This is a genomic window from Xanthomonas sp. LMG 12459 (assembly GCF_009192905.1).
Classification (GTDB): Bacteria; Pseudomonadota; Gammaproteobacteria; order Xanthomonadales; family Xanthomonadaceae; genus Xanthomonas_A; species Xanthomonas_A sontii.
Genome location: NZ_NSGT01000034.1, coordinates 1 through 57,025, shown reverse-complemented (window position 1 = coordinate 57,025; position 57,025 = coordinate 1). Strand labels below are relative to the sequence as shown.

At 69.8% G+C, this 57,025-nt stretch carries 47 protein-coding genes, 2 tRNA genes and 1 other RNA gene (1 of these 50 cut by a window edge); 16 read left to right on the top strand and 34 right to left on the bottom strand.

The features are described 5' to 3' along the window. The 5 genes from CEK65_RS09365 to CEK65_RS09345 all read right to left on the bottom strand — a co-directional run. Positions 1-1,792: the 5' portion of a TonB-dependent receptor gene (locus CEK65_RS09365; protein WP_226980535.1), read on the bottom strand. It extends 899 nt beyond the left edge of the window; the window shows 1,792 of its 2,691 coding nt (coding positions 1-1,792); the start codon lies at positions 1,790-1,792; its stop codon lies beyond the left edge, outside the window. A gap of 469 nt (positions 1,793-2,261) precedes the next feature. After that, positions 2,262-2,918 (bottom strand): HAD family phosphatase, encoded by a 657-nt coding sequence (locus CEK65_RS09360; protein ID WP_193314738.1) that lies wholly within the window; start codon positions 2,916-2,918, stop codon positions 2,262-2,264. Between the two features lie 287 nt (positions 2,919-3,205). Then, positions 3,206-8,095 (bottom strand): alpha-2-macroglobulin, encoded by a 4,890-nt coding sequence (locus tag CEK65_RS09355; RefSeq protein WP_193314741.1) that lies wholly within the window; start codon positions 8,093-8,095, stop codon positions 3,206-3,208. Between the two features lie 918 nt (positions 8,096-9,013). Further along, on the bottom strand, positions 9,014-10,003 hold the full coding sequence (locus CEK65_RS09350; RefSeq protein ID WP_193314740.1) for a nucleoside hydrolase: 990 nt from the start codon (positions 10,001-10,003) through the stop codon (positions 9,014-9,016). A gap of 76 nt (positions 10,004-10,079) precedes the next feature. Further along, the gene (locus tag CEK65_RS09345; RefSeq protein ID WP_152181532.1) at positions 10,080-12,299 is read right to left on the bottom strand and encodes a TonB-dependent receptor; all 2,220 of its coding nucleotides are present in this window, start codon (positions 12,297-12,299) and stop codon (positions 10,080-10,082) included. A 636-nt stretch (positions 12,300-12,935) separates the two neighbouring features. Between CEK65_RS09345 and CEK65_RS09340 the strand changes: the two genes are divergently transcribed. After that, on the top strand, positions 12,936-13,466 hold the full coding sequence (locus tag CEK65_RS09340; protein ID WP_152181531.1) for a hypothetical protein: 531 nt from the start codon (positions 12,936-12,938) through the stop codon (positions 13,464-13,466). A gap of 59 nt (positions 13,467-13,525) precedes the next feature. Here the strand turns inward: CEK65_RS09340 and prpF are convergent, their stop codons facing one another. From prpF to prpB, 6 genes are all read right to left on the bottom strand, one after another. Further along, a complete protein-coding gene (gene prpF, locus CEK65_RS09335; protein WP_152181530.1) occupies positions 13,526-14,719 on the bottom strand; it encodes a 2-methylaconitate cis-trans isomerase PrpF in 1,194 nt (397 codons plus the stop codon). A 38-nt stretch (positions 14,720-14,757) separates the two neighbouring features. After that, entirely contained in the window at positions 14,758-15,261 is a 504-nt protein-coding gene (locus CEK65_RS09330; protein ID WP_017910829.1) for an SRPBCC family protein, read from the bottom strand. A gap of 30 nt (positions 15,262-15,291) precedes the next feature. Next, positions 15,292-17,907: a Fe/S-dependent 2-methylisocitrate dehydratase AcnD gene (gene acnD, locus CEK65_RS09325; protein ID WP_152181529.1), complete on the bottom strand. Its 2,616-nt coding sequence runs from the start codon at positions 17,905-17,907 to the stop codon at positions 15,292-15,294. Positions 17,908-18,153: 246 nt separating this feature from the next. Then, a complete protein-coding gene (prpC, locus tag CEK65_RS09315) occupies positions 18,154-19,317 on the bottom strand; it encodes a 2-methylcitrate synthase (RefSeq protein ID WP_152181527.1) in 1,164 nt (387 codons plus the stop codon). A 40-nt stretch (positions 19,318-19,357) separates the two neighbouring features. Then, positions 19,358-19,963 carry a DUF1003 domain-containing protein gene (locus CEK65_RS09310; protein WP_152181526.1) on the bottom strand — a complete coding sequence of 202 codons (606 nt, stop codon included), beginning with the start codon at positions 19,961-19,963 and terminating at the stop codon, positions 19,358-19,360. Between the two features lie 31 nt (positions 19,964-19,994). Next, on the bottom strand, positions 19,995-20,882 hold the full coding sequence (prpB, locus tag CEK65_RS09305; protein WP_152181525.1) for a methylisocitrate lyase: 888 nt from the start codon (positions 20,880-20,882) through the stop codon (positions 19,995-19,997). Between the two features lie 119 nt (positions 20,883-21,001). On the opposite strand from prpB, the gene CEK65_RS09300 reads away from it, so the two are divergent. The 5 genes from CEK65_RS09300 to CEK65_RS09280 all read left to right on the top strand — a co-directional run bounded on the left by CEK65_RS09300 (position 21,002) and on the right by CEK65_RS09280 (position 28,192). Beyond that, complete coding sequence (locus CEK65_RS09300; RefSeq protein WP_152181524.1) at positions 21,002-22,243, top strand: citrate synthase family protein; 1,242 nt, start codon at positions 21,002-21,004, stop codon at positions 22,241-22,243. A 76-nt stretch (positions 22,244-22,319) separates the two neighbouring features. Beyond that, positions 22,320-22,928 (top strand): transcriptional repressor LexA, encoded by a 609-nt coding sequence (gene lexA, locus CEK65_RS09295; protein ID WP_017911146.1) that lies wholly within the window; start codon positions 22,320-22,322, stop codon positions 22,926-22,928. Further along, on the top strand, positions 22,928-23,548 hold the full coding sequence (gene imuA, locus CEK65_RS09290; protein ID WP_152181523.1) for a translesion DNA synthesis-associated protein ImuA: 621 nt from the start codon (positions 22,928-22,930) through the stop codon (positions 23,546-23,548). The genes lexA and imuA overlap by 1 nt, the downstream gene beginning before the upstream one ends. Before the next feature lie 10 nt (positions 23,549-23,558). Then, positions 23,559-24,983, top strand: coding sequence for a DNA polymerase Y family protein (locus CEK65_RS09285; RefSeq protein WP_152181522.1), 1,425 nt, complete (start codon positions 23,559-23,561; stop codon positions 24,981-24,983). Continuing rightward, positions 24,980-28,192: an error-prone DNA polymerase gene (locus CEK65_RS09280; RefSeq protein ID WP_152181521.1), complete on the top strand. Its 3,213-nt coding sequence runs from the start codon at positions 24,980-24,982 to the stop codon at positions 28,190-28,192. Before CEK65_RS09285 ends, CEK65_RS09280 begins: the two co-directional genes overlap by 4 nt. Positions 28,193-28,263: 71 nt before the next feature. Here CEK65_RS09280 and CEK65_RS09275 read toward each other — a convergent pair whose 3' ends face one another. Further along, a complete protein-coding gene (locus CEK65_RS09275) occupies positions 28,264-28,821 on the bottom strand; it encodes a nuclear transport factor 2 family protein (protein WP_226980534.1) in 558 nt (185 codons plus the stop codon). Between CEK65_RS09275 and CEK65_RS09270 the strand changes: the two genes are divergently transcribed. Beyond that, positions 28,805-29,560: a helix-turn-helix transcriptional regulator gene (locus tag CEK65_RS09270; RefSeq protein ID WP_226980533.1), complete on the top strand. Its 756-nt coding sequence runs from the start codon at positions 28,805-28,807 to the stop codon at positions 29,558-29,560. The two genes, CEK65_RS09275 and CEK65_RS09270, sit on opposite strands and share 17 nt — an antisense overlap. A 180-nt stretch (positions 29,561-29,740) precedes the next feature. On the opposite strand, the gene CEK65_RS09265 is transcribed toward CEK65_RS09270, so the two are convergent. After that, positions 29,741-30,511 carry a DNA-formamidopyrimidine glycosylase family protein gene (locus tag CEK65_RS09265; protein ID WP_152181544.1) on the bottom strand — a complete coding sequence of 257 codons (771 nt, stop codon included), beginning with the start codon at positions 30,509-30,511 and terminating at the stop codon, positions 29,741-29,743. A gap of 162 nt (positions 30,512-30,673) precedes the next feature. Here CEK65_RS09265 and CEK65_RS09260 point away from each other — a divergent pair, with 162 nt between their 5' ends. Both CEK65_RS09260 and CEK65_RS09255 read left to right on the top strand, forming a co-directional pair. Beyond that, positions 30,674-30,925: a type II toxin-antitoxin system prevent-host-death family antitoxin gene (locus CEK65_RS09260; RefSeq protein ID WP_017907919.1), complete on the top strand. Its 252-nt coding sequence runs from the start codon at positions 30,674-30,676 to the stop codon at positions 30,923-30,925. After that, positions 30,922-31,179, top strand: a complete 258-nt coding sequence (locus CEK65_RS09255) for a Txe/YoeB family addiction module toxin (RefSeq protein ID WP_152181520.1) — start codon at positions 30,922-30,924, stop codon at positions 31,177-31,179. Before CEK65_RS09260 ends, CEK65_RS09255 begins: the two co-directional genes overlap by 4 nt. 140 nt (positions 31,180-31,319) lie before the next feature. On the opposite strand, the gene CEK65_RS09250 is transcribed toward CEK65_RS09255, so the two are convergent. The 14 genes from CEK65_RS09250 to CEK65_RS09185 all read right to left on the bottom strand — a co-directional run bounded on the left by CEK65_RS09250 (position 31,320) and on the right by CEK65_RS09185 (position 42,799). Next, positions 31,320-31,880, bottom strand: coding sequence for a hypothetical protein (locus tag CEK65_RS09250; protein ID WP_152181519.1), 561 nt, complete (start codon positions 31,878-31,880; stop codon positions 31,320-31,322). Between the two features lie 86 nt (positions 31,881-31,966). Then, positions 31,967-32,041, bottom strand: a tRNA-Val gene (locus CEK65_RS09245). A gap of 79 nt (positions 32,042-32,120) precedes the next feature. After that, positions 32,121-32,474, bottom strand: coding sequence for a PilZ domain-containing protein (locus tag CEK65_RS09240; RefSeq protein WP_152181518.1), 354 nt, complete (start codon positions 32,472-32,474; stop codon positions 32,121-32,123). Further along, positions 32,471-33,433, bottom strand: coding sequence for a DNA polymerase III subunit delta' (locus tag CEK65_RS09235; RefSeq protein WP_017907917.1), 963 nt, complete (start codon positions 33,431-33,433; stop codon positions 32,471-32,473). Before CEK65_RS09235 ends, CEK65_RS09240 begins: the two co-directional genes overlap by 4 nt. Next, positions 33,430-34,101, bottom strand: a complete 672-nt coding sequence (tmk, locus tag CEK65_RS09230; RefSeq protein WP_152181517.1) for a dTMP kinase — start codon at positions 34,099-34,101, stop codon at positions 33,430-33,432. The genes CEK65_RS09235 and tmk overlap by 4 nt, the downstream gene beginning before the upstream one ends. Then, on the bottom strand, positions 34,098-35,159 hold the full coding sequence (gene mltG, locus CEK65_RS09225; RefSeq protein WP_152181516.1) for an endolytic transglycosylase MltG: 1,062 nt from the start codon (positions 35,157-35,159) through the stop codon (positions 34,098-34,100). Before mltG ends, tmk begins: the two co-directional genes overlap by 4 nt. A gap of 74 nt (positions 35,160-35,233) precedes the next feature. Further along, on the bottom strand, positions 35,234-36,583 hold the full coding sequence (locus CEK65_RS09220) for an aminodeoxychorismate synthase component I (RefSeq protein WP_152181515.1): 1,350 nt from the start codon (positions 36,581-36,583) through the stop codon (positions 35,234-35,236). Between the two features lie 183 nt (positions 36,584-36,766). Further along, entirely contained in the window at positions 36,767-38,002 is a 1,236-nt protein-coding gene (gene fabF / locus CEK65_RS09215) for a beta-ketoacyl-ACP synthase II (protein ID WP_010342474.1), read from the bottom strand. Between the two features lie 129 nt (positions 38,003-38,131). After that, the gene (gene acpP, locus CEK65_RS09210; protein ID WP_010342475.1) at positions 38,132-38,371 is read right to left on the bottom strand and encodes an acyl carrier protein; all 240 of its coding nucleotides are present in this window, start codon (positions 38,369-38,371) and stop codon (positions 38,132-38,134) included. A 205-nt stretch (positions 38,372-38,576) separates the two neighbouring features. Continuing rightward, the gene (gene fabG, locus CEK65_RS09205; RefSeq protein ID WP_010342476.1) at positions 38,577-39,320 is read right to left on the bottom strand and encodes a 3-oxoacyl-ACP reductase FabG; all 744 of its coding nucleotides are present in this window, start codon (positions 39,318-39,320) and stop codon (positions 38,577-38,579) included. Positions 39,321-39,411: 91 nt separating this feature from the next. After that, positions 39,412-40,356, bottom strand: a complete 945-nt coding sequence (fabD, locus tag CEK65_RS09200; RefSeq protein ID WP_043092930.1) for an ACP S-malonyltransferase — start codon at positions 40,354-40,356, stop codon at positions 39,412-39,414. Between the two features lie 556 nt (positions 40,357-40,912). After that, positions 40,913-41,896 (bottom strand): beta-ketoacyl-ACP synthase III, encoded by a 984-nt coding sequence (locus tag CEK65_RS09195; RefSeq protein ID WP_010342478.1) that lies wholly within the window; start codon positions 41,894-41,896, stop codon positions 40,913-40,915. A gap of 97 nt (positions 41,897-41,993) precedes the next feature. Then, positions 41,994-42,188, bottom strand: a complete 195-nt coding sequence (rpmF, locus tag CEK65_RS09190) for a 50S ribosomal protein L32 (protein ID WP_010342479.1) — start codon at positions 42,186-42,188, stop codon at positions 41,994-41,996. Positions 42,189-42,289: 101 nt separating this feature from the next. Then, positions 42,290-42,799: a YceD family protein gene (locus CEK65_RS09185; RefSeq protein ID WP_010342480.1), complete on the bottom strand. Its 510-nt coding sequence runs from the start codon at positions 42,797-42,799 to the stop codon at positions 42,290-42,292. 144 nt (positions 42,800-42,943) lie between these two features. Here CEK65_RS09185 and CEK65_RS09180 point away from each other — a divergent pair, with 144 nt between their 5' ends. Continuing rightward, complete coding sequence (locus tag CEK65_RS09180; protein ID WP_152181514.1) at positions 42,944-43,516, top strand: Maf family nucleotide pyrophosphatase; 573 nt, start codon at positions 42,944-42,946, stop codon at positions 43,514-43,516. A 22-nt stretch (positions 43,517-43,538) separates the two neighbouring features. On the opposite strand, the gene CEK65_RS09175 is transcribed toward CEK65_RS09180, so the two are convergent. From CEK65_RS09175 to CEK65_RS09165, 3 genes are read right to left on the bottom strand one after another with little or no spacing between them, the layout of a single operon-like run. Beyond that, positions 43,539-45,383 carry a glycosyltransferase 87 family protein gene (locus CEK65_RS09175; RefSeq protein ID WP_152181513.1) on the bottom strand — a complete coding sequence of 615 codons (1,845 nt, stop codon included), beginning with the start codon at positions 45,381-45,383 and terminating at the stop codon, positions 43,539-43,541. Next, positions 45,380-46,369, bottom strand: a complete 990-nt coding sequence (locus CEK65_RS09170; RefSeq protein ID WP_152181512.1) for a glycosyltransferase family 2 protein — start codon at positions 46,367-46,369, stop codon at positions 45,380-45,382. The genes CEK65_RS09175 and CEK65_RS09170 overlap by 4 nt, the downstream gene beginning before the upstream one ends. A 50-nt stretch (positions 46,370-46,419) precedes the next feature. Beyond that, entirely contained in the window at positions 46,420-48,264 is a 1,845-nt protein-coding gene (locus CEK65_RS09165) for a glycosyltransferase family 39 protein (protein ID WP_152181511.1), read from the bottom strand. 36 nt (positions 48,265-48,300) lie between these two features. Between CEK65_RS09165 and CEK65_RS09160 the strand changes: the two genes are divergently transcribed. The 4 genes from CEK65_RS09160 to CEK65_RS09145 are packed head-to-tail and all read left to right on the top strand — an operon-like array spanning position 48,301 to position 52,673. Then, positions 48,301-49,254 carry a MoxR family ATPase gene (locus tag CEK65_RS09160; RefSeq protein WP_150410543.1) on the top strand — a complete coding sequence of 318 codons (954 nt, stop codon included), beginning with the start codon at positions 48,301-48,303 and terminating at the stop codon, positions 49,252-49,254. 5 nt (positions 49,255-49,259) lie between these two features. Then, the gene (locus CEK65_RS09155; RefSeq protein ID WP_152181510.1) at positions 49,260-50,216 is read left to right on the top strand and encodes a DUF58 domain-containing protein; all 957 of its coding nucleotides are present in this window, start codon (positions 49,260-49,262) and stop codon (positions 50,214-50,216) included. Then, complete coding sequence (locus tag CEK65_RS09150) at positions 50,209-52,158, top strand: DUF3488 and transglutaminase-like domain-containing protein (RefSeq protein WP_152181509.1); 1,950 nt, start codon at positions 50,209-50,211, stop codon at positions 52,156-52,158. The genes CEK65_RS09155 and CEK65_RS09150 overlap by 8 nt, the downstream gene beginning before the upstream one ends. After that, positions 52,155-52,673, top strand: coding sequence for a Slp family lipoprotein (locus tag CEK65_RS09145; RefSeq protein WP_017914772.1), 519 nt, complete (start codon positions 52,155-52,157; stop codon positions 52,671-52,673). Before CEK65_RS09150 ends, CEK65_RS09145 begins: the two co-directional genes overlap by 4 nt. An 81-nt stretch (positions 52,674-52,754) precedes the next feature. Here CEK65_RS09145 and CEK65_RS09140 read toward each other — a convergent pair whose 3' ends face one another. The 4 genes from CEK65_RS09140 to dnaX form a co-directional block, all read right to left on the bottom strand. After that, entirely contained in the window at positions 52,755-53,102 is a 348-nt protein-coding gene (locus tag CEK65_RS09140; protein ID WP_010342491.1) for a histidine triad nucleotide-binding protein, read from the bottom strand. A gap of 75 nt (positions 53,103-53,177) precedes the next feature. Next, positions 53,178-53,792, bottom strand: a complete 615-nt coding sequence (recR, locus tag CEK65_RS09135; protein ID WP_017909283.1) for a recombination mediator RecR — start codon at positions 53,790-53,792, stop codon at positions 53,178-53,180. A 213-nt stretch (positions 53,793-54,005) separates the two neighbouring features. Further along, positions 54,006-54,326, bottom strand: a complete 321-nt coding sequence (locus tag CEK65_RS09130; protein ID WP_017909282.1) for a YbaB/EbfC family nucleoid-associated protein — start codon at positions 54,324-54,326, stop codon at positions 54,006-54,008. Positions 54,327-54,332: 6 nt separating this feature from the next. After that, positions 54,333-56,207: a DNA polymerase III subunit gamma/tau gene (gene dnaX / locus CEK65_RS09125; protein WP_152181508.1), complete on the bottom strand. Its 1,875-nt coding sequence runs from the start codon at positions 56,205-56,207 to the stop codon at positions 54,333-54,335. A 236-nt stretch (positions 56,208-56,443) separates the two neighbouring features. Between dnaX and CEK65_RS09120 the strand changes: the two genes are divergently transcribed. Next, positions 56,444-56,536: transfer RNA gene (locus tag CEK65_RS09120), tRNA-Ser, on the top strand. Positions 56,537-56,636: 100 nt separating this feature from the next. Continuing rightward, positions 56,637-56,733: signal recognition particle sRNA small type (gene ffs / locus CEK65_RS09115), an RNA gene on the top strand. The last annotated feature ends 292 nt before the right edge of the window (positions 56,734-57,025 follow it).

Sequence of the window (57,025 nt, the reverse complement as noted above, 5' to 3'; positions counted from 1 at the left end):
CCTTGGCGTAGCGCGACTCGGTCGGCGCATCGACGTAGACGTAGCTGCCGGTGGCCGCATCCAGTTGCCGCTGGCGGCCGACGGTGGACTGGTCGGTATGGTCGTAGTGCAGGCCGGCTTCCACATCGAAATCGTCGGCGCGATAGCCGACCAGGCCGTAGGCACCGAAGATCTCCTCGCGATGGCTGAAGTTGTCCTGGTTGCTGAAGGCGCTCTGGTCGGTGCGGTTGAACGCGCTCAGCGGCGTGGCGCTCAGCACCTGGTTGGCCTTGTCCGGATCGATCGCGATCAGGTTCAGGCCCAGGTAGCGCATCGGCGCATTGGACGGCGCCAGCACGTCGGCGATCTTCAGCGGCGGCGCGCTGCGGTTGGGCTGGTATTCCACGCGGTAGATGTCGAAGCCGGGTTCGTCGCGGGTGTAGCTGAGGCCGCCGCCGAAGCCGAAGCCGCGGTCCATCTCGCCACGGTTGAAGGCGTAGTCCAGGCGCCCGGTGAGCACCTTGTCGCGCGCATTGCGCTGGTAGTCCGGACGCCAGTACAGCAGGCTGTAGTTGTCGTAGTTGTAGTACGCCTGCGCCGCCATCGGGAAGCGCTGGTTGAGTGCAGAGGTGTCGTAGTTGAAGCCATAGGCCGCCGTCGGCACCACGGTGACGCCGGGGCCGGTCTGCCCGGTGGGCACCGCCGCCGGGCGCTGCGCGCCGGTGACGTACTTGATCATCTTGATCGGTTCGGCATAGGTGGCATCGGACCAGGACGCGCGCGCCGACAGCACCTGGCGGTCGTCCGGGCGCCATTCGAAGCCGGTCTGGCCGAGCTTGGTGCGGGTGGTGGTGATCTGGTTGGAGTAGCCCACTTCCACGTCGCCGACCGGGTAGGTGCCGCTGGTGGCGGTCTGGTTGTAGACGCGGTTGCGGTTGCGCGGATCGAGGATGACCTCGTTGCGCTCCATGTTGTCGCGGAAATAGTAGTAGCCGGCCATGGCGTAGGCCTGGAGGGATTCGCTCAACCGCGCCTCGAACTTGCCGGTGAGGCCGTAGCGGTCGCGCTTGTCCATCACGTACCAGTACTTGTCCTGCTGCGGCACGGCCCAGCCGTTGCCCAGGTTGTTGCCGCTCTGCAGTACGCCGCTGTTGTCGTAGAACCCGTAGTGCACCGTGTCGGTGGTCATGTGGGTTTCGGTGTAGCTGCTCAGCGTCTGGTAGTTGCCGGACAGGGTCAGGCCGTACTGCCCTTCGCTGCCGAAGGTACGGCTGCCGGTGGCGAGCAGGCGGTAGCCCGGGTCGTCCTGGTCGCGCGGCTTGCCGACGTCGTTGGCATGGCCCAGAGAGGCCTCGGCGGTGAAGAACGGCTTGCCGCCGTTCTCGAACGCGCTGCGGGTCTTGAGATTGATCGCACCGCCGGTGGCGTTCGGGTCCAGGTCCGGGGTGAAGGTCTTGATGACCTGCAGTTCGCTGACCATCGAGGCCGGCAGGATGTCCAGGCGCACGCCGCGGGTGATCGAGCCCAGCGTGCCGTTGGGCGTGCCCGGCGAGGCCACGGTCAGGCCGTCGATGGTGACATTGTTGTAGGACGGGCCGAGGCCGCGCAGCACCGGGGTGGCGGCTTCGTCGCGCGGATGTTCGTTGTCGGTGGCCGGCAGCACCGACAGGCCGGGGATGCGGCGCAGCGCCTCGACGATGGTGGTGTCCGGCAGCGCACGCACGTCGGTGGAGCTGACCACGTCGGTGATGTTGGTGGCCGCGCGCTTGCTCTCGATCGCGGCGGCGTTGGCCTTGCGCACGCCGGTGACCATCACGCTGGACAGCGTGGTGGTGCCGTCGCCGCTGGCGGCGGCGTTGGGCGTGGTGTCAGGCGTGGCGTCGCCGACGGCCGGTGCGGTGGCGGCCGCGACGGCGCTGGCGTCGGCAGCGAGCGTCGCCGTGGTGGACGCGGCGTCCTGTGCGAGCGCGGCCTGGCAGCTGGCGGCGAGCGCGCAGACGATCAGCGCGCGGCGCCGATGGGTGAGTGGTTGCATGGCGATGTCCCCTGGTTGACCGAATTAAGTAACTTAAAGTTCGTTATTTAATCCCAGGGATATGACGCTGCGATGGCGGCCAGCGGAAAACCTGGCGACAGCGCCCGCGCGGCAGTGGCCACGGCGTTTCGTACGGCATCGGCCAACGGCCGGCCGCTCGCAGGGCTTGGAGCGGCCAATGGCATCGCTGCCGGCGCAACGGCGCCGGCACCGTGATCGCCAGGGCGCGGCGACGGCGCGGCGCGGATCAGGGCGCTGGCGCGCGCGGCGGCAGCAGGCCCAGCGCGACCAGGTCCTCGCGCAAGGTGACGGCGTCGCGGAACTGCAGCGCATGCATGCCGGTGGTCGCGGCGGCGTGCACGTTGCGCGGCGCGTCGTCGATGAACACCGCCCGCGCCGGGTCGATCGCATAGCGTTCGCACAGCAGCGCGAAGATCGCCGGATCCGGTTTGACCAGGCGCTCCTCGCCCGACACCAGCACGCCCTCGAACCACTGCAGGAACGGGTAGCGCTCGCGCGCGATCGGGAAGGTCTCGTGCGACCAGTTGGTCAACGCATACAGCCGCACGCCCTGCCCGCGCAGTTCCTCCAGCACTGCCACCGTGGCGTCCAGCGCCCCGCCGAGCATCTCCGGCCAACGCGCGTGGTAGGCGGCGATCATCGGCGCATGCGTCGGATGCAGCGCGCTCAGTTCGGCCACCGCCTCCTGCCATGGCCGCCCGGCATCCTGACGCTCGTTCCACTGCGGGCTGCACACCTCGCGCAGGAAGGTTTCCATCGCTGCCTCGTCGTCGAACAGACGGCGGTACAGATAACGCGGGTTCCAATCGATGAGGACGCCGCCAAGATCGAACACCACGGTGTCCAGGTGGGGTGCGGCAGGCGGGGAGGATGCGGGGGGCATGACAGGCTCCAGGAACGAGAGGGGGACGCAGCGGCGGACCAGGCGCGCGCCGGCGGCGGCGCGCTGGGTGCGGCGGTCATGGTAGCCGTCCCTTCTGGCTGACAGTGCTGGCCGGCGTCCCTTCATCCCCGGCCCCTGGGGGGTTGGTGCGGGATTGCTGGTGGGGTTCTCTGGCGGTCGGACCCTCACCCCCGGCCCCTCTCCCGGGGGGAGAGGGGAGTCAGGCGGCTTCCCTGGCGGTCGGACCCTCACCCCCGGCCCCTCTCCCGAAGGGAGAGGGGAGCAGGTCAGGGCTGCACGACGTTGATCGTGCCGGGGTTGCTGCGCCCCACGCCGCGCAGGTCGGGGCGGTACATGTCCTCGACCAGCGACGGCGGCACCGTGTAGGTGCCCGGGGTCACCGCGCGCACCAGGTAGAACACCTGCGCCTTGCTGCCCGCCGACAAGCTCAGCGCGGCCACGTAGCGGTCGTCGCGGAACTCCTCGTGCTTGACGTCGGCGGCGTTGGAGCGGTCGCTGATCTCGATGCCATCCACCACCACGTCGGCCCACTGCTTGGCGTCGCCCAGGTTGAAGTTCTCGATCTCCAGGCCGGCCGGCAGCAGGTCGGTCAGCAGCGCGTCGGGCATGCTGGTGTCGGAGGTGATGGTGACGCGCACGATCAGCGCCTCGCCCTCCTTCAGCGGCTGCGGCGTCCACGGCTTGCCGTCGGTGCCGTAGAAGCTGCGCTCCACCTTCAGCGTGCTGTCGTCGGCCGCCGGCGGAGTGCGCGGCACGCCGGCGATTTCCAGGCTGGCGTACAGCGGCGGCTGGCCCTGCGGCAGGAAGTGCACGCCGCGCGCCAGCTCGGCCTCGCCGAACTGGCGGCCGAAGGCCTTGGCCGGGGCGATCGCCTCGCTGCTGTCGCCGATGCTCAACTGCCCGGACACCTGCGCGGTCTGGCTGTTGAGCAAGGCCTTGCCCATGCGCGCCAGCGCCACCTGCTCCTGCGTGCTCAGCCACAGCCAGCCGCCGCGGCGGCGCGCGTCCAGCTCGCGGCCCAGCGCCATCACCCGCGCGTCGTACTCGGGCTTGGCCAGGCCGCGCTCGTGCAGCAGCGCGATCATCAGCGCGTCGTCGCGGACCACGCTGCCGTAGTCGCCGAAGTAGCGCGGCCGGTCGGCGCTGTCCTTGGCGAAACCGGCGGCGATCGCCGCCTCGCCACGCTTCTTGTCGCCCTGCAGCGACAGCGCCACGCCCAGGTGCACCAGCGACAGGCCGGTCAGCGCCTTGCCGCGGTCGTTGTCGTACAGCGCGCGCAGCGTGCCCAGCGGCGCGCGGTTGACCCGCGCCAGCACGTAGCCGGACCAGGCCTGGTTGGCGAACTTCAGGTTCTCGCGGCGGTCCTGGCCGTAGAAGTTGTTGCCGCCGGACAGCAGGTCCTCGCTGAGCCGGTTCAACGCCTTCTGCAGCACGTTGTCGGGCACCGCGAAGCCGGCGTCCTTGGCGTCGAGCAGGAACTCGGCGATGTACGGGGTCAGCCCCGGATTGACGTAGCCGTCGTCGCCCCACATCGAGAAGTGGCCGCTAGACACCTGCATCGAAGCCAGCCGCCCGAACGCGCCTTCCATGCGCGCGCGGCGCGTGGCCGCATCCAGGCCCTTGACCCCGAGCAGGCGCGCGGTGGCGTCGTCGAGCAGCAGTGCGGCGTAGCCCTTGCTGGTGGTCTGCTCGGCGCACCCGTAGGGGTATTCCAGCGCGCCCTGCAGCGCGCTGGCGAACGGGATCGGCGGCAATGCGCTGACCAGCATGCGTGCGTTGACCGAGCCGGCCATCAGGCCTTCGGCATCGCTGGCGCCCAGCGTCACCGGCGCCAGCGTGTCCAGCACACGGGTCTGCGCGCGCAGCACCGACGGCCACGCCGCACGCACCGGCAGGTCGTAGCGGCGGTCGGCGGCATAGCCATTGCCCTCCACGCGCACACGTACCTTGGCCACCGTATAGCCTTCCTGCGCCACCAGCGGGAAGCTCAGCGTGGCCTTGCCGTCCTTGCCCAGCTTGGCGCTGCGCGCGTTGTCGGCGATCGCCAGCGGGCCTTCGCCATCCACCCGCACCTTGAACTCGCCCGGCTGGCCGGTGAAGTTCTGCACGTCCAGGGTCACCGTGCTGCGGTCGCCCGGCGCCATCACCCGCGGCATGCTGGCCTCGGCCACGATCGGCGCGCGCACCAGGGTCTCCACGTCGCGGTTGCCGTAGCGCTCGTCCGAATAGACCAGCGCCGACACGCGCAGGGTGCCGTTGAAGTCCGGCACCGGCAGCTGCACGCGGGCGTTGCCCTTGGCGTCCAGTTGCACCGGACCGGAGAACAGGTCCACGGTCTGCACCCGCGCGGTCGGCCGCTTGGCCTGCGGCAACGCCGCCAGCGCCATGTCGCCGCCGAAGCGCAGCTTGCCGGTGCCGCCCTCGAAGCTCTCGATGACCCGGCCATAGATGTCGTAGGCGTCCACGCCCAGGCGCCGCTGCGCGAAGAACTGCGCGTTGGCGTCGGGCACCGGGAAGCGGGTGATGTTGAGGATGCCCACGTCCACCGCGGAGATGGTCACGTGCGCCTGCTTGCCGGCCAGTTCCGGCACGCTCACCGTCACCGGCAGCGGCTGCTCCGGGCGCATCTGCTTGGGCGCGACCAGGCCCACCGCCACGCGCCGGGCCTTGCGGTCCATCGGCACGTAGGCCACGCCGACCGCGCGCGCGGGGGTGATCTTGCTCGGCGCCGAACCGCCGCGGAACACCAGCGCGGTGACATAGACGTCGTGGCGCTCCCAGTCCTTGGTCACCGGGATCTCGAAGCGGCTGCCCGGCTTCACGTCGATGTCCTGCACGTACAGCATGCGGTCGCTCTCGACCATCAGCAGGCCGGGGCCGGCATGCGGCGGGGTCAGGGTGACCTTGAGCGTGTCGCCGGCCTTGTAGCCGGTCTTGTCCAGCGCCAGCTTGACCTTGTCCGGACGCGCATCGAGACCGCGGTTCTCGTCGTTCCAGCTCCAGCCGGCATGGAACGGATAACGCGTGGTCAGGCCGGTGGCCGGGTCGAACACGTCCACCCGGTACTCGCCCCACTCCACCGGGAAATCGAACTTGGCGGCGCTGGCGCCGGCATCGACGGTGAGCGTCTGCTTGTTCTCGAAGCGGCGGGTGAAGTCGTAGTCCCAGCGGTTGTCGGTGAACGCCCAATGGTAGTCGCGCAGCTCGCGCACCAGGGTCACCTTCAGGCCCTTGGCCGGCTGCGGCTTGCCCTGCGCATCCACCCGCATCAGTTCGAAGCGCGCGTTGGCGTTGGCGTCGGCGCCGTCCTTGTCGTCGAACAGCGGGCGCACGCCGACCAGCGCCGGCGCCGGCCACAGCACGCGCTTGAGCGTGCGGGTGACGGTGCGGCCGCCCGTCTCGTACACGCTGGCCGAAACCAGCGCGGCGATGGTGCTGGTCGGCTTGGCCTCGTCGGGCAGCGCCAGGTCCTCGCTGAGCTTGCCGTCGGCGCCGAACTCGGTATCGACCACGTCCTTGGCTTCGCGCGGCAACTGCAGGGTCGGGTCGCCGAAGAAGTAGCCCGGCAACGCCTCCACCGGATGCTGCTCGACCGCCACCGCCAGCTTGGCGGTGAAGCGGTTGCCCGCCGCCGGCGCGCCGTACAGGTAGGCGGCGGTGGCCTGCAGCTTGAACGGCTCGCCCGGCTTGAGCGTCTTCTGCGCGCTGTCCAGGTCCAGCTTCATGCGCTCGGGCAGGAACTCCTCGATGCGCAGCGTCATGCCCTGCACCGCTTCCTTGCTGGTCGGGTCGGTGCGGAACTCCACCTGCCAGCGCCCGGTCGGCGCATCGGCGGGGATCAGTTGCTCGAAACTGAAGTAGCCCTGCTCGCCCGGCTGCAGCCGGGTCTCGCGGAAGATCTTGCCGTCGGGCTGCTTGAGCCGCAGGAACACCGGCTGCGCGCCCTTGCCGGTGGTCGGCACCGGCTTGCCGTCGTTGTCGCGCAGCAGCGCCGACACCCGCACGGTCTCGCCGGGGCGGTACAGGTCGCGGCCGGACCAGGCGAACACGTCGAACCAGGCGTTCTCGCGCCCGGCCACCGCGAACTCGCTCAGGTCCAGCGCCGGCTGGTTGAACGGCAGCATCGACAGGTCGGTGCCGCTGCGCGCCACCAGCACCTGGCCGGCGTCGAGCGTGTAGTTCAGCAGCGCGTTGCCGTTGTCGTCGGTCTGGCCCTTGAGGAACAGCTCGCCGTCGGCGCCGAGCACGCGCAGCTCCACCTTCTTCAGCGGCTCGCCGCTCTGCAGCGAGGCGGTGTGCACGAACAGCTTGTCCTTGTAGGCGCGCGCGTGCAGGCCGATGTCGCTGACGGTGAAAAAGGCGGTGTCGTATTCGTTGTCGAACTTGCCGGGGCGGCGCAGCACCGCGAAGTACAGGCCCGGCGCCTGCAGCTCCTTGATTTCCTGGATCGGCAGGTAGGTCAGCGCGCGCTCGTTCTTGTCGCCGCCGAGCACGAAGCGGTTGACGTAGACCGAGTCGGCCATCTGCGAGATCGGGGTGTGCTCGCCGTAGTCGCTGTCCAGTTCCCAGGTGCCGCGGCGGCCGCCGCGCTGGTACTGGGCGAAGAACGTCGGCAGCGCGCCCTCCTTGACCCGCATGAACTCCACGTCCACTTCCGGCACGTTGAGCGAGACCACCGGCAGCCCGCGGCTCTCGCGCGCCGGCAGCACGCTGCCCTGCGAGGCGAAGCCGACCGCCGGGGTCAGCTCGCCGGTGTAGACCTTCTGCTTGAGCGGCTTGCCCAGGCGGCTGCCGTCGGCGGCCAGCAGGTCGGCCGAGATCACCACGGTGTAGTCCTTGGCCGCCTCCACGTAGGGATAGCGCAGGGTCTTGCCGTCGTCGGACAGCGACCAGGCGCTCTCGTCGGTGCCGACCTTCTCCTCGAAGCGCAGCAGCTTGTCGAAATCCTGGGTGCCGACCAGCGGCCGCGAGAACTCCAGCGCCAGCGACAGCCCGTCGCTCTTCTGGTCGGGATAGGCGCGGACCAGGCCGAAGCCCTTCATCGCTTCCTTCTGCCCCTTCACCGGCTCGCCGCTGGCCTCGGGCAGCTGCCCGGATTCGTTGCGCTTGCAGCCGCCCAGCGCCAACGCCAGGCCCAGCAGCAAGAACGTTCCCATCAACCCTGCGCGCAGGCCCGCCCAGCGCCGCTTCGAATCCGTGTGCATGCGTTCGCTCCGTGAATGTGGCGCGAGTATAAAGCGCCGGCGCGACGGCTGGAGAGGCGAAGGTGCGCCATCCGTCGGCGTGTGCGCGGCAGGCCACCGTCGGCGCGGAAGCACGTACCGCAACCGCGCCACCGGCCGCCGTGGAGCCCCCCCAGCTCTACATGGCTTCGGGCCATCGGCCGCGACAGGTAGCCCCGGGAACACCCGTCGCGGCCGAAGCCGCTCTTACCCTGAGTACCCGCGCACCTTCGCTCGAGGTCATGTGGGAGGGACTTCGGTCCCGGCGCGGCGGCAGTGGAGGCGCCGATGGCTCCACTCGTCGGGACTGAAGTCCCTCCCACAGGGGAGCCAATCCGATCGCCCATGCCGACAGCACCCACGGCGCGAGCCTCTTGTGGGAGGGACTTCAGTCCCGACTGCAGCGCAACGGATCAGCCACTGGCTCCGCTTGTCGCGATGAAGCTGCTTCCACAGCGGGCAATCCCATGCGCCATGCCGACCCCCACAGCACCGAGGGCACGAGCCTCTTGTGGGAGAGACTTCAGTCCCGACTGCAGTGCAACGGATCGGCCAGTGGCTGCGCTTGTCGCGATGAAGCTGCTTCCACAGCGGGCAATCCCATGCGCCATGCCGACACCCACAGCACCGGCGGCGCGAGCCTCTTGTGGGAGGGACTTCAGTCCCGACTGCAGCGCAACGGATCGGCCAGTGGCTGCGCTTGTCGCGATGAAGCTGCTTCCACAGCGGGCAATCCCATGCGCCATGCCGACATCCACAGCACCGACGGCACGAGACCTCTTGTGGGAGGGACTTCAGTTCCGACTGCAGTGCAACGGATCGGCCCACTGCCCCGCTTGTCGCGACCACACGTCAGCGCAGCAGCCGCTGCATGTACAGCGCGATCAGCCGCGGCCGGTCCAGCGCCAGGCAGACCTGCGCATTGGCCGCAGCCCCCGGCGCGTCCGCCGTCGGCGTCTCGCGGGTATAACCCTTGTCGTCGACCACGATGCGCAGCGGCACGGTGGGGCACAGGCCGGGATCCAGCAACTGCGCCAACGGCACCACGTCGAACAGGGTCGGGGTGGCGCTGGCCCAGGGCTGGTCGGTGTCGCGCCACTGGTAGTAGAGCTGTGCCAGCGCGTCGGTCAGCGGTTCGCCATGGGCGAACAGCGCCACCCGCTCCGGCTCCTCCAGGGTCACCTGGGTGGCGTCCAGCGGCAGCATCACGATCGGCACGCCGGCGCCGAACACGCGCCGCGCAGCGGGGATGTCGGCGGCGATGTTGTACTCGGCCGCCGGCGGACTCGGCGGGCGGTAGCGCGACTTGCCGTAGCCCACGCGCACCGAGCCGCCCATCAGCACCACCTGCTTGAGCTGGGCGAAGCCGGCCGGGTCGCGCTGCTGCGCGCGCGCCGCGTCGGTCAGCGGGCCGAGCACCAGCAGGGTGACTTCGCCGGGATAGCGCCGCGCCTGGTCCAGGATGAACTGCGCCGCATCCGGCGCCTTGCGCGGCAGCGTGCCCTTGGCTGCCCAGCGTGCCTGGCTGAAGGGAATCGTGCTGTCGGTGCGCTGGCCGATCGCCAGCGGAATCTCGCTGCGGCCGGCCTGCTGCAGCAGCCGCTGCAGCAGTTGTGCGCGCAGGCCGGTGTCGCCCCAGGCCGAAGCGATGCCCAGCACCTGCAGCTCCGGGCTGCGCAACAGTAGTGCCAGCGCGAATGCATCGTCGATGTCGTCGCCGACGTCGGTGGACACCACCACCTTCTGCACCGGTGCGCTCGTCGTTGGCGCTGGCGCCGCCACCGCATCGGCCGCCCAGGTGGCCGCGATCAGCAGCGCCGACGCCGCCCATTGCTTCAGCACGCGCATGCGCGTCTCCCAAAAAAAGAACCGCCGGCATGATAGCCGGCGGTCGGTGTTGCGACGGCGAGGCCGCGAATCAGAAGTTGGCGCGGAACTGTGCGCCGACGATGCGCGGATCGTTGATGAAGCCGGTGAGGTTGTTGAAGTCGATCGCACCGGTGGCGCGGATCTGGTTGGTGCAGTTGCGGCAGAACACCGAGACTTCGTACGCGCCGGCGCCCCAGTTGTAGCCGATCTTGGCACCGCCCTCGAGCAGCGGCTGGCCGACGAACTCGCGCGAGTCGTATAGGAAGAAGTTGATCTCGCTGCGGTAGGACCAATCGGTGAAGAAGAAGAACTCGGCGTCGTCGCCGACCGGGATGCCGTAGCGCAGGGTCGCGTTGCCCATCCACTTGGCCGCCTGCGGCAGCACGTTGCCGTCGATCAGCGCGCGGCCGGAGGCATTGATCGGATCGGTCACGGTGCAGGTGCGGCACACGCCCACCGACAGGGTCGGGTCCTCGATGCGGGTCCAGTTGTAGGCGCCGCCCAGGGTCATGCGCAGGTTCTGGGTCAGCAGCGCTTCGAAGTCGAACTCGGCGCCGCGCGCCTTGGAGGCCTTGGCGTTGAGCAGGCGCACGTCGTTGGAGGCGCCGCCGACCGCGGTCAGCTGCTGGTTCTTCACCTTGAAGTCGTAGACGTCGAAGCTCAGGCGCGCACGCTTGTCGAACAGGTCGGACTTGATGCCGATCTCGTAGGAGTCCACGGTCTCCGGCGCGGCCACGGTCAGCGGCGCGGTGGCCGACGGCACGCCGAAGCTGGCGCCGCGGAAACCGCGGGCGGCGCGCCCGTAGACGTTGACGTTGTCGTTGATGGTGTAAGTGGCGCTGAGGTCGCCGGTGACCTTGGAATTGTCGGTGCTGCCGCTGGAGGGCTGCTGCAGGGTCACGCGGTCCAGCGCGAGCACGTCGAAGGTCTTCTTGTCGTAGGTGTAGCGGATGCCGGCGCGCAGGTTCAGGCGCTCGGTGGCCGCGTAGTTCAGCGAGCCGAACGCCGCCCACGAGGTGTTGCGCTGGCGGGTCAACTGGTAGCTGGACAGGGTGCCGCCGGCCAGGGTGTTGTAGGTGTAGTTCTCGCCTTCCACCGAATCGTTGAAGTAGTACAGGCCGGCCTGCCAGTTCAGCGGCCCGGCGTACTGCGACTCGGCGCGCAGCTCCTGCGAATACTGGTCCAGGTTCTTGATGCCGCCGGCGGTCTCCACCGGGAACGCGATCACCCCGGGGCCGGACGGCGGCGCGAACACCGCGCCGTAGCCGCCGTCGATGTCGCCGCGGCTGTAGTACTTGCCGATGCCCTCGTAGCCGGTGATCGAGTGCAGCACGATGTCGCCCAGGTCCCAGGTCAGGTTGGCGCTGCCGCCGTAAGTCTGCAGTTCCTGGGTGTTCTTGCCGTCGATGGACACCTTGTCCGGGTCGAAGCCGGCGACCAGCTGGTTGGTGCCCGGCTGGAAGATGTTGGCGCGGAACAGCCGCGCGGTGCCGTCGAGGTGGCGCGCATGCGCGTTGAACAGCGCGCTGAAGTCCTCGCCCGGCTGGAACAGCACCTGCAGGCGCACCGCCGAGTCCATGTAGCCTTCGAAGGAGCGATTGTCGATGGTGTTGTCGACCCAGTCGCCGCGGCGCTGGCCCAGCGCCGACAGGCGCGCGGCCCACTTGTCGCCCATCGCCACGCTCAGGCCGGTTTCCATGGTCATGGTGCCGTAGGTGCCGTAGGACAGGCTGGCGTAGCCGTCGTTGGCGCCGATGGTCGGCTTGACCGAGTTGAACTTGACCACGCCGGCGGGGGTGTTGCGGCCGAACAGCGTGCCCTGCGGACCGCGCAGCACTTCCAGGCTCTGCAGGTCGAAGATCGGGAAGCCCTTCAGGAACGCGTTCTCGGCGACCACGTCGTCATAGATCAGCGACACCGGCTGCGAGGCGTAGGTGTTGAAGTCGGTGTTGCCGTAGCCGCGGATGTAGAAGCGCGGGAACACGCGGCCGTTGGACGACTCGACGTTGAGGCTGGGCGCCTTGCCGGCCAGCACGCGCACGTCCGAGCCGCTGGTGGCGATGGCGTCCAGGTATTCCGGGCGCAGCACGCTGGCCGACACCGGCACGTCCTTGGAGTCCTCGGCGCGGCGCTCGGCGGTGACCTTGATCGTGTCCAGACGGGCGACCCCGTCGGTGCTGTCCGCCTGCTGGGCGGCGGCGGGGAACGAAAGCGCGGAAACGACGGCAACGGCAAGCGCACTGGCGCGCAGCGACCAACTGGCAGACATGGGAACTCCGGGATGGGTGGGCGTAATCGGGAGCGCGCCGAGTCCTTGCCGCGCCGCAGCATAATTAACACAAAATATACAACCTGCGGCGGCCGGCGTCACCTGGGGAGGCGGGGATTTGGGATTGGGGAGTCGGGATTGGCAAAAGCGGGGCGGTTGCGGTGGCTGCTCGCCTGCCGGCCCGGGCCGGCTTCCCTTCTCGGATGGCCGCAGCCGCTTTTGGTCGCGTCGGGACTGAAGTCCCTCCCACAAGGGCATGCACAGCGCGCAGTCGCAGTCGCCGGTGACGACGGCGGCGGCGGCGGCGGCGGCGGAGCATGGAACCGCGAGATGCCTTGTGGGGGGGACTTCAGTCCCGACGCGCGAAGTCCTCAGGCTCCAGACCGCGTTGGCGCACGGGTGGCACCAACCCGCCGCGACGATGCTCGATCCATGGCACGCCACTTTCCCAAAAGCCCACGCCAAACCGCACGTTCGTCGCCCTCGGCCGAAAGGCAAGCAGCGCAGACGGCCATCCCGCTGCCGCAAGTCCACCCGGGCCGCACGAAATCGCATCGCATACCGCGCGCCGCTTCACATAGCGACCGCTACTGACGTCTGAAGAGCGCGCATCCGCGCTGCCCTGGAGAGACCCCGATGTTCACACCCCGATCCCTGTCCCTCGTCGCCGCGTTCTGCGCGACGCTGCTCACCTGTTCCGCTCAGGCCAAGACCTGCACCGCGGTCGACAACATCGTGGCCAGCACCGCGTCGGACACCGCCAATCGCGACGCTGGCGGTACTGGCGGGCATGTCGGCCTGCACATGCAGAACGCCACGACGCCGCTGCCGCCCAGCGGCGCGCAGAGTCAGCTCGGAAAATCGGCGTTCGCCAACTGGGCGACGTTCCAGGGCGCCTTCAACAACTGGGCAGCGGCCAAGACCGGCAAGCACGTCGACTGCGGCACCGGTGGCGGCGCGAAAGACATCGTCGATGCGGCCAGTGTCGGCATCACTGCGGGATGGGCCTGCACCTCCGCGGACGGGGACGGCATCTGCACCAACTGGCGCAAGTTCAGGCCGGTCAAGGTCTGCTTCTGGTACGCCAACTCTCCAGGCGCGAAAGGCACGGCGGGCAAGTGGCTGCTCAACACGGCCTACCCGTCGCTCAACGCGGACTGCAGTTGAGCGGTCCCGCCAGCGTTGGCAGCGCCGTGCGGAGCTGTGCCTGCGCACGGCCTGCCAGCTCAGCCCGCCGGCGTCTCCGGCACCCGCACCCAGCCTTCCATCAGCACGCGCGCGCTGCGGCTCATCAAGGCCTTGGTGACGGTCCACTGGCCGTCCACCTGGCGCGCCTCGGCGCCGACCCGCAAGGTGCCCGAGGGGTGACCGAAGCGCACCGCGGTGCGTTCGCCGCCGCCGGCGGCGCGGTTGACCAGGGTGCCGGGGATCGCCGCGGCGGTGCCGATCGCCACCGCCGCGGTGCCCATCATCGCGTGGTGCAGCTTGCCCATCGACATCGCCCGCACCAGCAGGTCGATGTCGGCGGCCGCCACCGGCTTGCCGCTGGAGGCGATGTAGTCGGCCGGCGGCGCGACGAAGGCGACCTTGGGCGTGTGCTGGCGCGTCGTCGCGTCGTCCAGCGTGGCGATCAGGCCCATGCGCAGCGCGCCGTACGCGCGGATGGTTTCGAAACGCTGCAGTGCCTTCGCATCGCTGTTGATCGGGTCCTGCAGCTCGGTGCCCTGGTAACCCAGCGCCTGCGCCTCGAGGAAGATGGTGGGAATGCCGGCGTTGATCAGGGTCGCCTGGAACGTGCCGACACCCGGCACCTCCAGCGTGTCGACCAGGTTGCCGGTGGGGAACATGGCGCCGCCGGCGCCGTCCTCGTCGGCGGCCGGGTCGAGGAATTCCAGCGCGATCTCCGCCGCCGGGAAGGTCACCCCGTCCAGCTCGAAATCGCCGGTTTCCTGCACTGCGCCGTCGGTCATCGGCACCTGCGCGACGATGGTCTTGCCGATGTTGGCCTGCCAGATCCGCACCGTGGCCACGCCATCGCGCGGAATCCGCGCCGGATCCACCAGCCCGGCGGCGATCGCGAACGGCCCCACCGCCGCCGACAGGTTGCCGCAGTTGCCGCTCCAGTCCACGAACGCGCGCTCGATCGCCACCTGGCCGAACAGATAGTCCACGTCGTGGTCCGGGCGCGTGCTCGGCGCCACGATCACGGTCTTGCTGGTGCTGGAGGTGGCCCCGCCCATGCCGTCGATCTGCTTGGCGTAGGGATCGGGGCTGCCGATCACCCGCTGCAGCAGCGCGTCGCGCGCCGGGCCCGGCGTCTGCGCCGCCGCGGGCAGGTCCTGCAGGCGGAAGAACACGCCCTTGGAGGTGCCGCCGCGCATGTAGGTGGCGGGGATGCGGAGTTGCGGAGCGTGGGCCATGGCGGTTCCGGGTGCGTACGAAAAGAAGAGACAGCGGATCAGGGCGAATCGGGAATCTCGGGCTCGACCAGTTGCGTCAGCAGGGTCAGCGACTCCTGCCAGCCGAGGTGGCAGAACTCCACCGGGATCTGCGGCGGGATGCCCTCCTGCACGATCTCCAGCGCGGTGCCGCAGGCCACCGGCCGCAGCCGCACGGTCACGATCATCTCGCCGGGCAGGTCCGGGTTGTCGAAGCGGTCGGTGTGACGGATCAGCTGGCCGGGCACCAGTTCCAGATAGGTGCCGCCGAAAGCGCTGCTGGTGCCGGTGCCGAGGTTGGTGAAGCTCATCCGGTAGCTGCCGCCCACCCGCGCGTCCAGCGCATGCACGGTGGCGACGAAGCCGTGCGGCGGCAGCCATTTGACCAGCGCCGCCGGTTCCAGGAAGGCGCGGTAGACGCGCTCGGCCGGCGCGCGCAGCACGCGATGCAGGTGGACGGTCCCGGTGGTGGCGGCGGACGTGGTCATGGCGGTCTCCTCGGCGGTAGCGGGCGCGGCCAGCATGGCACGCGCCCGATGACAGCGGCAGCCGGCTCAGGCGCTGCGGGCGTCCTCGAGGAAATCCTGGGCGAAGCGCTGCAGCACGCCGCCGGCCTCGTAGATGGACACTTCCTCGTTGCTGTCCAGGCGGCACAGCACCGGCACCTCCACCACGGCGCCGTCCTTGCGCACGATACGCAGCGTCAGCGTGGCGCCCGGGGTGCGCGCGCCGACCACGTCGAAGGTCTCGCTGCCGTCGATGCCCAGGGTCGTGCGTGTGGTGCCCGGCAGGAACTGCAGCGGCAGCACGCCCATGCCGATCAGGTTGGTGCGGTGGATGCGCTCGAAGCCCTCGGCGACGATCGCCTCGACCCCGGCCAGGCGCACGCCCTTGGCCGCCCAGTCGCGCGAGGAGCCCTGGCCGTAGTCGGCGCCGGCGATCACGATCAGCGGCTGCTTGCGCGCCATGTAGGTTTCGATCGCCTCCCACATGCGCAGCACCTGCCCGTCCGGCTCCAGCCGGGTCAGCGAGCCCTGCTGCACCTTGCCATCGACCACCGCCATTTCGTTGATCAGCTTCGGGTTGGCGAAGGTGGCGCGCTGCGCGGTGAGGTGGTCGCCGCGATGGGTGGCGTAGGAATTGAAGTCCTCCTCCGGCACGCCCATGTGCGCCAGGTATTCGCCGGCGGCGCTGTCGGCCAGGATCGCGTTGGACGGCGACAGGTGGTCGGTGGTGATGTTGTCGCCGAGCACCGCCAGCGCGCGCATGCCGCGCAGCGTGCGTTCGCCGGCCAGCGCGCCTTCCCAGTACGGCGGGCGGCGGATGTAGGTGCTGCGCGGGCGCCAGGCGTACAGCGGCGCCACCGGCGCGCCCTGCTCCACGCGCACGTTGAACATCGGCGCATAGACGCGGCGGAACTGCTCCGGCTTCACCGCGGCGCGCACCGCCGCATCGATCTCGGCGTCGCTGGGCCAGATGTCCTTCAGCCGCACATCGCGGCCGTCGGCGTCGGTGCCCAGCACGTCCTTCTCGATGTCGAAGCGCACCGTGCCGGCGATGGCGTAGGCGATCACCAGCGGCGGCGAGGCCAGGAACGCCTGCTTGGCGTAGGGATGGATGCGCCCGTCGAAGTTGCGGTTGCCCGACAGCACCGCGGTGGCGTACAGGTCGCGCTCCACGATCTCCTGCTGGATGCGCGGATCCAGCGCGCCGCTCATGCCGTTGCAGGTGGTGCAGGCGAAGGCGACGATGCCGAAGCCCAACGCCTCCAGGTCCGACAGCAGGCCGGCCTCTTCCAGGTACAGCTGCACCGCCTTGGAACCGGGCGCCAGCGAGGTCTTCACCCATGGCTTGCGGGCCAGGCCGCGCACGCGCGCATTGCGCGCCAGCAGGCCGGCGGCGATGACGTTGCGCGGGTTGGAGGTATTGGTGCAACTGGTGATGGCGGCGATGATCACCGCGCCGTCGGGCATGCGCCCCTGCGCCTGCTCGGCCTGGCCGGCGGCCAGCTTGGCCGGGTCGGCGATGCCGCGCGCGGCCAGTTCAGTGGTCGCCACGCGCTTGTGCGGATTGCTGGGGCCGGCCATGTTGCGCACCACCTGCGACAGGTCGAAGCGCAGCACGCGCTCGTACTGCGCGGTGGCCAGCGCATCGGCCCACAACCCGGTGGTGCGCGCGTACTGCTCCACCAGCGCCACCTGCGCTTCCTCGCGCCCGGTCAGGCGCAGGTAGTCCAAGGTCTGCTGATCGATGTAGAACATCGCCGCGGTGGCGCCGTATTCCGGGCACATGTTGGAGATGGTGGCGCGGTCGCCGATGGTCAGCGCGGCGGCGCCTTCGCCGAAGAATTCCAGATAGGCGCCGACCACACGCTCCTGGCGCAGGAACTCGGTCAGCGCCAGCACCACGTCGGTGGCGGTGATGCCGGGCTGCGGCCGGCCGCTCAGCTCCACGCCGACGATGTCCGGCAGGCGCATCCACGAGGCGCGGCCGAGCATTACGCTCTCCGCTTCCAGCCCGCCGACGCCGATCGCGATCACCCCCAGCGCATCCACGTGCGGGGTGTGGCTGTCGGTGCCCACGCAGGTATCGGGGAAGGCGACGCCGTCGTGCACGTAGATCACCGGCGACATCTTCTCCAGATTGATCTGATGCATGATGCCGTTGCCCGGTGGGATCACGTCCACGTTGCGGAACGCGCGCTTGCTCCAGTCGATGAAGTGGAAGCGGTCCTCGTTGCGGCGATCCTCGATCGCGCGGTTCTTGGCGAAGGCCTGCGGATCGTCGCCGCCGCACTCCACCGCCAGCGAGTGGTCGACGATCAACTGCACCGGCACCACCGGATTGACTTTGGCCGGATCGCCGCCCTGCTCGGCGATGGCATCGCGAAGTCCCGCCAGGTCGACCAGCGCGGTCTGGCCGAGGATGTCGTGGCACACCACCCGCGCCGGAAACCACGGAAAATCCAGGTCGCGGCGGCGCTCGATCAACTGCAGCAAGGCGTCGTGCAGCAGATCCGGATCGCAGCGACGCACCAGGTTCTCGGCGAACACCCGCGACACGTAAGGCAGGCCGGCATAGGCGCCCGAGCTGATCGCATCGACTGCGGCCTGCGCGTCGAAGTAGTCCAGCGCGGTGCCGGGAAGGGATTTACGGTAGTGGCTGTTCATGGCTGGCTACAGTAGAAAAAAAGCGAAGACAGGACCCTCCTTCTCCCACCGGGAGAAGGTGCCCCGAAGGGGCGGATGAGGGTACGAGCGAAGCCTAGTGAAATCCGATTCCTCATGAGGAGCGGATGAGGGTACGGGCGAAGCTCTTGCGACCGAACACCACGAGGCTGCGCCCGTACCCTCACCCCCGACCCCTCTCCCGGTGGGAGAGGGGAGTGTCACTCGGGGTCGAGGCGTACAGGCGCATCACTTGCGCTGATCGATCGGCACGAACGCCTGATCCTCCGGCCCCACGTAGTTCGCGCTGGGGCGGATGATCTTGCCGTCGACGCGCTGCTCGATGATGTGCGCGCTCCAGCCAGCGGTGCGGGCGATCACGAACAGCGGGGTGAACATCGCCGTCGGCACGCCCATCATGTGGTAGCTGACCGCGCTGAACCAGTCCAGGTTGGGGAACATCTTCTTGATGTCCCACATCACCGTCTCCAGGCGCTCGGCGATGTCGTACATCTTGCGGCTGCCCTGCGCCTCGGACAGTTCGCGCGCCACGTCCTTGATGACCTGGTTGCGCGGATCGGACACCGTGTACACCGGGTGGCCGAAGCCGATGATGACTTCCTTGCGCTCGACCCGCGCGCGGATGTCGGCCTCGGCCTCGTCCGGCGTGTCGTAGCGCTTCTGCACCTCGAAGGCGACCTCGTTGGCACCGCCGTGCTTGGGCCCGCGCAGCGCGCCGATGCCGCCGGCGATGGCGCTGTACATGTCGCTGCCGGTGCCGGCGATGACCCGGCAGGCGAAGGTGGACGCGTTGAACTCGTGCTCGGCGTACAGGATCAGACTGGTGTGCATCGCCTGCACCCATTCCTCGTGCGGCTTGAACCCGTGCAGCAGGCGCAGGAAATGCCCGCCGATCGAATCGTCGTCGGTCTCCACCTCGATGCGCCGGCCGTTGTGGCTGTAGTGGTACCAGTACAGCAGCATCGAACCGAGGCTGGCCATCAGCTTGTCGGCGATGTCGCGCGCGCCGGGATGGTTGTGGTCGTCCTTCTCCGGCTGCACGCAGCCCAGCACCGACACGCCGGTGCGCATCACGTCCATCGGATGCGCCGACGGCGGCAACTGCTCCAGCGCGGCCTTGACCGCGGCCGGGATGCCGCGCAGCGAGCGCAGCTTGGCCTTGTAGCCGCGCAGCTCGCTGTTGCTGGGCAGCTTGCCGTGCACCAGCAGGTAGGCGATCTCCTCGAACTGGCTGCTGCGCGCCAGGTCCAGGATGTCGTAGCCGCGGTAGTGCAGGTCGTTGCCGCTGCGGCCCACCGTGCACAGCGCGGTGTTGCCGGCGGCGGTGCCGGACAGGGCCACCGATTTCTTCGGCTTGAAGGCGGGGGCGGTCTGCGGAGCGGTGTCGTTCATGGCGAATCTCCCGGTGTTGCGGTCGGATGGACGCAGTGGATCAGGGGGCGTGCGGCGCCGGTGGCCAGGCCCCGGCGCGCTCGAGCAGTTGCTGCAGCATGGCGATCTGGCGGTTCTGCTGATCCACCAGCGTCGCCCAGTCCTGCTCGCGCAGCTGGTTGAGCTTCTCGTGCACCTGCAGGATTTCCAGCTCGGCCTTGATGTTCACTTCGTAGTCGTTCTGCGCGCGGAGGCGGTCCACCGCCGCCTGGCGGTTCTGGCTCATCATGATCACCGGCGCCTGGATCGCGGCCAGGCACGACAGGCACAGATTGAGCAGGATGTAGGGATACGGATCGAAGGCGTGCGCCAGCACCAGGCTGTTGAGCGCGATCCAGCCCAGCAGCACCACGCAGAAGCCGATGATGAATGTCCAACTGCCGCCGATCTCGGCGACGCGGTCGGCGACGCGCTCGCCCAGCGAGCGGTCGCGGTCGGCCTGCGTGACGATGTCGCGGGCCACGTGGCGCTTGGCGATGAAGCGCTCCACCACCTCGCGCTCGGCTTCGGGCAGCTTCTCCAGTTCGGTCTGCAGCAGCTGCCGCGCGGTCTGGCGGCGATCGATGCGGCTGCGCAGCGACGAAGAGGGACCGGCATTGGGATTCATGGACGGACTCGGGCGGGAAAATCGCCGCCGATCATGCGCCCTTGCCGGCGAACAGCGCATCCAGGCGCTGCTCGAAGGCGTGATAGCCGATGCGCTCGTACAGTTCCTCGCGGGTCTGCATGCGCTCCAGCACTCCCTGCTGATGGCCGTCGCGGCGGATCGCGGTGTATACGTCCTCGGCGGCCTTGTTGGCGGCGCGGAACGCCGACAGCGGGAACAACTGGATCGCCACGCCGGCCGACGCCAGTTCGTCGCGGGTGAACAACGGGGTCTTGCCGAACTCGGTGATGTTGGCCAGCACCGGCACCTTCACCGCTTCGACGAACCGGCGGTAGGTGTCCAGGTCGTAGGCGGCCTCGGCGAAGATGCCGTCGGCGCCGGCCTCCACGCAGGCGATGGCGCGTTCGATCGCCGCGTCCACGCCTTCGGCCTGGATCGCGTCGGTGCGCGCGATCAGGAAAAAGTCCGGATCGGTCTTGGCATCGGCCGCGGCCTTGACCCGGTCCACCATCTCGCCCTGGCTGACGATCTCTTTGCCCGGACGGTGGCCGCAGCGCTTGGCGCCGACCTGGTCCTCGATGTGGCAGGCGGCCGCGCCGGCCTTGATCAACGCCTTGATGGTGCGCTCGATGTTGAACGCGCTCGGCCCGAAGCCGGTATCGATGTCCACCAGCAGCGGCAGAGGGCACACGTCGGTGATGCGGCGCACGTCGATCAGCACATCGTCCAGGGTGTTGATGCCCAGGTCCGGCAGGCCCAGCGAACCAGCCGCGACGCCGCCGCCGGACAGGTAGATGGCCTTGTAGCCGGCGCGCTGCGCCAGCAGCGCATGGTTGGCGTTGATCGCACCGATCACCTGCAACGGCGCTTCGGCGGCCAGGGCGGCGCGGAAACCGGCGCCGGGGGAAACGAGGGACATGGACGGCTCCTGACGAAGAGGCGGCGGCGCCCCGCCGGGCGTTCCGCGATGGGCGCCAATCTGGCACTCTCGCCGGCACGGATCAATCTTGATTCAATGAATCAACCTATCGCCCCTTCATGTCCGACAGCCCCGACCGCAACCTGATCTCCGCCGCGCAGGCCTGCGCCCTGCTCGGCATCAGCAGCGCCACCCTGTACGCCTATGTCAGCCGCGGCCTGCTCAGCTCGCGCGCCGGTCCCGACCACCGCAGCCGCGCCTACCTGCGCGCCGAAGTGGAGCGGCTGGCGCAGCGCAAGCGCGCCGGCCGCGGCGCCGCGCGTGGCGCCGCGCAGAGCCTGGACCGCGGCCTGCCGGTGCTGGAGACGCGGATCTCGCTGATCCGCCCCGACGGCCCCTACTACCGCGGGCGCTCGGCGGTGGCCATGGTCCGCGCCGGCGCCAGCCTGGAGGACGTCGCGCGGCTGCTGTGGGACTGCTCGGAGGGCGAAGACCCGTTCGCCAGCGCCCCGGTCGCGCCGTGGCCGGAGGTAGTGGCGCCGCTGGCCGGGCATGCCGCGCTGCCGCCGCTGGAACGCGCCATGGCGTGCATCCCGCTGCTGGCGCTGGACCTGCGCCAATCGCTCAACGCCGCCCCCGGCGTGCGCCGCGAGATCGCCGCCACCCTGCTGCGGCAGAACGCCGCGCTGCTGGTCGGCACCGTACCGGACGCGCGCCCGCTGCATCGCCTGATCGCCGACCACTGGCGTCCCGGCGACGCCGACTTCGCCGAACTGGTGCGCGCCGCGCTGCTGCTGTGCGCCGACCACGAGCTCAACGTCTCCGCCTTCGCCGCCCGCGTGGTCGCCTCCACCGGCGCGCCGCTGCATGCCACCGTCAGCGCCGGCCTGGCCGCGCTGTCCGGCCCGCGCCACGGCGGCGCCACCGCCCGCGCCCATGCCCTGCTGCGCGACGCCCAGGACGCGCCCAGCGCCGCCGCCCTGATCGCCGAACGCTGGCAGCGCGGCGACGACCTGCCCGGCTTCCACCACGCCCTGTACCCCGACGGCGACCCGCGCGCGGCCGAAGTGCTGCGCCTGCTGCGCGAACGCAGCGGCGGCGGCGCGCGCATGCAGCACGTGGAAACGGTGATCGCCGCCGCCCAGGACTGCAGCGGCCAGCGCCCGAACATCGACTGCCTGCTCGCCGCGCTCTGCTTCGTCCACGACCTGCCGGCGGCGCACGCCCTGGTGCTGTTCGCCGCCGCCCGCCAGGCCGGCTGGCTGGCCCACGCCCTGGAGCAGCAGGCCCTGGGCAAGCTGATCCGACCACGGGCGCGCTACACCGGGGCGATGCCGGAGGATGGCGCTGGGCGCGGCTGACACCGCCGGGAGACGCCAAACCCGTTCAGCGCCCCATCTCGCCAAAGGCACCGCCAAAGGTGTACAAATGTACACCATGACCACCCTGTCCCCGCAGCGCGCCGCCATCCTCGCCTACATCCATGCCTGCATCGAGCAGGACGGGCGGCCGCCAAGCCTGGCCGAGATCGCCGAACGCTTCGGCTTCGCCTCGCGCAATGCCGCGCGCAAGCACGTGCAGGCGCTGGTCGAGGCCGGGCTGCTGGCGCAGGTGCCGCAGCAGGCGCGCAGCCTGCGCCCGGCGCAGGCCGGCAGCCGCAGCGAACTGCTGCAGTTGCCGGTGCTGGGCCGGGTCGCCGCCGGTGCGCCGATCGGCGCCGACATCGGCCTGGACCAGCAGTTGCGCCTGGACCGCGCGGTGTTCGCGCTGCGCCCGGACTACCTGCTGCGGGTGCAGGGCGATTCGATGATCGACGACGGCATCCTCGACGGCGACCTGGTCGGGGTGCGCCGCGCCGCCGACGCGCGCAACGGCCAGATCGTGGTGGCGCGGCTGGACGGCGAACTCACCATCAAGCGCTACCGCGCCGATGGCGATGGCATCGCGCTGCTGCCGCGCAATCCCGCCTATGCGCCGATCGTGGTCGCTCCGGGGCAGGATTTCGCCATCGAAGGGCATTACTGCGGCCTGATCCGGCCCGGCTGATGGCCGCCGTCGTCGCCCTCGACCGCCTGCTGGCCGAACGCCGGGTCTGGCGCGGCCAGCCGACGGCGCTGCCGCCCAGCGCGCAGCCCACCGGGCACGCCGCGCTGGACGCGGTGCTGCCCGCACGCGGCTGGCCGGAGATGGCGCTGACCGAACTGCTGCACGCCGCCGACGGCATCGGCGAAATGCAGCTGCTGTGGCCGACGCTGGCGCGGCTGTCGCAGGGCGGCGGCCGCATCGTGCTGGTCGATCCGCCGTACCTGCCCTACCCCGCCGCCTGGGCGCAGGCCGGGGTGGCGCTGGCGCAGGTGCAGATCGTCCGTGCCGGTGCCGACGCGGCCTGGGCCGCCGAACAGTGCCTGCGCGCCGGCAGTTGCGCGGCGGTGCTGTGCTGGCCGGGGCTGGCCGGCGACAAGACCCTGCGCCGGCTGCAGGTGGCCGCCGAGACCGGGCGCACCCTGGGCTTCGCCTACCGGCCGCTGAAGGCCGCCGCCAATCCGTCGCCGGCCGCGCTGCGCATCGCCATCGATGCCGCGCCGGCGCAACTGCGCGTGCTCAAGTGCCGCGGCGGGCTGCCGCCGGCGCAGCCGATCGCGCTGTCCGCCCTGGCGACCGGGTGAGGCCGCTGCCGTGCGCTGGGCCTGCATCCTGTTGCCGCAATTGGCGCTGGACACCGTCCTGCGCCGCTGGCCGTCGCCGGACGAACCGCTGGCGCTGCTCGACGGTCCGCCGCAGCGGCGCACGCTGAAGGCGGTCAACGCCGCTGCGCGCGCCCGCGGCCTGCGCCCCGGACAATCGCTGGTCACCGCGCAGGCGCTGTGCGATCGCTTCGCCACTGCCTTGCACGATGCCGAGGAAAGCCGCCGCAGCCAACAGTTCCTCGCCGCCTGGGCGTACCGCTTCAGTTCGCTGGTCAGCACCGACTACCCCGGCGCGCTGCTGCTCGAGATCGAAGCCAGCCTCGGCCTGTTCGGGCCATGGCCGCGTTTCGAGGCGCGACTGCGCGAGGAACTGACTGCGCTGGGCTTCCGCCACCGCATCGTGGTCGCGCCGCATCCGCTGGCCGCACGCGCCCTGGTCAATGCCCACGACGGCATCGCCCTGCTCGACAACGCCGCGCTGCAGCGCGCCCTGGGGCAGTTGCCGATCGCCCGCGCCGGGCTGTCGCCGGCCCTGGCCGAGGGCTTCGCGCGGATGGGCCTGCGCCGCCTGCAGCAGCTGTTCGCACTGCCGCGCACCGCGCTGGCGCGGCGCTATCCGCCCGCCCTGCTGCAACACTTGGATGCGTTGCGCGGGCAGGCGCCGCTGCCGCTGCAGTACTACCTGCCGCCGGACCGCTTCGATGCGCGCGTGGAACTGGGCTATGCCACCGAATCCAACCAGGCGCTGCTGTTCCCGCTGCGTCGCCTGACCCAGGACCTGGCCGCGTTCCTGGCCGGGCGCGACGGCGGCGTGCAGCGCTTCCGCCTGCTGCTGGAACACGAGGACCTGGAGCCCAGCGTGGTGCCGGTGGGCCTGCTCGCCGCCGAGCGCGATGCGGCGATGCTGTTCGAACTGGCGCGCGGGCGCCTGCAGCAGGCCAGCGTGCCGGCATCGGTGCAGGCACTACGCCTGTATGCCGACGAACTGCCGCCGTTCGTGCCGGCTGCGCGCGAACTGTTCGACGAGCGCGCGCAACAGGCGCTGCCGTGGGAGCAACTGCGCGAACGCCTGCGCGCGCGCCTGGGCGACGACGCCGTGCACGGCCTGCGCGCGCACGCCGACCATCGCCCGGAACTGGCCTGGCGCGCCGAATCCAGCACGGCGCGCAGCACGGCCACAGCCGCCGCCAACGCGCCGCCACGCCCCGGCTGGCTGCTGCCGCGGCCGGTGCCGCTGCGCGAACGCGCGCCCGAGCGTCTGGCCGGTCCGGAGCGCATCGAGAGCGGCTGGTGGGACGATGGCGACGTGCGCCGCGACTACTACGTGGTGCGCACCCGCCAGGGCCAGCGCGCCTGGGCCTTCGCCCCGGCCGACGCGCCGGACGCACTGATGCTGCACGGCTGGTTCGCATGAGCCACACCCCGCCGCATCCACGCATGCCGCCGCGCCTGCGGCTGCTGCCGACGCCGGCGCGTGCGCAAACCAGCGCGCCCGCCGCCAGCGTGCCGCCCGCGCCAGCCGACCCAACGCTGCGCGACTACGCCGAACTGCATTGCCTGTCCAACTTCAGCTTCCAGCGTGGCGCCTCGCATCCCTGGGAACTGTGCGAACGCGCGCTGCACCACGGCTACCGCGCCCTGGCGATCACCGACGAATGCAGCCTGGCCGGCATCGTGCGCGCGTGGCAGGCGGCCCGGGACATGGGCCTGCACCTCATCGTCGGCAGCGAGATCCAATTCGAGCACGGCCCCAAGCTGGTGCTGCTGGCCGAGACCTTGCATGGCTACCAGCGCCTGTGCCGGCTGATCACCCTGGCCCGGCGCCGCGCCGACAAAGGCAGCTACCGCGCGCTGCGCGAGGATCTGGCCAGCGCGGACGACGGCGCTGGCCTGCTGTGCCTGTGGCTACCGCGCGGCGATGGCGACGACGCCGCGGACGGCGCCTGGCTGCAGGCGCGCTTCCCGCAGCGGCTCTGGCTGGCAGTGGAACTGCTGCGCGGCCCCGACGATGCCGCGCTGCTGCAGGCGCGCCTGCAGTTGGCGCAGCGCCTGCAACTGCCCGCCGTGGCCAGCGGCGACGTGCACATGCATGCGCGCGGCCGCCGCGCGTTGCAGGACACCTTGACCGCGATCCGCCAGCGCCTGCCGCTGCACGAAGCCGGCGCCCACCTGTATCCCAACGGCGAACGCCACCTGCGCCCGCGCGCCACGCTGGCGACGCTGTATCCGCCGGCGCTGCTGGCCGAGACCGTGCGCATCGCCCAGCGCTGCACGTTCGACCTCGGCCAACTGCAGTACGAATACCCGCACGAACTGGTGCCGCCCGGGCACACGCCCACGCAATGGCTGCGCATCCTCACCGAACGCGGCGCGGCCGAGCGCTGGCCGCACGGCGTGCCGGACAAGGCGCGGCGCCTGATCGAACACGAACTCGGCGTGATCGAGCGGCTGAAATACGAGTCCTACTTCCTCACCGTCTACGACCTGGTGCGCTTCGCGCGCTCCAAGGACATCCTGTGCCAGGGCCGCGGCTCGGCGGCGAACTCGGCGGTGTGCTACGCGCTGGGCATCACCGCGATCGATCCGGACCGCATCGGCATGTTGTTCGAGCGCTTCATCTCCGAAGAGCGCAAGGAGCGGCCGGACATCGACATCGATTTCGAGCACGACCGCCGCGAGGAAGTGATCCAGTACATCTTCCGCCACTACGGCCGCGAGCGCGCCGCACTGGCCGCGGTGGCGATCAGTTACCACACGCGCAGCGCGGTGCGCGACGTGGCGCGCGCACTGGGCCTGCCCAGCGACACCGTCGACGCGCTGTCGTCCGCGCTGGGTCAGCGCGATCCGGTGGAGTCGGCGCAGGAGCTGCTGCGCGAACGCGGCTTCGACCCGGACACGCCGGTGATGCGCCGGCTTCTGGTGCTCGCCAGCCAACTGATCGGCTTCCCGCGGCACCTGTCGCAGCATCCCGGCGGCTTCGTCATCTCCGAGCATGCGCTGCACACCCTGGTGCCGGTGGAGAACGCGACCATGGCCGAGCGCACGGTGATCCAGTGGGACAAGGACGACCTGGAACTGGTCGGGCTGATGAAGGTCGATGTGCTCGCGCTGGGCATGCTCAGCGCACTGCGGCGCACCCTGGACCTGCTGCGCGCGCACCGCGGCCGCGACTACACGCTCGCCAGCATTCCTGCCGAAGACCCGCAGACCTACGCGATGATCCAGCGCGCCGACACCATCGGCGTGTTCCAGATCGAATCGCGCGCGCAGATGGCGATGCTGCCACGGCTGCAGCCGAAAGAGTTCTATGACCTGGTCATCCAGGTGGCGATCGTGCGCCCCGGCCCGATCCAGGGCGGCATGGTGCATCCGTACCTGCGTCGGCGCAGCGGCGAGGAGGCCACTGACGATCTGCCAGACGAGTTACGCGAGGTGTTCAAGCGCACGCTCGGCGTGCCGCTGTTCCAGGAACAGGTGATGCAACTCGCGGTGGTCGCCGCCGGCTACACGCCGGGCCAGGCCGATCAGTTGCGCCGTTCGATGGCGGCCTGGAAACGCCACGGCGGGCTGGAACCGCATCGCGACAAGTTGCTGCAGGGCATGCTAGAGAGGAACTACACCGCCGAATTCGCCGCACGCATCTTCGAACAGATCAAGGGCTTCGGCAGCTACGGCTTTCCCGAAAGCCACGCCGCCAGTTTCGCCCTGCTCACCTACGCCAGTTGCTGGCTCAAGTGCCACGAACCGGCGGCGTTCACCTGCGCGCTGATCAACAGTTGGCCGATGGGCTTCTACAGCCCCGACCAGTTGCTGCAGGACGCGCGCCGCCACGGCCTGCAGGTGCGCCCGGTGGACGTGCGCTACAGCGATTGGGATTGCAGCCTGGAAGCGCATAGTCCCGATCCCGAGGTGCAGCCGGCGATCCGCCTGGGCCTGCGCATGGTCCGCGGCCTGGCCGAGGACGCCGCGCTGCGTTTGCAGCAGGCGCGCGCGCAGGCCCCGTTCCACGACCTCGCCGACCTGTGCCACCGCGCCGCGCTCGACGACAAGGCCCGCGCCGTCCTCGCCGACGCCGGCGCATTGAAAGCGCTGGCCGGCCATCGCCATCGCGCCCGCTGGGCCGTGGCCGGCGTCGAAGCGCAACGCCCCCTGTTCGAAGCGCTGTCGGCCACGCCCGAACAGCAGGTCGCGCTGCCGCTGCCCAGCCAGGGCGAGGACATCCGCGCCGACTACGCGACGCTCGGCACCACCCTGGGCAAGCACCCGTTGACCCTGCTGCGCGCGCAGCTCCGCGCGCGCCGCTACCGCCATTCCGGCGAACTGCGCGCGCTGCCGCACGCCAGTGCCGTCGCCATCGCCGGCCTGGTGACCATGCGCCAACGCCCGCAGACCGCAAGCGGCGTCACCTTCGTCACCCTCGAAGACGAGCACGGCCTGGTCAACGTGGTGGTGTGGCGGCGCCTGGCCGAACGCCAGCGCCAGGCCCTGCTCGAATCCCGGCTGCTACTGGTGCGCGGCCGCGTCGAGACCGAGGGCAAGGTCCGCCACCTGATCGCCGCCCATCTGGAAGACCTGACGCCCATGCTGCTTGGCCTGGATATCCGTAGTCGGGATTTTCATTGAGGCGGCGTCGCGCCAGATCGCGCAACGCCTGCGCACGTGCAGCCGTGCTCGCTACCGCAACACCCGCAAGTTCAGGACTGCCTGCCCAGTGCAGCCAGCAACGTCTGCACGCCTTTCCAGCCCCAGTACACGCGGTGGCAGGCGATCAATCCGGCGGCGTCCAGGTTCATCACTTCCACCAGATCGACCTGATCGCCCTGCGGCGTTGCGCGCGGATACTCCCAGACCAATTGCCGCCCCGCGACATGACAGTGGCCACTGCGATACCAGCGCCCCAGGCCGTTCTCTGGCTGGGCGAAGGACGCGGCAAAGAACGCCGCGATGGCGTCGCGGCCATGCAGCCGCCCGTTCTGCCGCGCCGCCGACGCCACATAGGCCAACGGCGATTCCAACTGCGCATCCGGCGCATACAGCGCCATCAACGCCGGCAGATCGCGCGCCACGACATGCCGATGCCAGTGTTCGAACACATCATGCGCAGCGCGTTCGGTGGGGTTCGGCGACGTTTCGTTCGTCTGCATCGGCAGGCTCCGGTGGGAATCCGCGCAGTCTAGGAATCGGCCGCCGGCATCGTTTCGGCGCGCATCGAAACGTCGCGGCGTGGCCAGTCCTATGATCACCACGTCCATCAGGAGCGTGACGATGCATCTGGAACACCCCAAGCTGGCAGCGATCGCGTTCCTGATCGCCGACCCGGCCCGCGCCGCCATGCTGATGGCGTTGGTCGATGGGCGCGCACTGCCGGCCGGCGAACTGGCCTTCGCCGGCGGCGTCACCCCGCAGACCGCCAGCGCGCACCTGGCAAAGCTGCTGGACGGCGGCCTGCTGGCGGTCGAGGTCCAGGGCCGCCATCGCTACTACCGCCTGGCCAACGCGCATGTCGCCACCGTGCTCGAAACCCTGGCCACTCTCGCGCCACCACAGACATCGCGCCGCCGCACCCCGCATCGCGACGCCCAATCGCTGCGCCTGGCACGCTGCTGCTACGACCACCTCGCCGGGCGTCTCGGCGTGGCGATCACCGAGGCACTGGAACAGCGCGCCTGGCTGACCGGCGACGACGACACCATCCGCTACGCCGTCTCTCCCGAAGGCGCGGCATGGTTCGCGCGCATGGGCGTGGATCTGCCACAGCTTGCCCAAGGCCGCCGCGCTCTGGCTCGGCGCTGCCTGGACTGGACCGAACGTCGCCACCACCTCGCCGGCGCCCTGGGCGCCGCCCTGCTCGACCAACTCTCCGCCCGACACTGGCTGCGCCGCGTCGACGGCTCGCGCGCACTAGTGGTCACCGATCTCGGCTGGGCTGGCCTGCTCGCCGAACTGGGCATCCGACGGTGCGAAGACGAGGCCGTGGCGCTGCGCTCCTGACGAAGAACGATCAGCGCGCGTGGCGGACGGCGACGCCCCATTTCCCTGCCCGACGCATGCGCGCCGGCCGCCGGCACAGACGACGCGGTCTCCGCCACTTCATCCAATGCGGACACTGCAGCCAAGGTACATGCGTCTTCAGCCACCAACACGATCCGCTCTTCGCTGGGGATAGCAGGACTACTTGAACATGTCGGTCTGGGACCCATCATCCAGCGCATACCGCCGCTGACAATGCTCGCAGAAGAACGCGCGCCGCTGCGCATTGCCGAGTTGCTTGCGATACGTGAGCAAATGACCATCGCGCGGACACACTGTTTTGGTGTGCACCTGGTAGTGCTTCTTCAGTTCGTAGGCTTTCTTCCAGCGATAGAAATCGAAACTGTACTCGCGCGCCTGCGTCACCAGTTCGCCCAGCTTCCGCGCCGGCAATGCGCCGATTTCGCTCTCTGGATGCACGCGAATCCGGTGCAGCACCTCGTTCTTGATGATGTTGCCGACCCCGGCGAACACATCCTGATCGAGCAAGGCATCGGCAGCGAGCATATGCGGCCGCAGCCGCAACTTGCGCCGCGCCTGCGCCGCATCCCAGTCGGGATTCATCACGTCCGCGGTCCAGTCGTAGGCCGCCTCCAGCGGACCGTCGATGAACTTGATCGAACACGCGTAGAAATTCAGTTCCTCGCCCTTGGCGAAACCCAGGCTCAAACGCGCCGACGCATCCTTGCGCGCATTGATCCGGTAGCTGCCGAACAGCAGGAAGTGGATGCGCACACTGAACGCATCGAACTCGATCAGGAAGTGCTTGCCCCAACTGCGCAGCGACAGGATCTTGCGACTTCGCATCCGCTCCAGGTCCAGCTTGCTGTTGCCGGACACCCGCAACACCTTGCGCCCGGCGAACGCAGCGGCTTCTTCCTTCAGGATGACGATCGAGGGACCTTCGGGCATGCGTGCAGTATCGAGCGATGTTGTGATCGGGTCGTGAGCCGGTCGCATCCAAGTGGTCATCGCTTGGTGACTCCAGCCAGAATCTCCATGCATCCGGTCAAGGGATGCCCGTTGACAGGGGTACACGCGAGCGTACAATTTATTGTACAACTCGGAGCCATCATGGACACCATCACCTACAGCGCCGCACGTGCCGCTCTCGCGGACACCATGGACCGCGTGGTCAACAACCACGAGCCGGTGATCATCACGCGCAGCCGCGAGCAAGCCGTTGTCATGCTGTCGCTGGAGGACTACAAGGCGATGGAGGAAACCGCCTATCTGCTGCGCAGCCCGAAGAACGCGCAGCGCTTGCTGGAATCCATCGCCCAACTCGAATCCGGTCGCGGCAAGGCGCGGGAACTGAGCGAGTGACGCTGCAGTTCTCGGACAACGCCTGGGAGGATTATCTCTACTGGCAACAGGCCGACAAAAAGATGCTCAAGCGCATCAACGACCTGATCAAGGCCATTCAACGCGATCCCTTCCAGGGCATCGGCAAACCCGAACCGCTACGCCATGCCCTGGCCGGCTATTGGTCGCGACGCGTCAACGACGAACACCGGATCGTCTATAAGGTCGAGCATGGCGTCCTGCTAATTGCGCAGGTCCGGTATCACTACGTGTAACTGCCGTACCTGCAGCGCCTAAATTGAATTTTGCAGATTCAGGCTGCATAGAAGCGTCTACAAGCAGCCAGCAACCGCCATCACCAGCTACATGCTCCGGGCTTCGCTCAACGCACGGTGAGAACTTAAAAGCAAAAGGACTATAGTTCGTCGTCTAGCGTCAGCACGAAAGATTCCGACGGCAGTTCTCGCCCTTCGTAGAGGATATCAAGCGCATCATCGATTGCTTTATTGAGGCGCTTGATCTGATATTCGCAGACTTGGCCGAGCGATGAGAAAAAACCACCACTGATGTAGTAAGTGTCAAGTTTTAACGCAATTCCAATGCGAGACATCGGAACAATGTCGTCAGGAGCAGCCCCGGGCGGCACTATCGACAACTTGCGAGCGGTCTGGTCATTGTGCGCAATTACTTCATGCCGAGCCCTGATTACGTCGTTGTGGACGTCACGCATCCACGCATGTTCAAACTTCCCCCACCGGCTCGGGAGCACACCTAAGGCAGAGTCTACGAAGGGCTTTGCGTACGAGACAACAGAGGATGCGTACAGGTGATAGTAGAGTGGGTGCCCGAACCCATCCACATGCTTGACCATGTATTCGCAGGCCTTCCGACTTGCGAAAAAGTCAGAACGAGCTAGGGCGAGCTTGTACAGACTCAACTTCATCTGCCGACGAGTCATCTGTGTCTTGGAGTTCATTCGACCTCCTGTACTTACTTCGCACCTACGAAAAAGCCGGCTTAAGGCCGGCTTTGACGTTAACCCTAAAAATCAGGGCTTCTATTTGGTGGGCGGTGCAGGGTTCGAACCTGCGACCCTTGCCGTGTGAAGGCAATGCTCTACCGCTGAGCTAACCGCCCGTGTCGCGAGCCGCACATTATAGGGCTGTGGCGCGCGGCGTCAATGGGGCCTGTCGAGGTCCGTTGCGCGGCGCCGCCGCTACATGGTCTGGGTGGGCTTGTCGGCGTTGAGGATGCCGGCCAGCTGGGTCTCGATCTTGGTGCGGATGGTCTCGCCTTCGCTGTTGTCCGGCAGCTGCACGCCGATGCCGGCGGCGCGGTTGCCCTGGGCGCCGACCGGGGTCACCCAGACCACCTTGCCGGCCACCGGCAGGCGCTCGCTGGAATCGGGCAGGGTCAGCAGCAGGAACACCTCGTCGCCGAGGAAGTAGCGCTTGGGGGTGGGCACGAAGATGCCGCCGTTCTTCACGAACGGCATGTAGGCGTTGTACAGCGCCGCCTTGTCCTTCACCGCCAGCGACAGGATGCCCTGGCGTCCGCTCATCGCGCTCATCGTTGTGCCCCTTTCCGGACCGGGCGATCGCCATCGCGCCAGGTCAGCAACAGTTCCGCGATCGCCAGGTCGGCGCGCACGGTGGTCCGCAGCAGATCGCGGGTGCGATTGGCGGCGTCGAACCACGCGGCCAGCTTGTGCAATCGCGCCGGGTCGGTCAAGCCGGCCTGCGACGCCTGGGCAAGCGCTAGGTCGGCGGCATGGCCCAGGCGCTGTTCGGCCAGCGCGTCGCTGCTCCAGCGCTGCGCGGCGTCCAGCGTGCCGAGTTTGCCGGCGGCGACCTGTTCCAAGTCCGCGGCCACCTGCCGGCGCAGCTTCAATCCGTCCTCGCGCAGCCACTGCGCGGCCAGGCCGGGATGGCCGCGCGCGGCATCCAGCGCTTCGCGCGCGGTCTTCTCGGGAAAGTCCTGTGCCAGCAACCAGGCGATCGCCTCGTCGGCCGGCGGCAGTTTGAATTCCAGCCGCTGGCAGCGGCTGCGGATGGTCGCCGGCAGACGCGCCGGCTGCGCGCTGATCAGCCACAGATAGCGGCCGGGCTGCGGCTCTTCCAGCGTCTTCAGCAGGGCGTTGCAGGCGGCGCGGTTGATCGCGTCGGCCGGGTCCACCACCACCACCTGGGCCACGCCGTACTGCGGGGTCAGCGCCAGCTTCTGCGAGATCTCGCGCACCTGCTCGATGACGATCTCGGTGCGCAGCTTGTCGCCGGTGCGGTTGGGGATGAACGAGATCAGCTGCAGGTCCGGATGGGTGCCGGCGGCGATCAGCTGCGCGCTGCGCAGCGCCGCGGCCGGTTCGCCCTGGCCGAGTACGTGCGCGGCCAGCTTCAGCGCCACCGCGCGCTTGCCCAGGCCTTCCGGCCCGCAGATCAGCAGGCCGTGGCCGAGGCGGCCCGCATCGAGCGCGGCCACGGTCTGGTCGTAGGCGCGCTGCTGCCAGGGCGCGAACGGCACGTCGCTCATGGCGTCGGCTCCTGTTGCTGCTGCACCCACGCCGCCAGTGCGGCGGCGACCGCCTGCGACACCGCCTGCGGCGGCTGGCTGGCGTCGATGACGCGGAAGCGCTGCGGATCCTGCGCGGCGCGCTGACGGAAGCCGGCACGCACGCGCTGGAAGAAATCGTCCTGCTCGCTCTCGATCCGGTCCGGCCACAGATCGCGGCCGCTGGTGCGGGCACGGCCGATCTGCACGTCCAGGTCCAGCAGCAGGGTCAGGCCCGGCTGCAGGCCGACCGCGCGCCGTTCCAGGTCGGCGATCCAGGCGCGATCCAGGCCGCGGCCTTCGCCCTGGTAGGCGTAGCTGGAATCGGTGAAGCGGTCGCTGACCACGTAAGCGCCGCGCTGCAGCGCCGGGCGGATCACCTCGCGCACGTGCTGCGCGCGCGCGGCGAACACCAGCAGCAGTTCGGTCTCGGCGGCCAGCGGCTCGGCGACCTCTCCGGGGGTCTTGTCCAGCAGCAGCGCGCGGATGCGCTCGGCCAGCGGCGTACCGCCCGGTTCGCGGGTCAGCACCACTTCGTGGCCCTGCGCCTGCAACGCATCGCGGATCGCGTTGATCGCGGTGGTCTTGCCGGCGCCCTCGCCGCCTTCCAGGCTGACGAAGCGATGGTGACGCAGCACGGCCTCGCTCATGGCGACACCGCCGCGTCGCTGCGCGCCTGGCGCAGGCGCTGCAGGTAGCGCGCCACCGCCGCGTTGTGCTCGGCGTAGTTGGCGGAGAACGCATGCGCGCCGCTGCCGTCGCCGATGGCCACGAAGTACAGGCTGTCGCCCGGCGCCGGGTTGGTGGCGGCACGCAGCGCCTCGCGCCCCGGCATGGCGATCGGGGTCGGGGTCAGGCCGGTGCGGGTGTAGGTGTTGTACGGGGTATCGGTCTCCAGGTCGCGCTTGCGGATGTTGCCGTCGTAGGCGCTGCCGATGCCGTAGATCACGGTCGGGTCGGTCTGCAGTTTCATGCCCAGTTGCAGGCGGCGCACGAACACGCCGGCGATCTGCGGGCGCTCGGCGGCCAGGCCGGTTTCCTTCTCCACGATCGAGGCCAGGATCAGCGCCTGCTCCGGCGACTGCAGCGGCAGGTCCTTGGCGCGCGTGTCCCAGGCCTCGGCCAGCGCCTTGTCCATCGCCGCATGCGCGCGGCGCAGCACCTGCAGGTCGGTGTCGCCGCGCTGGTAGAGGTAGGTCTCGGGCAGGAAGCGGCCTTCCGGGTGTTGGCCGGGCTGGCCGAGCTTGGCCATCAGTTCGCTGTCGCTGAGGTCGGTGGTGGTGTGCACCAGCGGCGTGGCCGCGTTCAAGGCGCTGCGCAGTTGGCGCACGTTCCAGCCTTCGACGATGGTGAAACGGTACTGGATCACCTGGCCCTTGCGCATGCGCAGCAGCAGCTCGCGCGGGCTCAGCGCCGGCTGCAACGCGTATTCGCCGAACTTGAGTTTGCCGGCCACGCCCAGCTCGCGCGCCAGCACCTGCCACTGCAGGTCGCTGCCCTGGGTCACGCCGGCGGCGCGCAGCTTGCGCAGCACGCCGTTGAGCGAGGCGCCGCGCGCCACGTCCACGCTGGGCTGGGACGCCTGCAGCGGTTGCTCGGCGAAGGCGCGATAGCCGTGCCACCACCAGGCGCCGGCCGCGGCCACCAGCAGCGCCAGCACCAGCAATGTCCCCAGCAGGGTCAGACACCCGCGTTTAGCCCAAGCCACGACCACCTCGGAGCGAATTCAATGGCGTGCAGGATACCGCGCGGCCGGTGCCGCCCGGTATCGCGTCGCCCCGCTCATGGCTCCAGCGCGCGCAGCAGGCCGCGCGCCTTGGCCCGGGTCTCGTCGAGTTCGCGCTCCGGGTCGGAGTCGAACACGATGCCGGCGCCGGTGCGGAACTGCACCTGCGCGCCGTCCACCTCGGCGGTGCGGATGAGGATGTTCAGGTCCATGTCGCCGTCGCGGTTGAGCCAGCCGAACGCGCCGGTGTAGGCGCCGCGCGGGGTCTGCTCCAGCTCGGCGATGATCTGCATGCAGCGCACCTTGGGGCAGCCGGTGATGGTGCCGCCCGGGAAGGTGGCGCGGATCGTCTCGCCCGGCGTGGTGCCTGCACGCAGCCGGCCGCGCACGTTGCTGACGATGTGGTGCACGTGGGCGTAGCTCTCCACGGTCATCAGCTCGTCGACCTCGACGCTGCCCGGCGCGCAGATCCGCCCCAGGTCGTTGCGCTCCAGGTCGATCAGCATCACGTGCTCGGCGCGCTCCTTGGGATGCCCGACCAGTTCGCGGATGCGCGCGGCCTCGTCGTCGCCCGGCGCGCGTGCGCGGGTGCCGGCGATCGGCCGGGTCTCGACCACGTCGCCGCGCACCGACACCAGCCGTTCCGGCGAGGAACTGACCACGGCGCGGCCGTGGCCGACGAACAGGCCGGCGAACGGTGCGGGATTGGCGCGGCGCAGTTGCGCGTACAGCGCCGCCGGCGCCAGCGGCGCGGCGAAGCGCGCCGACCAGCGCCGCGACAGATTGACCTGGAACACGTCGCCGGCGCGCAGGTAATCGAGGATGCGGCGCACGCCGTCGACGAAGCGCTGCGGCGGGTCTTCCTCGATCGCCAGCGGCGCCTGCCACGCCGGCGCCGGTGCGGCCGCGGGCAGCGCCTGCAGATCGGCGAGCACGGCGTCCAGCAGCGCCGCATGCGCGGGCTCGGCCAGCGCCACGCAGTCGCCAGTCACGTGATCGCGCAGCAGCGCCGCGGGGCAGCGCAGGGCCAGCGCCGCGGGCGTGGTCGCAGCGGACGGCGGCAGTTGCAGCACCGGCTCCACCTGCGCGGCCAGTTCGTAGTCCAGCAGCAGCGCCCAGCCGCCACGAAACGGCCAGCGCGGCTCGTCGCGCTCGCAGCGTTCGGCCTGCCAATGCGTGTCCAGCGCATCGAGGAAATCGCCGGCGACCGCCGTGCCATCCAGCGCGCGGGTGCCCCCATCGCGATCCAGCCGCAGGCCCCGCCCGTCGGCGACCAGCAACAGATCCCAGCGCCCCTGCGCCGTGCCCGACGCCGCCGATTCCAGCAACACCGGATACCGCTGCGGCGCCAGGCGATGCAGCGCCAGCAGATCGACCTCGGCCGGCAAGGGAACGGTACGCAGCATCGAAGATCCGCTGGAAGAATGAAAGAAACGTCAGGGAACGGGAGGCGTCGCCAGACAAGCTCCAAGCGATACCACAGCAACGCGCGCCGACCTCACGCGCGCCGCCCGATAGATGGACGCGCGCGATGGGAGTGAGGCGCCGGCTGTGACGATTCCCGATTCCCTATTCCCGAATCCCGGCCCTCAGACCCGCTTGAACACCAACGTCCCGTTGGTCCCACCGAAGCCGAACCCATTGGACATCGCCACGTCGATCTGCTTCTCGCGCGCCACGTTCGGCACGTAGTCCAGGTCGCAGCCTTCGCCCGGTTCGTGCAGGTTGATGGTCGGCGGGATGATGCCGGCGTGGATCGCCATCACCGAGAAGATCGCTTCGGCACCGCCGGCGGCGCCGAGCAGGTGGCCGGTCATCGACTTGGTGGAACTGACCATAGTCTTGTAGGCGTGATCGCCCAGCGCACGCTTCATCGCCAGGGTCTCGGCCAGGTCGCCCAGCGGCGTGGAGGTGCCATGCGCGTTGAGGTAGTCGATCTGGTCCGGATTGAGCTTGGCGTCCTTCATCGCCGCCACCATGCTGCGCGCGGCGCCTTCGCCGTCCTCGCTCGGGGCAGTCATGTGGAACGCGTCGGAGCTGGCCCCGAAACCGACCAGCTCGGCATAGATGCGCGCGCCGCGCGCCTTGGCGTGTTCGTACTCTTCCAGCACCAGCACGCCGGCGCCGTCGCCGAGCACGAAGCCGTCGCGCTCCTTGTCCCACGGCCGCGAGGCGGCGGCAGGATCGTCGTTGCGGGTGGACATCGCCTTCATCGAGCAGAAGCCGCCCACCGAGGTCGGCGAGGAGCCGCGCTCGGCGCCGCCAGCCAGCATCACGTCGGCGTCGCCGTGTTGGATCATGCGCATCGCGGTGCCGATGGAATGGTTGGAGGTGGCGCAGGCCGAGACCGCGGAGAAGGTCGGCCCCTTCAGCCCTTTGATCAGGCTCACCTGGCCCGGCAGCATGTTGATGATGGTGCTGGGCACGTAGAACGGCGAGATCTTGCGCGCGCCGCCCTCGTGGAATTTGACGGTCTGTTCCTCGATGCCGAGCAGGCCACCGATGCCGGAGCCGAGGATCGCGCCGATGCGCTCGGCATTGGCCTCGGTGATCTCCAGGCCGGAATCGTCCAGCGCCATGAACGAGGCGCCGACGCCGTAATGGATGAACGAATCCATCTTGCGCGCGTCCTTGGACGAGATGAACTTGGTCGGATCGAAATCCTTGATCTCGCCGGCGATCTTGGTGGTGAACTGAGATGCATCGATCTGGGTGATCGGGCCGATGCCGGAGCGTCCGTTGACGATCCCTTCCCAACTGCTGGCCAGGTCATTGCCCAACGGCGACACCAGGCCCATGCCGGTTACGACGACACGACGGCTCATTGCGAAATCTCCTCACCGCGATACGCGCGGCCTTGACGCTGTAAAAACACAGGGCCGCATGCGCGGCCCCATGGGATTGTCACGCGCATCGGGCCCACGCAGGCGCCGATGGCGATCGCGAACGCAGCCTCAGCTCTTGACGTGCGCCTTGACGTAGTCGATGGCCTGCTGCACCGAGGTGATCTTCTCGGCTTCTTCGTCCGGGATCTCGCACTCGAATTCTTCTTCCAGGGCCATCACCAGCTCGACGGTGTCCAGCGAGTCGGCACCCAGGTCATCGACGAACGATGCGTTGTTGGTGACTTCTTCTTCCTTGACGCCGAGCTGTTCGACGACGATTTTCTTGACGCGTTCTTCGATGGTGCTCATTGGGATATCGCTCCAGATGGAGTAGTGGTGGTTCGAGTTTTAGGATCCCCGCACACGGATGTGCGGTGCTCCTGTGAGGGACTCACAAAACGCCATCGGGCTGCGATGGCCGCGTTGGGTAGTGTAGTGGAAACCGACTGGCCCTTGCAGCACTGCACAAATGCCGGCCGATCAGCCACTTAGGCGCGTCCGCTGCGCCGCAGGCTCACGGCATGTACATCCCGCCGTTCACGTGCAGGGTTTCGCCGGTGATGTAGCCGGCGCCGGGCCCGGCCAGGAACGCCACCGCGTTGGCGATGTCGGACGGCTGGCCGAGCTGGCCGAGCGCGATCTGCTCCAGCAGCGCGGTGCGCTGCGCTTCCGGCAGCGCCTTGGTCATGTCGGTGTCGATGAAGCCCGGCGCGACCACGTTGACGGTGATGCCGCGCGAGCCGATTTCCTTGGCCATCGACTTGGAGAAGGCGATGATGCCGGCCTTGGCCGCGGCGTAGTTGGCCTGGCCCGGATTGCCGGTCACGCCGACCACCGAAGCGATGTTGACGATGCGACCCTTGCGCGCCTTCATCATGCCGCGCAGCACCGCCTTGGAAGTGCGGAACACGCTGGTCAGGTTGGTGTCGATGATCGCCTGCCAGTCGTCGTCCTTCATCCGCATCAGCAAGTTGTCGCGGGTGATGCCGGCGTTGTTGACCAGGATCGAGACCGGGCCGAATTCCTTGGCGATCGCCTCGATCAGCGCATCGACCGCGGCGCCGTCGGTGACGTCCAGCGCACGGCCGTGGCCGCCGTGGGCGGCCAGGCGCGCGCCGATCGCTTGCGCGCCGGCGTCGGAGGTGGCGGTGCCGATGACGGTGGCGCCCTGCGCGGCCAGTTCGTCGGCGATGGCGGCACCGATGCCGCGGCTGGCGCCGGTGACCAGCGCGATCTCGCCCTGCAATGGCTTGCTCATCTGCGTTTCCTTGGAGACGGACGGCGCATGGCGCCGATGGAAAGGAGGGAAACCAGCGCGGGCGAACTGCGCACCGCGCGGCGACCGGCGATCAGGAGGCCCAGGCCTCGCGCGCGCCGGCGAACTCGGCGGGCGTGCCCAGGGCGCGGCCGTCGAGCGACTTGTCGATGCGCTTGACCAACCCGGTCAGCACCTTGCCCGGGCCGCACTCGGCCAGTCGGGTGGCGCCGCCGGCGGCCAGCGCCTGCACGCAGCCGGTCCAGCGCACCGGCAGATACAACTGCTCGACCAGCGCCTGGCGGATCGCCTCGACGCCCTCGTGCACCTGCGCATCGGCGTTCTGCACCACCGGCAGCTGCGGCGCCTGCCAGGCCAGTCCGCGCATCGCCTCGGCCAGGCGGTTGGCCGCCTCGCGCATCAGCGGGGTGTGCGACGGCACGCTGACCGCCAGCTTCACCGCCTTGCGCACGCCGCGCTCGGCCAGCAGCGCCAGCGCGCGGTCGACCGCCGCGGCATCGCCGCCGATCACCACCTGCCCCGGCGAGTTGTAGTTGGCCGGCACCACCACCTGGCTGCCGGCGGCCTGCGCGCAGACCTCTTCGACCAGCGCGTCCTCGGCGCCGAGCACGGCGGCCATCGCGCCCACACCGGCCGGCGCAGCGTCCTGCATCAGTTGCCCGCGCAGCCGCACCAGGTGCGCGCCGTCGTGCAGCGACAGGGCGCCGGCGGCGACCAGCGCGCTGTATTCGCCCAGGCTGTGCCCGGCCAGTTGCGCCGGACGCGCCCCGCCTTCGGCCAGCCACAGCCGCCACAGCGCCACGCTGGCGGCCAGCAGCGCCGGCTGGGTGTACTCGGTGCGGTTGAGCATCTCTTCCGGGCCGCCCTGGCTCAGCGCCCACAGGTCCACGCCGGCGCCCTCGGAGGCTTCGGCGAAGCTGTCGCGCAGCTGCGGATGCAATTCGGCCAGTTCGGCCAGCATGCCCAGCGATTGCGAACCCTGGCCGGGGAAGACGAAGGCGAGTGTGGAATCGGTCACGCGGTCGGCCCTGCGAAAATCGAGCGGCGATGATACGGGCGAAACCGGCCGGGCGTCTGTACCCGGGCGTATGTGAAATGACGGCCGGCCCATCGCGTGCCGCCGGTCGTGCTCCGCTTGGCGGCGCCCGGTATCAGGCCGACAGCACACGTGAAGCGCGGGACGCACGCCAGCGCAAGGCGTTGCGATCGTGCGCGCAGGCCAGGGTGCTGGCAGCGCGTCACCGCGGAGCGGCGGAACGAGGGGCATGTCCGATGGGCGCGGCTGGACGCCCAGGCGACAACGCAAAAAGCGCGCCGCCACAGGCACCCACGCTGGGCGAATCGCGCTTTTCGCGCGCGGCGTGATGTCGCGAAAGGAAAGCGGGCGCGGACGCATCGCGGCACAGGCCGCGCGCGACCACGCACCGCGATGCACGCGCCGGACGCGCTGGCGTCATGAGAATTGAGTTCGGCGAGCGCATTGCCGCGCGTCGTGGCGACGACGCACGGCGCCCGGCATCGGATCGCGATCGCGCGCCGCGACGCCGCCAACGGCGCCGGGCGCGGAAACAGGCTCAGTAGCGCAGCAGCGCCGAGCCCCAGGTGAAGCCGCCGCCGAAGGCTTCCAGCAGCAGCAACTGGCCGCGCTGCACGCGGCCCGAACGCACCGCCACGTCCAGCGCCATCGGCACCGAGGCGGAGGAGGTGTTGCCGTGGATGTCCACCGTCACCACCACCTGCTCCATCGGCAGCTCCAGGCGCTTGGCGGTGGCTTCGATGATGCGCAGGTTGGCCTGGTGCGGGATCAGCCAGTCCAGGTCGTGCTTGTCCAGGCCGTTGGCCTCGAGGGTCTCGTCGACCACGGCGTCGAGCGCCTTGACCGCGTACTTGAACACCTCGCTGCCCTTCATCTGGATGCCGCCGGCGGCCGGATCGCCGGTGCCGTCGCCCAGGCCGGTGGCGATGCCGACCGGATTCCACAGCAGTTCCTTCTTGCTGCCGTCGGCATGCAGATGGGTGCTGAGGATGCCGGTGTCTTCGTCGGCGCGCAGGACCACCGCGCCGGCGCCGTCACCGAACAGCACGCAGGTGGTGCGCTCGGTCCAGTCGACGATGCGGCTGAGGGTTTCGGTGCCGATGACCAGCACGGTCTTCGCGTCGCCGCTGCGGATGAACTTGTCGGCCACGCTGAGCGCGTAGACGAAGCCGGAACAGGCGGCGTTGACGTCCAGCGCCGGGCAGCCGACCACGCCGAGGCGGGCCTGGATCAGGCAGGCGGTGGACGGAAAAATCAGATCCGGCGTGGTGGTGCCGACCACGATCATGTCGAGTTCGGCGGCATCGATGCCGGCGGCTTCGATGGCCTTCAGCGCGGCCTCGTAGCCCAGGTCGCCGGCGGTCTGGCCGGGGGCGGCGATGTGCCGCTCGCGGATGCCGGTACGGCTGCGGATCCATTCGTCGCTGGTGTCGACCATGTGCGACAGATCGTCGTTGGTCAACACTTTTTCAGGCAAATAGCTGCCGGTGCCCGCGATCCTGGAATAGATCCGCTTGCTCATGCTGGTTCCTGTTGCCTGTTACGCAGGCCGCCCCGGTGCGGCGCGGCCTGTGAAGATGGGTGACTCCATCCACCGCAGCGCGGTGGACGGGCACGGATCAATCTTCTTCGACCTGCGCGGTCTTGGTGGCGATCACCTTCTTGCCACGGTAGTAACCGTCGGCGGTGACGTGGTGGCGCAGGTGGATCTCGCCGCTGGTCGGATCGGTCGACAGCTGCTTGGCGCTGAGGGCGTCGTGCGAACGGCGCTGGCCGCGGCGGGACGGGGTGACACGGGATTTCTGCACAGCCATGGGATTGCTCCAAACTCGGTTCGTTTACATCTGTCGTCATTACGTCGCGCAGGACGCGCGCGTCCGGCAACAACCTCAGGCAGCGGCAGGCGGACCGACCGCTACTGTTTCTTCAGCGCCGCCAACGCCGCGAACGGGTTGACCTTGCTCGTTTCTTCCTCGGTCGCCGGCCAGTCGCGATCGACCGCCTCGCTTCCGGGCGCCACCGGCACCAACGGTACCGCCAGCACCAGCTCGTCCTCGACCAGATCGGCCGGCCGCAGCATGCCGTCTTCCGGCACCAGCAAGGCCTCGTGATCCGGCGGCAGCGCGGCTTCTTCTTCCTCGCTGCGGATCAGCCCCAGCCGCTGCACGCTCGACACCGGCAGCAGAAAGCGCTGCAGGCTCCGCTGACAGATCAGCGGCAGCTCGGTTTCGATCTTCAGTTCGACATAGGACACTTGCAGTACAGCGTCGCGGCCGAATTCCAGCGTGTAGCGGCATTCGCCTTCGGTGTCGGCCAGGCTGCCTTGCAGACGGGTCATCGCCGAGAGCGGCAGGCGGTCTTCGAAGACCCTGCGCGCTGCGACCATCCGCCAGGCATCCAACAGTTCGGGCACGTTCGCGGACATAAGCCGCAGAATGTTAAGGACTGCCGGGGCCGCTGTCAAACCGCCCCCTGGGCCGCTGCCAGCCCAGCACCGAACCGCCTTGCCGGTCCGCGCCAGCCGCCGCAGACTGCCGGCCCCGGCCTGCCGCCGCCCGCCCTTCCGCCGATGCCCGCGCTGATCCTGGCTTCCACTTCCGCCTACCGCCGCGAACTGCTGCAACGGCTGCGTCTTCCCTTCGACTGCGCGCGCCCGCAGGTCGACGAGACCCCGCTGCCCGGCGAAGCGCCGCTGGCGCTGGCGCAGCGGCTGGCGGCGGCCAAGGCGGCGGCGGTCGCGGCCACTGCCGGGGAGGCCTGGGTGATCGGCTCGGACCAGGTCGCCGAACTGGACGGCCAACCGCTGGGCAAGCCCGGCGAGGTGGCCGCGGCGCACGCGCAACTGGCGGCCATGTCCGGGCGCAGCGTGCGCTTCCACACGGCGGTGTGCCTGCAGCGCGGCACACGCACCCTGCACGCCTGCGATCTCACCGAAGTACAGTTCCGCGACCTGCAGGCCGACGCCATCGCCCGCTACGTCGCTGCCGAACAGCCGCTGGACTGCGCCGGCAGCTTCAAGTGCGAAGGCCTGGGGATCAGCCTGTTCCGCGCGATCCAGACCCAGGACCCCACCGCGCTGATCGGCCTGCCGTTGATCGCGCTGTCCGAGTTGCTGCGCGAGGCCGGCTACACCCTGCCCTAGCCGGCCGACAGGTGCTGCCCTCTTACTGCAACCGGCACCACTGATACGGGAAGCGCGCCTGCCCGACCCAGGATTGGTAGATCTGACAGGACCCCGGCTGCAGCGCCAGGCCGTAGCGCGCCAGTTGCTGTGCGGCCAGCGCCTGGGTCTGGCGATCCGCGGCGGCGACATCCACAGCCCGTTCCGGCAGCAGCACCCAGCGACAACGACCGGCATCCACCTCCACACCGGCGCGCACCGGGCGCCGCGCCAGCCGCCGCATCAACGCGCAATCGGGGCCGCGATCCAGACCCAGGCGCGCGGCCACGGCATTGAGCCGCTGCAGGCGTTCGACATTGCGATCCACTTCCGCCGGCAGCATCGCGTAGCCCTGCCCGCGCGCCGCCAGCATCTCGCGCACCCGCGCGGCGTAGGCCGGCGTTTCCGGGAAATTGGAGGCGACCGACGCGTACGCCGCCTGCCCGGGCAGGAACGGAATGCGCCAGGACTCCGGTGCATCGCCGACCAGCAGCACCAGGCTGCGCTCGGGTTGCGGCATCGGCGGCGCCTGCACCCGGAACGCCTCGCGCGCCCAGCGCTCGTGCCCCCATTCGCCCCAGCCGTACAGCGCAAAGGCCGCACAGGCGATCAGGGTCCAGCGCGCCGCCGGCGCGGCGATGCGCGCCGGCAGCAGCCGCCGCAGCCCCACCCACAACAGCAGCGGCGCCAGCAGCTCCGGCACCACCAGATAGCGCTGGATGCTGAAGGCCGCCTGCCAGGCGAGGAAGGCCACCACCACGAACACCAGCACCGCACGCCACGCCGGCGCGACCACCTCCGCCGGCGCGGAGGCACGCGGACGCCGCAGCGCCCAGCGCAGAAACGCCACCAGGCCCAGCAGATATAGCAGCGGCCACACCAGTTGCCGCAGGCGCACCTCGCTGACCCGGTTCGGCGCCAGCGAGAACTGCAGCGGCCAGGTCAGCCACTCCCACAGCGTCTTCGGCAACCAGCGCGTGTCGCTGACCGCCACCGGCTGCGCCAGCGGCGCCAGGAAGTGGCTGTTGAACTGCGGAAACAGCGGATTGCCGAAGGTCTGCCACACCCGCAGCAGCCACGGCCCGGCCAGCAGCGCGAAACTGAGCAGCGTCACCGCAGTCAGCACCGCGGCGCCGCCGATCCGCTGCCGCGGGCGCCCACCGGCGACCAGCGCGGTCACGCCCAGGGCCAGCGCGAACAGCGCATTGGTCAGCTTGCAGGCCATCGCCAGCCCGAGCAGGGCGCCGGCCAGTGCCCACCAGCCCAGCGCCACGCCCTGCCCCGCGACCTGCTGGCGGCGTTGCGCGTGCAGTGCGGCGAGCAGTGCGCCCAGCACCGGCAGCGCGCTGGTGTTGTCGCCCATGGTGCCGGCGAACTCGGACAGGAACGCGGCGCTGCACAGCCCGGCCAGCGCCAGCCACGGCACCAGCCGCGCGCGGTCCAGCCGCGGATCCAGCACCTGCCAGACGATGCCGGCCAGCAGCAGGAACGCCAGTGCATGCAGCACGCCCATCGCGAACCCGGCCAGCGGCGCAGGCAGGCCGACGAACAGCGCGTAATGCAGCACGTCCAGCAGCGGATTGAAGTAGCTCTGCATCTGCGCCGGCGCCAGGTCGATGCCGAGGCGGCCGTGCAGTACGGCGTAGCCGTTGTACAGGTGGTAGTTGCGCAGGTCCCAGTTGGCGTCCTGACCCAGCCACAGCGACAGCAGCCCACCCAAGAGCGCGACCGCCACACCCGCCGCGATCACATTGCCGCGGTTGTGGAAGGCGAAGCGGCGATCCAGCGCGGCCAGCAGGCGCTGGCGGCGCGTCGGGCGCGGCAGCGCCGCAGCAGCAGTGGTGCTCATGCGCCGTCACCATGATGCGCACCCTGCGCGTCCGCCGCCGGCCAGGCCGGGATCGCCAGGTAAGCCAGGCGCTTGGCCTCGATGCGGCCGCGCGTGACCGTGTCCAGGATCAGCCCACAGGCCAGCAGCAACACACCCAGCAACACCAACGCCGAACACAGGATCGCGGTGGGAAACCGCGGCACCAGGCCGGTCTGCGCATAGGTCAGCAACAGCGGCACCGCCAGCGCCAGCGCCAGCAGCACGCAGGCGCCGAAGCCGAGCGAGAAGAACAGCAAGGGCCGCTCGGCCTTGAACAGGCGCAGGATGGTCAGCAGGATGCGGGTGCCGTCGTGCCAGGTGCGCAGTTTGCTCTGCGATCCTTCCGGACGCGCGCCGTAGGCAGTGTCGACTTCCGCCACGGGCATGCGCAGTTGCAGCGCGTGCACCGCCAGTTCGGTCTCGGTCTCGAAGCCGGCGGCATGCGCGGGAAACGACTTCACGTAGCGCCGCGAGAACACCCGGTAGCCGGACAGCATGTCGTCGAAGCTGCGCCCGAACAGGAAGCCCACGCAGCGGGTCAGCAGCACGTTGCCGATGCGATGGCCAGCGCGGTACGCCGCCGCTTCGTCGCTGCGGCGCGCGCCGACCACCATGTCCAGCCCGTCGCGCAGCAGCCGCTCGACCAGCGCCGGCGCCATCGCCGCATCGTAGGTCGCATCGCCGTCGACCAGCACGTAGACGTCGGCCTCGATGTCGGCGAACAGGCGCCGCACCACGTTGCCCTTGCCCTGCAGCGCGACCTCGCGCACCACCGCACCGGCCGCACGCGCACGGGCGATGGTGGCGTCGCTGGAATTGTTGTCGAACACATGGACCTGCGCGCCCGGCAGATGCGTGGCGAAATCGGCCACGACCCGGCCGATGGTGGCCGCCTCGTTGTGGCAGGGCACCAACACCGCGATCCGCGGCGCGGCCGCGGGGCGATCGGAGGGGAAACTGGACATTGGCGGCGTGCGGTCCTGCGCGGCAGCGTGGAAAGGCGCGCCATCCTAGCTCAGTGCGGGCGCAGCACGATCGGTTGTTCCCACCAATCCTCGACGCTGCCGTCGCGGCCGTGCAGGCGCAGGCCCAGCCAGTGCGTGCCCGGTGCCAGGCCACTGGCATCGACGGTGGCACGGAAGCCGATGTTCGGATGATTGGGATCCGTGGAGATCTTCCAGAACTTGGTGACGTCGTAGACATCGCCGTAGTGCGCCTGCGCCGCGACCTTGCCGTCGAGCAGTATCTCGACCCGGTCGATTCCCACGCCGTCCTTGAACGCCCAGCCGGACACGTCGAAGCGGCGGCCGACGCTGGCGTCCACGTCCGGGGTGTTGAACCAGGCCATCGCCGGCGTGGTGCAGGGGCCGGCCGCACGCTGCGCCGGCAGCGCGAACAGCAGGAAGCGCTGGCTGCCGTGGTCGCTGGACACCACCCGCGGCGGCGGCAGCGGGCCGACCAGATCGCACACCGCGTGGTAGCGCTGCAGCAGCAGCCGGTACTTCATGTCGCTGGGCGAAAGCACCAGCAGCCGCGGACCGTCGCGGCGGCCGTCGCTGAGCAGTCCCCACTGCTGCAGCTGTGCGCTGCGCCCGTGCTTGTCGTTCAACGGATGCGGCAGCACCTGGATGTTGGGATCGCGCAGTTCGAAGCCGAGTTCGGCGCCGACCTTGAAGTTGTCCGCCAGCACCTTGGTGCCTGGCGGCATGCTCGCCAGTTCGCGACGCACCGCGCCGGCCAGCGGCCGCCAGCCGGCGAAGTTGCGCGGGTAGTACTTGTCGCCGGCGGTGTGCTCGCGCACCGCCGGCACCGACACCGCCAGGTAGTAGCCGAACGCACCGACCAGACCCAGCCCGGCCAGCAGCCAGGTGGCGCGGCGCAGCGGCTTGCTCCAGCCGTTGAGGATCACCGGCGTGGCGATCAGCAGCGCCAGATAGCCCGGCAGCGGCCAGTGGAAACTGACCCGCTCGGCGTCGGTGAAGAACCCGAGCAGGAAGATGCCCAGCGTGGACACGCCACCGAGCAGGCCGAAATACCGCCACTGCACGCGCGTGCCGCTGCTGCCGCCGCGCGTGGCCATCAGCGCCACCTTGGTCATCGCCACCGCCAGCAGCGGCGTGACCAGCAGCAACTGGATCAGCAGGAAGGCGATGCCGGCGGGCTGGAAACTCCAGGGATGACGGTCGACCAGCTGGAACTTGAGACCGGCTTCGCCATTGTCCGCGTTCCAGGCCAGCAGCGGCAGCCAGGCGACCATGCCCAGCGCCAGCGCGACCCACACCTGCGGATCGCGCAGCATGCGCCGGCCCTGCGGGATCAGCAGCAGCGCGATCGCGCCGACGCCGATCACGCCGACGAAGCGGTAATGGCTCAGCGCGCCGATGACCAGGCCCAGCGCCAGCTCCACCGCGCTCAGCGCCTCGGTCTGGCGCAGCAGCCGCGCGCTGGCGTCGATGCACAGGATCGTCGCCAGCGCCATCGGCACGTCCGGCAGCGCCAGGATGCCCAGGGTGCCGGACAACGGCATCAGCAAGGCCAGGCTGCCGGCGCGCCAGCCCGCCACCGCACCGAACCAGCGCGTGGCGATGCGTGCGATCAGCCACGGCACGGCCGCGCCCAGCAGCAGGAATGGTGCGCGCAGTGCCAGCAGGTGATCGCCGCCGAGCGCCACGCCCAGCCGCGCCAGCCACGCGGTCAGCCCGGGCAGGTCCGAGTAGGCCAGCGCCAGGTGCTGGCCTTCCTGCCAATAGAATGCCTCGTCCACGAACAACGGCAGGCGCGCGGCGACCAGCAGTTTGGCGGCGGTGACGAGCGTCCACAGCACGATGAAGACGCTGCGTGCACGTTGTTCCCCTTGCATTGCCCGTACACTCCCTGAAACCGTTGCGAGACTGCGATGCCTACTCCGCTCCGCTTGCCGGAAATGCTAACCGATACGTTGCGCGAGGCGCTCACGCGCGCCCAGCAGCAGGTCAATGCGCTGGTCCTGGGCAAGCCGCAACAGGTGCGCATGGCGTTTGTCGCCCTGCTGTCCGGCGGACATCTGCTGATCGAGGATCTGCCCGGCCTGGGCAAGACCACGCTGGCGCATGCGCTGGCGGCGAGCCTGGGGCTGGGCTTCCAGCGCGTGCAGTTCACCTCCGACTTGCTGCCGGCCGATGTGCTCGGCGTGTCGGTGTACGACGCGCAGTCGCGCCAGTTCCAGTTCCACCCCGGCCCGGTGTTCACCCACGTGCTGCTCGCCGACGAGATCAATCGCGCGCCGCCGCGCACGCAGAGTGCGCTGCTGGAAGCGATGGCCGAACAGCAGGTCACCCTCGACGGCACCACCCATCCGCTGCCGTCACCGTTCTTCGTCATCGCCACGCAGAACCCGGTGGACCTGTCGGGCACCTTCCCCCTGCCCGACTCGCAACTGGACCGCTTCCTGCTGCGCTTGGCGCTGGGCTATCCCAACGCCGAGGCCGAACGCGCGCTGCTCAGCGGCAGCGACCGCCGCGACCTGATCGCGCAGGCGCAGCCGCTGCTCGGCGAGGCCGACATGGCCACGCTGCGCCAGGGCGTGGAGCAGATCCACGCCAGCGAGGCGCTGGTCGCCTATGTGCAGGCACTGCTGGCGCGCAGCCGTCAGCACCCGGGCGTGCGCGTGGGCCTGTCGCCGCGCGCCGGCATCGCGCTGCTGCGCGCGGCCAAGGCGCATGCGCTGCTGCTCGGCCGCGGCCATGTGCTGCCCGAGGACGTGCAGGCGCTGTTCGTGGCCGTCGCCGAGCATCGCCTGGTGGCCGAACAGGAATCGGCCTCCGGCCAGGCCCTGGCCAAGGCGATCCTGCACAGCGTCGCGGTGGACTGACGCCGATGCCGGGCGGGCGGCGCGACTGGCGGCAGCGACTGGCGCAGTTGGCCGCGCCGCGCGCGCCGGAAGCCCTGCCAGTGCAGTTGGACCGGCGCCGCATCTACATCCTGCCCACGCCGTTCGGCGGCTTCCTGGCGCTGCTGCTGGCGGCGATGCTGCTCGGCGCGCTGAACTACAACAACAACCCGGCGCTGCTGCTGGCGATGCTGCTCGGCGCGGCCGCAATGGCCAGCGCCATCGTCGCGCACCTGCAGTTGTCCGGGCTGCGGCTGGAAGCGCTGTCGGCCGAGCCGGTGGCGGCAGGGCAGCCGCTGCGCCTGCGGTTGGCGCTGGCAACGGCCGACGGGCGCCGACGGCGCGGCCTGCGCGTGCGCCACGGTGCCGCCCACACCTACCTGGACCTGCACCGCGACGATCGCAACGAGGCCGACCTGGAGGTGCCCACCGAGCGTCGCGGCTGGCTGGACCTGCAACGCATCCAGGTCTCCACCACCCAGCCGCTGGGCCTGCTGCGCGCCTGGGCCTGGTTCTGGCCGGACGCCCCGCTGCTGGTCTACCCGCAACCGGAGACAGACGGTCCGCCGCTGCCGGCCGGCGCCGGCACCCCGACCCAGACCCGCCTGCACGCGCTCGGCGAGGAATTGCACCAGCTGCGCCCATATCGCGCCGGCGATGCGCCGCGGGCGATCGCGTGGAAACACTCGGCGCGCCGCGACACCCTGCTGGTACGCGAGTACGAGCGCCCGATCGGCGTGGACGTGGTACTGGACTGGCGCACGCTGCCGGCCTTGCCGCACGAACGTCGTATCGCACGGCTGGCGCGCTGGGTCGAGGAAGCCGAACGCGACGGCCGCCGCTACCGCCTGCTGCTGCCGGGGCAGCCGGCGCTGGGGCCGGGCCGCGGGCCGCAGCACCGGCATCTGTGCCTGCGCGCGCTGGCGCTGCTGCCGCATGGCTGAGCCGCGCTCACCGACGCTGCATGCCGCCAGCCGCGCCTGGGCGCTGGGCGCGGCGCTGCTGGCCTTGCTGCCGCTGCTGCTGCAATTGCCCGGCACGCTGGCTTGGCTGATCGCGCTGTCGGCCCTGCTGATCGGCGCCAGTTCGGCGTGGCGGCCGCTGCCGGCGCTGCTGCGCCTGGTCCTGGTCGCCGTCATGCTCGCGGCGCTGTACTGGCAGGTCGGCCTGCGCTTCGGCCGCGACACCGGCTGCGCGCTGCTGGCGGCGATGCTGGCGATCAAGCCCTCGGAACTGAAGAACCTGCGCGACGCGCGCAGCCTGCTCGGCTTCGCCCTGTTCGCGCCGTTCGCCGCCTTCCTGCTCGACCAGGGGCCGGTGACGATGGCGCTGGGGCTTGCAGCGGTGATCGCGGCCCTGCTGTGCATGCAGCGCCTGGCCGACCAGGAAGGGCACAGCGCGCGGCGGCCGCTGCGCGGGCAACTGCGCGACGTCGGCCGTCTGCTGGCGTTGGGCCTGCCGCTGGCGCTGGCCGCGTTCTGGCTATTCCCGCGCCTGGGTTCGCCACTGTGGGGCGTGCCGGAACGTGCGCTGGGCCGTCCCGGCCTGTCGGACACGATGAGTCCGGGGCAGTGGCTGGACCTGCTGGCCGACGACACCCCCGCATTGCGTGTGCAGTTCTTCGGCCCGGTGCCGGCGCCGGCGCAGCGTTACTGGCGCGGCCCGGTGCTGTGGGATTTCGACGGCCGCACCTGGCGTGCGCAGCGCGACAACGCTTTCGCGCCGGCACCGCCGATCCAGCTCGCACCCGGCGGCTGGGACTACCAGCTCGAGGTGGAACCGACCGACCGCCGGCAACTGGTCGCCCTGGACCTGCCGCGGCAGGCACCGGCCGGCACCCGGCTGACGGCCGACGCCGTGCTGCAGACCGAGCGCCCGCTCAGCGCGCTGACCCGCTGGCGGCTGCGGTCGGCGCTGCCGCAACGGGTGGAGGCCGATCTCGCGCCGGCGCAACGGCAGCGCGCGCTGGCGTTGCCGCCCGGCTACAACCCGCGCACCCTGGCGCTGGCCCGGCAGTGGCGGCAGCAGGCCGGCGCCGACGATGCGGCGATCGTCGCCCGCGCTCTGCAATGGATTCGCCGCGACTTCGCCTACACCCTGGAGACGCCGCTGCCCGGCCGCGACGGCGTGGACGAGTTCCTGTTCCAGCAGAAGGCCGGGTTCTGCCAGCACTTCAGTTCGGCGTTCGTGGTGCTGATGCGCGGCGCCGGCATTCCTGCGCGCGTGGTCACCGGCTATGCCGGCGGCACCCGCAATGCGTTCGGGGACTACTGGGTGGTGCGGCGCATGGACGCGCACGCCTGGGCCGAGGTGTGGCTGCCGCAACGCGGGTGGGTGCGGGTGGACCCGACTGCGGCGGTGGCGCCGGAGCGCATCTACGACACCCTGGAGGACCGGCTCGATGGCGGCGCTGGCGCGCAGGGCGACGCCGGCGACTGGCGCTGGCGCGACCTCGCCGACTGGGCCCGGCGCGGCTGGAACGACCTGGTGCTGTCCTTCGACGCCAGCCGCCAGCAGCGCCTGCTCAGCCAGTTCGGCATCGCCCGCCTGGAACCCGGGCAACTGGTGGCGCTGTTCGCCGGATTCGCCGCGGTGCTGCTGGGTGCGATGGCCTGGTGGCTGGCCCGCGGTGAGCGCGAACGCGATCCGCTGCTGCGCGCATGGCGGGCGCTGGGCCGGCGCTACGCCCGGCGCGGGCTGGGCCGCGACCCGCACGAACCGGCCCTGGCCTGGGCCGCTCGCGTACAGCGGGAAACCGGCGATGCGAGCCTGATTCCGCTCAGCCGGCGTTTCGCCGATGCGCGCTACGCTGGCGCTGATTCGGACAGCGCTTCATTGTTGCGCGACCTGCGCAGGCACCGTCCGCCCACTGGAGCATCCCGATGAAGATTCGCCTGCTGTTCCCCGTGATCGCTGCGTTGGCGCTCGGCGCCTGCGCCACCGCCCCCAAGCCGCTGCAGGGCCAGTTCGCGCCCGTCAGCCCGCGCGACTCGGTCGCCGGCCAGCAGGCCGGCGCGCCGGTGCGCTGGGGCGGCAAGATCATCAAGACCACGCCCGGCCAGGGCCAGACCTGCTTCCAGATGCTGTCGCGCCCGCTCAACGCCAGCGGCCGTCCGGACAGCGATGCCGCCGACGCCAGCGATGGCCGCTTCATCGCCTGCCGCGCCGGCTTCTACGACCCGGCGGTGTTCGAACCCGGCCGCGAAGTGACCTTCATCGGCCACGTGTCCGGCTACGACAACACCCGCATCGGCGAGTACGACTACCGCCTGCCGAAGATGGACGCGGACGTGGTGTACCTGTGGCCGGTGGTGCGCCAGGTCGAAGTGGTGCCCGCCTATCCGTACGGCCCCTGGGGCGGCCCGTGGGGTCCGTGGGGCCCGCGCTGGGGCTGGTGGTAAGCCCTGCGTTTCTGCCGCAACGAAAAACGCCGCTGATCCAGCGGCGTTTTTTTATGTCTGCACGTTCGCGCCAGCCGCTGCTCAGGGCGTACCGAAGCGCCCCAGCGGCGCACCGGCGAGCAGATGCAGGTGCAGATGGAACACGGTCTGCCCGGCGTGCTCGCGGCAGTTGATCACCACCCGGTAGCCGTCCTGGGCCAGGCCCTGCTCGCGCGCATAGCTGGCCGCGGCCAGCACCAGCCGGCCGACCAGGGTCGCCTGCTCCGGCGCCAGGTCGTCCAGGGTCGGAATCTCCACCTGCTTGGGAATGAAGAGCACATGCACCGGCGCCTGCGGCGCGATGTCCTTGAAGCCGAGCACGGCGTCGTCCTCGTAGACGATGCTGGCCGGAATTTCGCGACGGATGATCTTGCCGAAGATGGTGTCCATGGAGCGCGCCCGGAACGAAAGAAGGGGCCGCCGTTATAGCCCAATTCGGCCTCGCGCCGCAGCCGTGTGCGGCGGTTACTCGCCGGTGCCGGTGCGCGGCACTTCGCTGCGGCTGCCGAAGGCGTGCGACAGCGTGCCGCGATCCACGTACTCCAGCTCGCCGCCGAGCGGCAGGCCCTGCGCCAACCGGCTCGGCCGCACGCCATGCTGGCGCGCCAGTTGCGCCAGGTAATGCGCGGTGGCCTCGCCTTCGACGGTGGAGTTGGTGGCGATGATCAGTTCGGCCACCTCGCCCTGCGCCAACCGCGCGGCCAGCCGGTCCAGGCCCAGCTCGCGCGGGCCGATGCCGTCCAGCGGCGACAGCCGGCCCTGCAGAATGAAGTACAGCCCGCGGTAGCCGGTGGCGTGCTCGATCGCCAGCCGGTCGGCCGGCGACTCCACCGCGCACAGCTGCTGGCGGTCGCGCGCGGGACTGGCGCAGATCGCGCAGACCTCGGTCTCGCTGAAATCGCGGCATTGCGCGCAATGACCGATGCGCTCGATCGCCTCGTGCAACCGCTCGGCCAGACGCTGCCCACCCTCGCGCTCGCGCTCGAGCACGTGATACGCCATGCGCTGCGCAGTCTTCTGGCCGACGCCAGGCAACACGCGGAACGCATCGATCAGTTGTTCGAGCAGCGGCGAGCTCATTGTGGTTGGGGATTCGGGAGTGGAGATTGGGGATTCGTAAGGGAAACATCGCTGTCACGCGATGTTTTCGTAGGAGCGGCTTCAGCCGCGACGGCTTGATCTGACCGGTCGCGGCTGAAGCCACTCCTGCAAGAGGAACTCACCGAAGCAGGAAGGGCAGCGCACTCGCGAAAAACCGCGAATCCCCAATCCCGAATCCCCAATCCCGGCAACTCAGAACGGCAGCTTCATGCCCGGCGGGATCGGCATGCCGGCGGTGGCCGCGCCCATGCGCGCCTTGGATTCGGCATCGATCTTGTTGGACGCATCGTTGAACGCAGCCGCGATCAGATCCTCGGCCATCTCCTGGTCGGCGAGGATGCTCGGATCGATCCGCACCTTGCGGCACTCCTTGGCGCCGGTCAGGGTCACGTTGACCATGCCGCCGCCGGCGCTGCCGGTGACTTCCAGCTTGGCCAGTTCTTCCTGGGCGCGCTGCAGGTTTTCCTGCATCTTCTGCGCCTGTTGCATCAGTTGGGCGATATTGCCGCGCATCGTGGTTCACTCATCGTAGGGACGGATGGAATCGGGGACGACCCGCGCGCCTTGCTGCTGGATCAGCGCCTGCACCGCCGGGTCGTTCATGAACGCGGCCTCGGCCGCGTTCTGGCGCTCGCCGCGTTGCCGGTGCGAGCGCTCATGCAGGGTTTCGGCATCGACCGCGATGCCGCTTTCGATGACGATCTTCGGCCGCTGGCCCAGCGCATCGGCCAGCGCCGCAGCCAGTTCGCCCAGCGAGCGCTCCGACTGCAGGTATTCGAAGCCCGGCGACAGCGACAGCCGCAGCACGCCCTCGGCATGGCTGACGAAGGCGGCGTTGGCGGCGAGCTGCCGCGAGGGGCCGCTCAGGCCGCAATCGGCGACCAGTTCCAGCCAGTCCTCGGCGCTGTGCAGCGCACGCGGCGTGTCGGACACGGGGGCATGGGTGCGCGGCGGCGGCGCCAGGGGCGGCACCATCGCCATTTCCGGCTCGGCGGCCGCAGCCGTGGCCGCGGCCGGAACGATTGCTGGCGCCGGCGTCGCGACGGGCGCGGACGGCGCTGGGCGTGCCGCCGGCGGTGCCGGCGGATCCCATGGCGGATCGAGCAGGGCCGCCGCCGTACTGGGCGCCGCCGCCACGGGCGCAGCGGGAACCGGCGCCGGCGCGGCAACGGCAGGCGCCGCCGGGGCAGCGACAGCCACCGCGGCCGGTGCTGCGGTCGCCAAGACAGGCGCACTGGCCGCGGCGGCCGGCGCAGTGCCGTGTCCTTGCGCCGCCGCGCTGGTCGCGGTGCCGGCCGGCAGCGCCGTGGCGCCCATCGGCCGGAACGCCAGCATGCGCAGCAGCGCCATCTCGAACCCGGCGCGCGGGCTCGGCGCCAGGTACAGGTCGCGGCGACCGTTCAGTGCCATCTGGTACCAAAGCTGCACGATCTCCGGCCGCAGGCGCTCGGCCAGCGGCGCGGGGTCCAGGCCATCCAGCGCCGGCGTGGCCGCGCCCGGCACCAGCTGCCGCACCTGGATGCGGTGCAGGGCCTCGGCCAGCGCCTCCAGCACCCCGCCCCAGTCGGGCGAGAACTCGGCCAGGCCGGCCACCACCTGCAGCAGCCGCTGCCCGTCGGCATCGGCCAGCGCGTCCAGCATCGCCCCGACCTGGGTGCGATCGACCGTGCCCAGCATCGTCCGCACCACGTCGTCGCGCAGCGCACCGCCGGCATAGGCGATGGCCTGGTCGAGCAGCGACAGGCCGTCGCGCAGGCTGCCGTCGGCGGCCTTGGCCAGTTGCACGATCGCCGAGGCATCCACCTCGATCTGCTCGGCGGCCAGGATCTTGGTCATCTGCCCCTGGATCTGCTCCTCGTCCAGGCGCTTGAGGTTGAACTGCAGGCAGCGCGACAGCACCGTCACCGGCAGCTTCTGCGGGTCGGTGGTGGCGAGCAGGAACTTCACGTGCTCCGGCGGCTCTTCCAGGGTCTTCAGCAGCGCGTTGAACGCCGCCTTGGAGAGCATGTGCACTTCGTCGATCAGATAGACCTTGAACTTGCCGCGCGAGGGCATGTACTGCGCGTTCTCGATCACCTCGCGCACGTCGTCCACGCCGGTGTTGGACGCGGCGTCGATCTCCAGCAGGTCGATGTAGCGGCCGGCGTCGATGTCCAGGCAGGCCGCGCACTGACCGCACGGGTCGGCGCTGGTGCCCTGCTCGCAGTTCAGCGACTTTGCGAAGATGCGCGCGATGGTGGTCTTGCCGACGCCGCGGGTGCCGGTGAACAGAAAGGCGTGGTGCACCCGGCCGCTGTCCAGCGCGTTGGTGAGCGCGCGGACCACATGCTCCTGCCCCACCAGCTCGGCGAAACGCTTGGGGCGCCACTTGCGGGCGAGAACGAGATAGGACATCAGGCGACCGTCTTCATCTGAACCACCATTGTGCCACGCCGGGCCATCGCGATCGTTCAGTAGCCCGGTCAGCCGCCATCACGCGCGCGCCGACCTTTGGCGCAGGGCTGCCTGCGACGATGAACAGGGCAAAGGTGACGCCGGTCAGCGCAGCCGCGGCGGCTCGCCTTGTGAACGGCGGCCATGACGGCTAGAATTCCCGCCCTTGCCCGGACCGCATGGCCCGCGCAAGACCCGGAGAGGTGTCCGAGTGGTTGAAGGAGCACGCCTGGAAAGTGTGTAAGCGTCTAAACCGCGCTTCGGGGGTTCGAATCCCCCTCTCTCCGCCAGATTGAATGCGTGTCCTCTCGCAGAATGCTCCCACCCTGGTGGCGGTGTTCAAATGAGGAAAGACCGCGCCACTGGCGCGGTTTCGTCTCTATGGTGGCCCCGTCGGCCCCTCGCGACGCTAGGTCGAAAACCCCGCCAGGGCCGGAAGGCAGCAACGGTATCGATCGACGCGGGCGCCGAGGTCAGCCGGCGGGGTTACCACCCTTCTACGACGACGAACGATCAGCCTCGATCGCAGGCAGCGGCTGCGCCTATAAGAAAGCAACAGCCATCCCGGCGTGTCATTCGTTCCGGCCGTGGCGACGGCACAGAGATCCTTGCGGCGGCAGGCTATGCCTGGCGCGGTCAGCCGGCGGGGTTACCACCCTTCTACGACGACGAACGATCAACCTAGATCGCAGGCAGCGGCGTGCGCCTGCAGAAAGCAAACGCACCTCCCGCCTGCCACTCCATTCGGCAGCTAGCACAGCAATGAGCCACTATCGTTG

Coding starts and splice junctions, on each gene's coding strand:
- CEK65_RS09360 (WP_193314738.1), bottom strand. CDS start 2,918: ATGCCCCCCGCATCCTCCCCGCCTGCCGCACCCCACCTGGACACCGTG.
- CEK65_RS09355 (WP_193314741.1), bottom strand. CDS start 8,095: ATGGGAACGTTCTTGCTGCTGGGCCTGGCGTTGGCGCTGGGCGGCTGC.
- CEK65_RS09345 (WP_152181532.1), bottom strand. CDS start 12,299: ATGTCTGCCAGTTGGTCGCTGCGCGCCAGTGCGCTTGCCGTTGCCGTC.
- CEK65_RS09340 (WP_152181531.1), top strand. CDS start 12,936: ATGTTCACACCCCGATCCCTGTCCCTCGTCGCCGCGTTCTGCGCGACG.
- prpF (WP_152181530.1), bottom strand. CDS start 14,719: ATGGCCCACGCTCCGCAACTCCGCATCCCCGCCACCTACATGCGCGGC.
- CEK65_RS09330 (WP_017910829.1), bottom strand. CDS start 15,261: ATGCTGGCCGCGCCCGCTACCGCCGAGGAGACCGCCATGACCACGTCC.
- acnD (WP_152181529.1), bottom strand. CDS start 17,907: ATGAACAGCCACTACCGTAAATCCCTTCCCGGCACCGCGCTGGACTAC.
- prpC (WP_152181527.1), bottom strand. CDS start 19,317: ATGAACGACACCGCTCCGCAGACCGCCCCCGCCTTCAAGCCGAAGAAA.
- CEK65_RS09310 (WP_152181526.1), bottom strand. CDS start 19,963: ATGAATCCCAATGCCGGTCCCTCTTCGTCGCTGCGCAGCCGCATCGAT.
- prpB (WP_152181525.1), bottom strand. CDS start 20,882: ATGTCCCTCGTTTCCCCCGGCGCCGGTTTCCGCGCCGCCCTGGCCGCC.
- CEK65_RS09300 (WP_152181524.1), top strand. CDS start 21,002: ATGTCCGACAGCCCCGACCGCAACCTGATCTCCGCCGCGCAGGCCTGC.
- lexA (WP_017911146.1), top strand. CDS start 22,320: ATGACCACCCTGTCCCCGCAGCGCGCCGCCATCCTCGCCTACATCCAT.
- imuA (WP_152181523.1), top strand. CDS start 22,928: ATGGCCGCCGTCGTCGCCCTCGACCGCCTGCTGGCCGAACGCCGGGTC.
- CEK65_RS09280 (WP_152181521.1), top strand. CDS start 24,980: ATGAGCCACACCCCGCCGCATCCACGCATGCCGCCGCGCCTGCGGCTG.
- CEK65_RS09270 (WP_226980533.1), top strand. CDS start 28,805: ATGATCACCACGTCCATCAGGAGCGTGACGATGCATCTGGAACACCCC.
- CEK65_RS09275 (WP_226980534.1), bottom strand. CDS start 28,821: ATGGACGTGGTGATCATAGGACTGGCCACGCCGCGACGTTTCGATGCG.
- CEK65_RS09265 (WP_152181544.1), bottom strand. CDS start 30,511: ATGCCCGAAGGTCCCTCGATCGTCATCCTGAAGGAAGAAGCCGCTGCG.
- CEK65_RS09260 (WP_017907919.1), top strand. CDS start 30,674: ATGGACACCATCACCTACAGCGCCGCACGTGCCGCTCTCGCGGACACC.
- CEK65_RS09250 (WP_152181519.1), bottom strand. CDS start 31,880: ATGAACTCCAAGACACAGATGACTCGTCGGCAGATGAAGTTGAGTCTG.
- CEK65_RS09240 (WP_152181518.1), bottom strand. CDS start 32,474: ATGAGCGCGATGAGCGGACGCCAGGGCATCCTGTCGCTGGCGGTGAAG.
- CEK65_RS09235 (WP_017907917.1), bottom strand. CDS start 33,433: ATGAGCGACGTGCCGTTCGCGCCCTGGCAGCAGCGCGCCTACGACCAG.
- tmk (WP_152181517.1), bottom strand. CDS start 34,101: ATGAGCGAGGCCGTGCTGCGTCACCATCGCTTCGTCAGCCTGGAAGGC.
- CEK65_RS09220 (WP_152181515.1), bottom strand. CDS start 36,583: ATGCTGCGTACCGTTCCCTTGCCGGCCGAGGTCGATCTGCTGGCGCTG.
- fabF (WP_010342474.1), bottom strand. CDS start 38,002: ATGAGCCGTCGTGTCGTCGTAACCGGCATGGGCCTGGTGTCGCCGTTG.
- acpP (WP_010342475.1), bottom strand. CDS start 38,371: ATGAGCACCATCGAAGAACGCGTCAAGAAAATCGTCGTCGAACAGCTC.
- fabG (WP_010342476.1), bottom strand. CDS start 39,320: ATGAGCAAGCCATTGCAGGGCGAGATCGCGCTGGTCACCGGCGCCAGC.
- CEK65_RS09195 (WP_010342478.1), bottom strand. CDS start 41,896: ATGAGCAAGCGGATCTATTCCAGGATCGCGGGCACCGGCAGCTATTTG.
- rpmF (WP_010342479.1), bottom strand. CDS start 42,188: ATGGCTGTGCAGAAATCCCGTGTCACCCCGTCCCGCCGCGGCCAGCGC.
- CEK65_RS09185 (WP_010342480.1), bottom strand. CDS start 42,799: ATGTCCGCGAACGTGCCCGAACTGTTGGATGCCTGGCGGATGGTCGCA.
- CEK65_RS09180 (WP_152181514.1), top strand. CDS start 42,944: ATGCCCGCGCTGATCCTGGCTTCCACTTCCGCCTACCGCCGCGAACTG.
- CEK65_RS09175 (WP_152181513.1), bottom strand. CDS start 45,383: ATGAGCACCACTGCTGCTGCGGCGCTGCCGCGCCCGACGCGCCGCCAG.
- CEK65_RS09170 (WP_152181512.1), bottom strand. CDS start 46,369: ATGTCCAGTTTCCCCTCCGATCGCCCCGCGGCCGCGCCGCGGATCGCG.
- CEK65_RS09165 (WP_152181511.1), bottom strand. CDS start 48,264: ATGCAAGGGGAACAACGTGCACGCAGCGTCTTCATCGTGCTGTGGACG.
- CEK65_RS09160 (WP_150410543.1), top strand. CDS start 48,301: ATGCCTACTCCGCTCCGCTTGCCGGAAATGCTAACCGATACGTTGCGC.
- CEK65_RS09155 (WP_152181510.1), top strand. CDS start 49,260: ATGCCGGGCGGGCGGCGCGACTGGCGGCAGCGACTGGCGCAGTTGGCC.
- CEK65_RS09150 (WP_152181509.1), top strand. CDS start 50,209: ATGGCTGAGCCGCGCTCACCGACGCTGCATGCCGCCAGCCGCGCCTGG.
- CEK65_RS09145 (WP_017914772.1), top strand. CDS start 52,155: ATGAAGATTCGCCTGCTGTTCCCCGTGATCGCTGCGTTGGCGCTCGGC.
- CEK65_RS09140 (WP_010342491.1), bottom strand. CDS start 53,102: ATGGACACCATCTTCGGCAAGATCATCCGTCGCGAAATTCCGGCCAGC.
- recR (WP_017909283.1), bottom strand. CDS start 53,792: ATGAGCTCGCCGCTGCTCGAACAACTGATCGATGCGTTCCGCGTGTTG.
- CEK65_RS09130 (WP_017909282.1), bottom strand. CDS start 54,326: ATGCGCGGCAATATCGCCCAACTGATGCAACAGGCGCAGAAGATGCAG.
- dnaX (WP_152181508.1), bottom strand. CDS start 56,207: ATGTCCTATCTCGTTCTCGCCCGCAAGTGGCGCCCCAAGCGTTTCGCC.